Source organism: Pseudomonas sp. RIT-PI-q, from assembly GCF_001297125.1.
In the GTDB taxonomy this organism is placed as follows: Bacteria; Pseudomonadota; Gammaproteobacteria; order Pseudomonadales; family Pseudomonadaceae; genus Aquipseudomonas.
In genome coordinates this window covers 1-57,075 of the sequence record NZ_LHPC01000056.1, presented here as the reverse complement: position 1 = coordinate 57,075, position 57,075 = coordinate 1, and the positions used below count along the sequence as shown (strand labels likewise).

Below are 57,075 nucleotides of genomic sequence, written 5' to 3'. Positions count from 1 at the left end.
GGCCTGAGATGGTTGTCCTTGAGCAGTTGTTCGATCCGGCCCAGCAGGTTCGGTTGACGCAGTTGCGCGCCCGCCAGGTTGACCGACAACGGGCCGAGGCATTCGTAGTCCTGATTCCATTCGTGCATCTGCCGGCAGGCGGTTTCGAGGACCCAATCACCGATCTGCAGGATCATGCCGTTTTCTTCGGCCAGGGAAATGAAGTGTTCCGGCGGCACGTCGCCAAAGGTCGGATGGCGCCAACGAATGAGCGCTTCGGCGCCAACCAGGCGATGGTCGTCGAGGCTGATCTTCGGTTGGTAATGCAGGTGCAGTTCGTTGCGCTCGATAGCGCGTCGCAGTTCATGCTCCAGCGCCACCCGTTCACTGGCCTGGGCGGTGAGGTCGCGGGTGTAGCTTTCGACCCGGTTGCGGCCCTTGGCCTTGGAGCGGTACATCGCGGCGTCGGCGTTCTTGACCAGTGTGGCGACGTCGCAGCCATCCTTGGGATACAGGCTGGTGCCGATGCTGGCGCTGATGAAAAATTCATGCTCGCCGGCCTGGAACGGTGCGCCGAAGCAATTGAGGATTTTGATCGCGATGTTGTCGGCGTCGCTGGCTTGCTGCAGGCCGGGTAGCAGGATGATGAACTCGTCGCCACCCAGGCGCGCCACGGTATCGATGTCGCGTAATTGCTCCTTGAGACGCACGGCAATGCCCTTGAGCAGCAGGTCGCCGACCGGGTGGCCCAGGCTGTCGTTGATGTGTTTGAAACGGTCCAGGTCGAGGAACAGCACGGCGCCCTGGCCACCGTTTTCCTGCTGGTTGTTCAGCGCGGTGAGCAGTCGGCTCTCGAACAGCGTGCGGTTCGGCAGGCCGGTCAGCGGGTCGTGGTGCGCCTGGTAATCGAGTTTGGCCTGGGCATGTTTGAGGCTGGAAATATCCGCAAACACGGCGACAAAGGGGGTGATGAACCGGTCGCGGTTGCGCACCGCACTGATGGTCAGCCAGCTCGGGTAGAGCTCGCCGTTCTTGCGTCGGTTGGAAATCTCGCCTTGCCAATGACCTTCGGCGGTCAGTTGGTGCCACATCGCCGCATAGAACGCGCTGTCATGCAGGCCAGAGGCGAGCAGGCGAGGGGTGTGGCCGAGCGCTTCGCTCTCGCTGTACCCGGTAATTTCGGTAAACGCGCGGTTGACCGCGCTGATGTGCTGTTGAGTGTCAGTGATCAACACGCCCTCGGCGGTGCTCTCGAACACCGTGGCGGCCTGCTGCAGTTTTTCCTGCATCAGGTGTCGCTCGGTAATGTCCCGGGCGATGGTCAACATGCAGTCTTCATCGCCGATCGGCAGTGGACGGCTGGACACTTCGCAGAGGCGGATCTGTCCGTCGCTGCGGCGGATATGGCAGCTGAAGTCGCGGACAAATCCATCCCGATGCAGCAGGTCGAGCATTTGTTTGCGTTCATTGAGATTGACCCAGATCCCCAGATCCAGGGCCGAGCGGTCCACGGACATTGCGCTGTTGAAACCGGTAATACGACTGAACCCCTCGTTGACCTCCAGCAGCAAACCGTCGCTCTGCCGGGACAGCAGCAAGCCGTCGGGCGAGGCATGGAAGGCCTTGGCGAATTTCTCTTCGGAGGTTTGCAGTTGCTGCTGGGTTTCCTTGAGTTGGCTGATATCGCGCACGACCACCACCAGCGCTGGCGTGGTATCAAGGTCGAACGGCTCAGCGGAGATCAGGCCGGTGAACACCTGGCCATTGTTGCGGCGAAAGGGCATCTCCAGGTTACGGATGCTGCCGGCCTGTAGCCGTTGCAATAAGCCCGGGCCAACACCGGGGATGCCCCAGATGTTCAGGTCGGTGGCGGTCTGGCCAATGACGTCTTCAGCCTTGAGGCCAATCTGTTCTTCGAACGCTTCGTTGACCTCCAGCAGGCAGCCATCGGAGAGTCGCGCGATGACCAGAATGTCCGGGCATTGCTGGAACACCGAGGCGAACTTCTGTTCTGACAGGCGCAATGCCTCTTCGGTGCGCTTGGCTTCGCTGATGTCGATCATCAGCCCGCGCATCACCGGTTCATGGCCGTGTTCGATCAGGCTGACGATGTCGCGCACCCAAATGCAGCGGCCATCGGCGGTGATCACCCGGTAATCGAGGCTGTGATCGCGCCCGGCCATGACTTCGTGATCGCAGAAGGTCTGGGCGCGGGTCAGGTCGGCGGGGTGAATGATGTTGCGCCAGAAGCCTGGAATCAGCCAATGAGACAGCGGATAGCCGAGCAAATCCTCGGCATGCGGCGACACATAGCTGTAGGTGAAATCGGTGATCCGCGCTTCCCAGGCGATGGCCGACAGGCTCTCCACCAACCCGCGGTAGTGATATTCGCTGCTGCGCAGTTCCTGTTCCAGATTCACCCGGCGGGCGATTTCCGAACTCAGTCGACGGTTGATCCGGATTACCGTTGCCAACACGCCGAACAACAGCAGCAATCCTGGTAGCCCATACACCAACAAATCGGACCAGAATGTTCGATGATCGAGGACGTTGCCGACCCAATGCTCCTGGATGGCGCTGACTTCGCTTGGGCTCATGTCGGCCAGGACTTTGTCGAGGATGCCGACCAGTATTTTGTTGCTCTGCGGTACGCCCATGGCCAGTTGATAGCGATACGGTGTTTCACCGCTAACATAGAGCCCGTCCAGCTTGAGCTGGCGCAGGCTCCAGACGCTGGAGGCGAGATCGCCCACCACCGCGTCCACTTCATCGGTCGCCAGCGCCTGCAGCGCAGAGCTGACATTGGGCATCGCCACCAGATTCAGGTCGGGATTGTGCGTGCGCAACAGTTCGTGGGGCGCGTAGTTTTCCACCACGGCGATTTTCAGTCCGTACAGATCTTCGAGCTTGCGTGGCTGGGGGCCGCCGACATGGGCAAGGATGACGATCGGAAAATCCAGGTAGGGGCGGGTGAATGACAAGTAAGACTGGCGCTCCGGGGTCGACATGATGCCCGGCAGCAAATCCAGCTTGGCTTTTTTGGCCTGCTCCAGGACCACCGTCCAGCTGACCGGCTCGATGGGGGTGAGCTTGATGGCCAGGCGTTGGCGGATCAGGTCGATATAGTCCGCTGCAAGGCCCTGATAGCGGCCCTGATCGTCACGAAACTCAAACGGTGGCCATGACGCATCAACACCCAGGCGCAAGTCTGGGTGGGCCGCCAGCCAGCTACGTTCATCGTCGGTCAGAGTCAGCGCGCCAGCCGTTGCGGTCCAGGTCATCAGCGACAGCAAAAAAAGCACGGTCGGCAGTCTGGGCATAACGGTCTCGTTATGGCTCGGGGAATGTTTCGAGTGTAGACGGGCAATTCGACGGGGGGGAGGTGCGGGGAATTTAATCTGCATAAAGCAAAACCCCCGGCCAGGGCCGGGGGTTTTGTGATCACTCGTCGAGGAAGGAGCGCAAATGCTCGCTTCTCGTCGGGTGGCGCAGCTTGCGCAGCGCCTTGGCTTCGATCTGACGAATCCGTTCACGGGTCACGTCGAACTGCTTACCAACCTCCTCGAGGGTGTGGTCGGTATTCATGTCGATACCGAAGCGCATGCGCAGAACCTTGGCTTCACGGGCAGTGAGGCCGGACAGAACTTCGCGAGTCGCTTCTTTAAGGCTCTCAACGGTAGCAACATCGATTGGCGACTGCATGGTCGAGTCTTCGATGAAGTCACCCAAATGGGAGTCTTCGTCATCACCGATCGGGGTTTCCATGGAGATCGGCTCTTTAGCGATCTTCAATACCTTGCGGATCTTGTCCTCAGGCATTTCCATGCGTTCGCCCAGCTCTTCCGGGGTCGGTTCGCGACCCATTTCCTGCAACATCTGCCGGGAAATACGGTTGAGCTTGTTGATCGTCTCGATCATGTGCACCGGAATACGGATGGTGCGGGCCTGGTCGGCGATCGAGCGAGTGATCGCCTGACGGATCCACCAGGTGGCATAAGTCGAGAATTTGTAGCCGCGGCGGTATTCGAACTTGTCTACCGCTTTCATCAAACCGATGTTGCCTTCCTGGATCAGGTCGAGGAATTGCAAGCCACGGTTAGTGTACTTCTTGGCGATGGAGATCACCAGACGCAAGTTCGCTTCGACCATCTCTTTCTTCGCGCGGCGGGCCTTGGCCTCACCGATCGACATGCGACGGTTGATGTCCTTGATCTCGGCGATCGTCAAACCGGTTTCGGTTTGCAGCGCGGTCAGCTTTTGCTGGCAACGAATGATGTCCGGCTGCAGGCGACCAATGGCTTCAGCGTATTTGCTTTTGCCTTTGGCCAGTGCGTCGGTCCAGCTTTCGTCGACTTCGTTGCCCGGGAACTGGCGCAGGAAGTCGGCACGCGGCATACGAGCATCACGAACACAAAGTTGCATGATCGCGCGCTCTTGCTGACGCAGACGATCCAGGGCACTGCGAACACGCTCGACCAGGCCTTCGAATTGCTTCGGAACCAGTTTGATCGGCATGAACAGCTCAGCCAGGGCGATCAGCTCGGCAATTGCCAGCTTGTTGCCACGACCGTGCTTTTTCAGCGCCTTGCGGGTGATTTCCATCTGATCGGAGACAGCGCCAAAACGCTGTGCAGCGATAATCGGATCAGGACCGCTTTCGGCTTCTTCTTCGTCATCAGTCGTTGCTTCGGCGTCATCGTCGTCGGTGTCGTCGTCCGCTTTCACGGCTTTCGGATCGACAGGCGGTGGCACTTCGGCTGCAGGCGGCGCAATGCCGTCGTCCGGGTCGATATAACCGCTCAGGACGTCGGACAGGCGGCCACCTTCGGTGGTGACGCGAGTGTATTCGGAGAGAATATGGTCAACCGTGCCAGGGAAGTGCGCGATTGCGCCCATCACTTCACGGATGCCCTCTTCAATACGTTTGGCGATTTCAATTTCGCCTTCACGTGTGAGGAGCTCTACCGTACCCATTTCACGCATGTACATGCGCACTGGGTCGGTGGTGCGACCAATGTCGGTCTCGACCGCTGCCAACGCTGCTGCTGCCTCTTCGGCCGCGGCTTCGTCGGTATCGGCGTCGGCCAGCATAAGGGAATCCTTATCTGGCGCAACCTCGAATACGTTGATCCCCATGTCATTGATCATGCGGATGATGTCTTCCACCTGTTCCGGATCTGAAATATCCTCCGGCAGGTGGTCGTTGACCTCCGCGTAAGTCAGGTAACCCTGCTCACGACCAAGTGTGATCAACTCTTTGATACGAGACTGCTGTTGCGCTTTTCCGGACATAACACCCTATCCACTGAAGGTCTTGGCGGGCAAAAAACAAGCCGAGGATTATACCTGAGCTATGACCTCACGCGCCAGTTGAGGTCGGGGTTGATACAGCCATATTGCGTTTTAATAGGTCGCGCATCTGATTTGCGATCTGAATTGCTTCCTCCGCAGTCAATCCTGGCTGCCTAGCTTTTCTGATAAGTGCTTCCAGGCTATCCGTGTGTTGACTTGCCGATAGCCTAGTAATGGTGTCTAAAAACTGTTGTTCAAGGTTGTCGCCTGCAATCAGCCATTCCTTTTCTGCCAATGCCTTGAGCAATCGTCCCTGTTCGGTCCCATGCCAGCGAGCCATTAACTGAATTGAGTTTAGCTTAGGATTTTTTTGTACGGCCTCGACAAGGGCTACCAGCAATTGCGCGTAGGTGTTGCTCTCATTAGCGAAGTGGTCGGCGGTTTCTACCTTGCCAGCCAGCTCCGGATGATGAATGAGCGTGCGCAGCGCGATTAGCGTTGGGGCTTCCACCGCAATCGGTGTGCGCGGGGCGCTCTGTTGATCGCGATCACCGCCACGCTTGCCGTTCTTGTCCCACGGCTTCTTGTCCCACTTCTTGCCGCCGGCGCCGGGTTTCTTCGGCGTCCATTCCTGCGGCGCGTACATCTCTTGGGCCTGCGGCTGATGGTAGTCGCTGTAATCCGGCATGGCGTCGTAATCCATGCCTGGATCGTAGGCCGGTGGTGCGTCTTGAGGTGCGCTGTGCACTAACTGACTGACGGCTTCACCGGTAAGGCCGGTGATTTCTGTCAGTCGTTGACGCATCAGAATACGCAGGTTGGCGCCTGGCACTTTGTCGATCAGCGGCGCAGCGAGGGTGGCCATGTGGGCCTTGCCTTCGAGTGAGCGCGGGTCCGATTCCTCGGTCAGTTGCTGAAAGAAATAATCAGCCAGCGGCTGAGCGTGCTGATTGATTCGTGCGCGGAAGGCATCAGTGCCTTCGGAGCGGACCAATGTATCCGGGTCCTCACCCTCCGGCAGGAACAGAAAGCGTGCGCGCCGCCCATCCTGCAGGCACGGCAGGGCGGCTTCCAGCGCCCGCCAGGCGGCATTACGGCCAGCTTGGTCGCCGTCGAAGCAGAACAGCACGTTCGGCACGACGCGAAACAGCCGCTTCAAGTGTTCTTCGCTGGTCGCGGTGCCTAGCGTCGCGACGGCATTGCGCAGGCCTTGCTGGGCGAGGGCGATGACGTCCATGTAACCTTCAACGACGATGATTTCGTCGAGGTTGCGGTTGTTCTTGCGCGCTTCATAAAGGCCGTAGAGTTCCTGGCCCTTATGGAAAACCGGAGTTTCCGGTGAGTTCAGGTACTTCGGCTTGTCGTCGCCCAGTACCCGGCCGCCGAAAGCGATGATCCGTCCGCGACTGTCGCGGATCGGAAACATCACGCGATCGCGAAAGCGGTCATAGCGTTTGCCGGTTTCGGCGTTTTCGATCAGCAAGCCGGCATCGACCATGGCTTTTTGCTGCAGGGTGTCGCTGCTCAAGTGCTTGAACAGGTTGTCCCAGCCGGGCGGAGCAAAGCCGAGACCGAAGTCCCGGGCGATTTCACCCGTCAGTCCGCGACCCTTCAAATAATCCACAGCGGCTTTGCGCGATGGATGGCTTTTCAGGGCCTGCCGGTAAAAGTCGGCGGCGGCGGTGAGCAGCGGGTACAGCGGCGAATCGGTCGGCTGCCGCGGTTTGTGCGGTCGGCCGCTTTCTTCGCGGGGGATTTCCATGCCGGCGGCTTTGGCCAGTTCTTCGACAGCCTGGACGAAGTCCAGGTTGTCGTGGTCCATCATGAAGCCGAGGGCGTTACCGCCAGCGCCGCAGCCGAAGCAATAGTAGAACTGCTTGTCGGGGCTGACGCTGAAGGAGGGGGTTTTCTCTTTGTGAAACGGGCAGCAGGCGGTGTAGTTCTTGCCGGACTTTTTCATTTGCAGGCGCGAGCTGACCACATCGACGATGTCGGTGCGGTTCAGAAGGTCGTCAATGAAGCTCTGGGGAATTAGCCCGGCCATGGCGTTCTCGTCATCTGCGCTGAAATAGACCCGAAACGAAGGGCGGCTGGGCTTGAGGCGCGCAAAGTGTGCGGCTCGACCAGTGTCGTCTGCGTAATCGCTGTCGGGAAGTGTATCTGCCGAAAATCCACTGACGTTAGTACCAATCAGTATTCGACTATTTGAAAGTATTGCGCTGAAATCCGCTGCGGCCAGTCGATGGCCTCGGATAGCTCATAAGCGGGCACGCAAGAAGGTGCCTTGGGCTGATCGTCGTGAGAGGAATCAGTGGGTGTGCTCGTCAGTAGCCTTGGAAGGCTCGTCAGAAAAGACGTGCACCGCTGGCAAAAGAGCCAGGTCTGACGCTGTGAAGCAGATTTGTCTCGGTCGCGTCTGCGGCTTTGACGGTGAAGCATCAAGCGTTTTCCGCAAATGCCATTAGCCCGGCTGAGGGCCGGGCTTGGCAGAAGCTTGCTACGAACGTCTGTGTATTAGTACAGACGAACGGCGCGGCGCTGTTCGCGCTGAACTTTCTTCGCGTGACGCTTAACAGCGGCTGCTGCTTTACGCTTACGCTCAGAAGTAGGCTTCTCGTAGAATTCGCGGCTACGAACTTCAGCCAGTACACCGGCTTTTTCGCAGGAGCGCTTGAAACGACGCAGAGCTACGTCGAAGGGTTCGTTCTCTTTTACTTTGACGGCTGGCATCCAGAGCTACCTTCATTCATTACCGGGGTCAACATCCTCGTGGCAAAAGAGCACTTGAAGACGTCGGTTTTTAAGGGTTGCGGATGTTAACCCCTCATCGCTCGGAATGCAAAGCCTCTGATCGAAAACCGCTAGTCGGGGCATCCCATGGCGACTATTATGCGCGCCTTCGAATTCAGCCTAAACAAGGCGCAAACCCATGCTAGTACTGGGATTAGAAACCTCCTGCGACGAAACCGGTGTCGCACTTTACGACAGTGAACGCGGCCTGCTGGCCGACGCGCTGTTCAGCCAGATCGACCTGCACCGCGCCTATGGCGGTGTGGTGCCGGAGCTGGCCTCGCGCGACCACGTCAAACGCATGCTGCCCTTGATTCGTCAGGTGTTGGCCGAGGCAGACTGCGTGCCGACAGAGATCGACGCCATCGCCTACACCGCCGGTCCTGGCCTGGTCGGTGCCTTGCTGGTGGGCGCTTCTTGCGCTCAGGCACTGGCCTTTGCCTGGGGCATTCCGGCACTGGGTGTGCACCACATGGAAGGCCACTTGCTGGCGCCGATGCTGGAGTCGCAACCACCGGAATTCCCGTTCGTCGCTTTGTTGGTGTCGGGCGGTCATACGCAGCTGGTTCAGGTCGATGGAATCGGCCAATACACCCTCTTGGGTGAGACCCTCGATGATGCTGCCGGTGAAGCGTTCGACAAGACAGCAAAAATGATGGGCCTGAATTATCCGGGTGGCCCGGAAATCGCTCGTCTGGCCGAGCAGGGCGTTGCAGGACGTTTTACCTTTCCGCGTCCGATGTGCGACCGGCCTGGCCTGGCTTTTAGCTTCAGTGGCCTTAAAACGTTTGCCCTGAACACCTGGCAGCAGAGCGTCAGCGCCGGGGACGACAGCGAGCAAGCCCGTTGCGACATCTCGCTGGCGTTCCAGCAGGCCGTGGTGGAGACTTTGACCATCAAGTGCAAGCGTGCCCTGAAACAGGCGGGCATGAAGCGTCTGGTGATTGCCGGGGGCGTTAGCGCCAACAAGGCATTACGCACCTCGCTTGAGAAGATGCTCGGCGACATGCAGGGCGATGTGTTTTATGCCCGTCCGGAGTTTTGTACCGACAATGGCGCGATGATTGCGTTTGCCGGTTGTCAGCGTTTGCAGGCCGGTCAGCACGAAAGCCTGGCGATCAGCGTGCAGGCACGTTGGCCGATGGAGCAATTGTCAGGGTTGTAATGAGCAGCGCTCATGCGCGAAATTTAAAAATGCCGTTCGCGCCCGGCAAACAGGTCGCGTAGATTGCCGCGATGGCGCCAGACGATCAGGCCCGTGAGTGCGCTCATGGGTAGCAGTGCCGCTGGTTCTTGCCAGGCCAGTAGCGGCAGGGTCAGGGGTGTGGCGATCAGCGCGGCGAGTGAGCTGGTGCGGGTCAGGTAGAACGTCAGCAGCCAGGCGCAGACCGCCAGCAGTGCAGCTGGCGGGTACAGGCCCAGCAGCATGCCGGCAGCGGTGGCAACACCCTTGCCGCCGCGAAAGCGAAAGTACAGCGGGAACAGGTGGCCGATAACGGCGCTGACGCCGATCCAGGCCTGTTCTTGCAGCGAAAGGCCCACAAGGCCTGCAATCAGCACGGGCAACAGCCCTTTGCAGAGGTCGCCGAGCAAGGTCAGGACGGCAAGTTTTTTGCCGGCCAGGCGCAACATATTGGTGGCACCGGCATTACCCGAGCCACTCATTCGCGGATCGGGGTTACCGGTCAGGCGGCTGAGCAAAATGGCAAAGGACAGAGAGCCGAGCAGGTAGGCGAGGGTCGCCAATAACCAAAACATGCTAACTATTCCGGGCGAGGACGCCCTGATTCTAACGGCGCATTGCGCCCTTGTCGTGCAGCGGAGAAAAGTGCTTGGACAGAGTGTTTATCGAGGGCCTGGAAGTCGACACCGTGATCGGTGCCTACGACTGGGAGCGAGGCATCCGACAGTGCTTGCGTCTTGATCTGAGCTTCGCCTGGGATAATCGCCCAGCCGCTGCCGGCGATGACCTGACGCTGGCACTCGATTACGCGAGCGTATCGTCACGTATCCAGGCCTTTGCCGAGCAGGCTCAGTACCAGTTGGTCGAGACCTTTGCCGAGCGTTTGGTTGAGGTGCTGATGAGCGAATTCAAGATCACCTGGATGCGCCTCAAGTTGACCAAGCCAGGCGCCGTCCCGGCAGCCACCGGTGGTGTGGGCGTGGAGATCGAGCGCGGATGTCGCTGACTCAGGTGTACCTCGGGCTCGGTAGTAATATCGAGCGCGAAACCCATTTGCAGGCGGGTCTCGAAGCCCTGGCGGGTTTCCTGGTGGACATACGCTGCTCGGCGGTGTTCGAAAGCCAGCCGGTGGGGATCAAGAGCGGGCCGTTCTTCAATTTCGTGGTCTCGGCTTACACCGATCTGCCGCTGATGGAGTTGGACCGTCGGTTAAAATTCATCGAAGCGGACAACGGTCGTTACGCACCAGACCGCAAGGGTTTGCCGCTGGATATCGACGTGCTGCTGTTCGGCGATCTGGTGGGCAATTTCGATGGTTTGATCCTGCCGCGCGCCGAGATTCTGAAAAATGCCTTTGTGCTGTGGCCGTTGTCGCTGATTGCGCCGGATCGGGTGCATCCGGGTGTCGGCAAAAGCTTTGCGGCGTTGTGGAGCGAGGCGCAGATTAATCAGGTGTTGGCGCCGGTGGCGTTTGAATGGCGCGGTGAACAGCTGACCCCTTCAGCATTGTTGTGAGGCGGATGACGCCTTCGCGGGCGAGCCTCGCTCCTACAGGGTTTACGCTGATCTCTGTAGGAGCGAGGCTTGCCCGCGAAGCTTTTCAGGCCGACGCATTCTCCTTGTAAACCTTCAGCGCCTTTAGCCGCTCACGCTTGATCGCCTCACCCAGCTCCGGCCCGTTGAATCCCTTCTCCAGCAACGGCTGAACCGCCACGCTGCGAGCCGCAGTCGCTGCTCCGCGCAAATAATCCGCCTGTGGATAACTTCGTTGTTCCAGACCTTTGCGTCCGCGCGCGTCCATCTCGCACGCCGCAATAAATTCTTCGAACCGCTGAGGTCGACGGTAAACGTCGAAACTCTGCAGCAACTCCAGCAAAGTCGACGCTTTCAGCTCCAGGGCGCGATGGCCATGGGTGTGATACTTGCCCACCAACAGCGCCAGTTCCTGGCAATCCTTCGGCGCCTTGAAGCGTTCGTTGACCGCCTTGATCAGTTTCAAGCCTGTGTGTTCGTGAGCAATGTGCCGCGGCCATTCCTCCTCGGGCGTCAGTCCTTTGCCCAGGTCATGCAGCAAGCAAGCCCAGCGTACGGTCAGCGGTTGTTTGTGCTGTGCCGCTTGTTCCAGCACACTCAGGGTATGCACGCCAGTGTCAATTTCCGGGTGATGGGCTTCGGGTTGCGGTACACCGAACAACGCATCGACTTCCGGCATCAACACCTTGAGTGCACCGCACTCGCGTAGCACCTCAATGAACACCTGCGGCTGATCTTCCATCAAGGCCCGGGAGATTTCTTTCCAGCTGCGTTCAGCCGTCAACGCCTCCAGTTCGCCTGACTCACTGAGTTGGCGCATCAACTCCAGGGTTTCGGGCGCTACGGTAAAACCCAATTCGGCATAGCGCGCTGCGAAACGCGCAACGCGCAGAACCCTGAGCGGATCTTCGGCGAACGCGGGGGAGACGTGGCGAAGCAGGCGTGCTTCGAGATCGCGCTGGCCATGGTAGGGGTCGGTCAGGTTTTGCTGATCGTCCTCGGCCATTGCGTTGATCGTCAGGTCGCGGCGAATCAGGTCTTCTTCGAGGGTGACTTCGGGGCTGGCGTGAAAGGTGAAACCGCCGTATCCGCGCCCACTTTTGCGCTCGGTGCGGGCGAGGGCGTATTCCTCGCCGCTTTTTGGGTGAAGAAATACCGGGAAGTCTGCGCCGACCGGCCGAAAGCCTTTGGCGAGCATTTCTTCGGTGGTAGCGCCGACCACGACCCAATCGATATCGGTGACAGGTTTGCCCAGCAGGCGATCACGAATCGCACCGCCGACTTTATAAATCTGCATAAAAAACCTCCGTTAGCTCGACAGAATAACCTTTGCGTCGAACTTCCGGAGGCAGAAAGGGGATCAAAGATGGATGACGGCCAGGTCCAGTCGGCCGTAATCGCCCTCAGCGTGCTCGCCTCTTGGCGGAACGTGGTGGGTTTTCATAACCTGGTCGCCTTGCAGGGTTTCCAGGTGAATATCGAAGCCCCAGAGCCGGTGCAGGTGTTTGAGCACTTCCTCGGTGGACTCACCCAATGGTTTGCGATCGTGTTGCTGGTGACGCAAGGTCAGGGAGCGGTCGCCACGCCGGTCGATGCTGTAGATCTGCACGTTGGGTTCACGATTGCCGAGGTTGTACTGCGCGGCCAGGGTTTCACGAATGATGCGGTAGCCACCTTCGTCATGAATGGCCGGGACCAGCAGATCGTCCTTCTGGTCGTCATCGAGAATGCTGAACAGCTTCAGGTCACGGATCACCTGGGGTGACAGGTACTGCAGGATGAAGCTTTCATCCTTGAAGCTGCTCATGGCGAACTTGATGCTCGACAGCCAGTCGGTGCCGGCAATCTCAGGGAACCAGCGGTAGTCCTCTTCGGTTGGATGTTCACACATGCGCCGGATGTCCCGGTACATGGCAAAACCCAGGGTGTAGGGGTTGATACCGTTGTAATAGGGGCTGTCAAAGCCGGGTTGATAGACCACGCTGGTGTGGGACGTCAGGAACTCCATCATGAAGCCGTCGGTAACCAGGCCTTCGTCATACAGGTCGTTCATCAGGGTGTAATGCCAGAACGTGGCCCAGCCCTCGTTCATCACCTGAGTCTGGCGTTGCGGGTAGAAATACTGCGCGATCTTGCGCACGATCCGCACGATTTCGCGCTGCCACGGTTCCAGCAGCGGGGCGTGTTTTTCGATGAAGTACAGGATGTTTTCCTGAGGTTCGGCGGGGAAGCGCGCGTTGTCCTTGTCGCTGTACTTGTCCGCGCCTTTGGGAATGGTCCGCCACAGATCGTTGATCTGCTTCTGCAAATGTTCTTCCCGATCCTTCTGCCGACGGCGTTCTTCTTCCGCGGAAATCGGATACGGGCGTTTGTAACGGTCGACTCCGTAGTTCATCAGGGCGTGGCAGGAATCGAGCAGATCCTCTACCGCGTCGATGCCGTGACGCTCTTCGCACTGCATGATGTACTGCTTGGCGAACACCAGGTAATCGATGATCGAACTGGCGTCGGTCCAGGTGCGGAACAGGTAGTTGCCTTTGAAAAAGCTGTTGTGCCCATAGCAGGCATGAGCCACGACCAGCGCTTGCATGCAGATGGTGTTTTCTTCCATCAGATAGGCAATGCACGGGTCCGAGTTGATTACGATCTCGTAGGCCAGCCCCATCTGGCCGCGCGAGTAGGATTTCTCGGTGCTGAGGAAGTGTTTGCCATAGGACCAATGGTGATAACCCAGCGGCATGCCGACGGAGGCATACGCGTCCATCATCTGTTCGGCGGTGATCACTTCGATCTGGTTGGGATAGGTATCCAGGGCATAACGAGCCGCCAGGCGACTGATTTCTTTGTCGTAGGCCTGGATCAGCTCGAACGTCCATTCTGAGCCGGTGGAAATGGGTTGGCGCTTCTGCTCTTTGGCGGTCATGTCACTAACCTGCGCTGGAAGAGTTCACGGAAGACCGGATAGATATCCCCGGCCGAGACCAGTTGTTGCTGGGCAAAAGTGTCAGAGAAAGCTTCGGCGATGCGTTCGTACTCGAACCACAAGGCCTGGTGTTCGCGCGGGGTGATCTCAACGTAAGTGTAGTACTGCACGAACGGCATGATCTGGTTGATCAGGATGTCGCGGCAAATCGGCGAGTCGTCGTTCCAGTTGTCGCCGTCGGAGGCCTGGGCGGCATAGATGTTCCACTCGTTGCTCGGATAGCGCTCGGCCATGATCTCCTGCATCAGTTTCAAGGCGCTGGAAACGATGGTGCCACCGGTTTCCCGGGAGTAGAAAAACTCTTCCTCATCCACTTCGCGGGCGCTGGTGTGGTGACGGATGAACACGACGTCGATCTTGTCGTAGTTACGCTTGAGGAACAGGTACAGCAGGATAAAGAACCGTTTGGCGATGTCCTTGGTCGCCTGGGTCATTGAGCCGGACACGTCCATCAAGCAGAACATGACCGCCTTGGAGCTGGGGTTGGGTTGCTTGATCAGCAGGTTGTATTTGAGGTCGAAGGTGTCGAGAAAAGGTACGCGATGGATGCGCGCACTGAGTTTTTCGATTTCAGCCTCGATTTCCTGAATATCGCCGAAGTTATCAGGTTCTTCCTGCTTCAGTCGCAGAAGTTCTTCCTTGGCATCGCGCAATTTTGCCCGGCTGCTGCCGGACAGGGCAATTCGCCGTGCATGGGCCGAGCGCAAGGTGCGGATAATGTTGATCCGCGACGGGTTGCCCTCGTTGCTGATGCCTGCGCGAACGGTCTTGAAGGTGTCGGTGCCGGTCAGGTTGCGCTTGACCAGGTTGGGCAGTTCGAGGTCCTCGAACATGAATTCGAGAAATTCCTCCTGGGTAATCTGGAAGACGAATTCGTCCATCCCTTCGCCCGAATTACCGGCCTTGCCCGGGCCTCGGCCGCCGCCACCTCCGGGCGGACGGGCAATGTGCTCGCCGCTGGTGAATTCCTTGTTGCCCGGATGCACGACGGTCTGCTTGCCACCGCGACCGTGGTGAAGCACCGGCTCGTCGATGTCGCGACCGGGAATGCTGATCTGTTCGCCGTGTTCCATATCGGTAATGGAGCGCCGGCTGACCGCCTCTTCGACGGCCTTCTTGATGTGATCACGGTAACGCCGCAGAAACCGCTGACGGTTCACCGTGCTCTTGTTCTTGCCATTGAGACGTCGGTCGATCACATAGCTCATGACTGCTCCTTAGAAGCTGTCCTGAAAGGGGCGAGCGGTTATGCAGCATCGACCGTGCCAAGGGATGTACACGCTCCCCCAAGCGCTTTTGAATACTGCCTGAACCTTGCTACCGACTTTCGAACACCTTCCAGAGGTCTGTGTAACAGAAAACGCGTACACAGGCCTCTGGCTGACGACAACCGGTCTGACCGGCAGCGGGTTATTGTGATTTTCTGACCCGCAGATACCACTCGGACAGCAGTCGTACCTGTTTGTCGGTGTAGCCCCGCTCGACCATCCGTGTGACGAAGTCGTTGTGCTTCTGCTGGTCCTCTTTGCTGGCCTTGGCGTTGAAGCTGATGACCGGCAGCAGGTCCTCGGTGTTCGAGAACATTTTCTTCTCGATGACCACCCGCAGTTTTTCGTAGCTGAGCCAGGTTGGATTCTTGCCGTTGTTGTTGGCCCGGGCGCGCAGTACGAAGTTGACGATTTCGTTGCGGAAATCCTTCGGATTGCTGATGCCGGCTGGTTTTTCGATTTTCTCCAGTTCTTCGTTCAGCGCTACGCGGTTGAGGATTTCGCCGGTTTCCGGGTCGCGGTATTCCTGGTCCTGGATCCAGAAGTCTGCGTACAGCACGTAGCGATCGAAGATGTTCTGGCCGTACTCGCTGTAAGACTCGAGATAGGCGGTCTGGATCTCCTTGCCGATGAATTCGATATAACGCGGTGCCAGGTACTCCTTGAGGAAACGCAGATAGCGTTCACGGGTCTCGGCCTGGAATTGCTCCTGTTCGATCTGTTGTTCCAGCACGTACAGCAGGTGCACCGGGTTGGCGGCGATTTCATGCGGATCGAAGTTGAAGACCTTCGACAGAATCTTGAACGCGAAGCGGGTTGAAAGACCGTTCATGCCTTCGTCGACACCGGCGTTGTCGCGATATTCCTGGATCGACTTGGCCTTCGGATCGGTGTCCTTGAGGTTTTCGCCGTCATACACGCGCATCTTGGAGTAGATGTTGGAGTTTTCCGGCTCCTTGAGGCGCGAGAGCACGGTGAACTGGGCGAGCATCTTCAAGGTGTCAGGCGCGCAGTGAGCCTTGGCCAGGGAGCTGTTGAACAGGAGCTTGTCGTAGATTTTCACTTCGTCGCTGACCCGTAGGCAGTACGGTACTTTGACGATGTAGATCCGGTCGATGAAGGCTTCGTTGTTCTTGTTGTTGCGGAAGGTGTGCCATTCCGATTCGTTGGAGTGGGCCAGCAGGATCCCGGTGAACGGAATCGCACCGAGACCTTCGGTACTGTTGTAGTTGCCTTCCTGGGTGGCGGTCAGCAATGGGTGCAGCACCTTGATCGGTGCCTTGAACATTTCGACGAATTCCATCAGGCCCTGGTTGGCCCGGCACAGTGCGCCCGAGTAGCTGTAGGCGTCGGCGTCGTTTTGTGGGAATTCTTCGAGTTTGCGGATATCGACCTTACCCACCAGTGCCGAGATGTCCTGGTTGTTTTCGTCACCCGGCTCGGTTTTGGCGACGGCGATCTGGTTGAGGATCGACGGATAGAGTTTCACTACACGGAACTGGCTGATGTCGCCGCCGAACTCGGCCAGGCGTTTGGTGGCCCATGGCGACATGATAGTGTTGAGGTAGCGCCGTGGGATGCCGAAGTCTTCCTCGAGGATCGCGCCATCTTCGGTGGCGTTGAACAGACCCAGAGGTGATTCGAATACCGGCGAGCCCTTGATTGCGTAGAACGGCACTTTTTCGATCAGCTGTTTCAGCTTCTCGGCCAGGGACGATTTACCGCCACCGACGGGGCCGAGCAGATAAAGGATTTGTTTCTTCTCTTCCAGGCCTTGAGCGGCGTGGCGGAAATACGACACGATCTGGTCGATGCATTCTTCCATCCCGTGGAAGTCTTCAAAGGCCGGATAGCGGCGGATCACCTTGTTGGAGAAGATTCGCGACAGCCTCGAGTTGGTCGAGGTGTCGAGCAGCTCCGGTTCTCCGATGGCCAGCAGCAAACGCTCGGCGGCGGAGGCGTAGGCGCTGCGGTCCTGTTTACACAGCTCAAGATACTCTTGCAGCGAGAGTTCTTCCTGGCGTGTGGACTCGAAGCGTTGTTGGAAGTGGCTAAAGATACTCATGACGTCACCTCGCTCGATACGTGGAGCCGACGCCGGATCAGTCAGTCGATGCTGGCAGCAACCGGATATGCAGTTGCTGTTTACCCCCCAGAACCCTTTCAAAGCGTACCGCCCCGAAAGCTACTCCCGATGACCCGCGCGCCGGTGTACCGGCTCTCCCCTGTTTTGGATGGCCTGCGCTTAAGGATAGTTGCTTATTCGGGAGGTAAAGGCGAGATACGTAATTAGTTGTGGCAGACCGTTCGTCTGCCACCGCGCTAGCCCGCGGCGGCTGGGGCCTCGCGTGTTACAAAAAAATTATTCGGAGGTGCCTTGCGCCGTTTCCGAAGGATAAGTCGTACGCCACAGTTCGAAACCGCCATCCATGCTGTAGACGTCGGAGAAGCCCTGGCTGATCAGGTACGCCGCCGCGCTCTGGCTGGAATTGCCGTGATAGCAGACCACTACCGTCGGGGCATCCAGGTCGGCGGCACGGATGAAATCCGAGATAGAAACGTTGTCCAGATGCTTCGAGCCAGCGATGTGCAGCGCGGCATAAGTTGCAGGGTCGCGGACGTCGACCACCACCGCGCCTTGTTCGCGCAGGGCCTGGGCCTGTTCCGGGGGGATACGTTTGAATTCGCTCATGGCGGGCTCCTGTGGCTCGGCTGAAAGCGCAGTCTAGCGCGGGGCGCTGGCTGACGATGGTTCGGAAATTTGTGAGGCGACTGGCGGCACGGCAGCATGGCCGTGCTCGTCGCATTTGCAGGACAGGCGCTCAAAGCTGTCGACGTTCATCAGGGTCAAGGCACCGCCCCAGACGCAGCCGGTGTCGAGGGCCGAGATGCCCGGCTCCTGGACTTTGCCTTCCAGCGCGGCCCAATGACCGAAGATGATCTTCAAGCCTTTGGTCTTGCGCTCCTTGTGCTGGAACCAGGGTTTGTAACCCGGCGGTGCAGAGTCGAGGCCTTCCTTGCTCTTGAGGTCAAGCTTGCCTTCGGCAGTGCAGAAGCGCATGCGGGTGAAATAGTTGGTGATCAACCGCAGGCGTGGCACGCCTGTGAGGTCGCTGTCCCATTTCGCCGGGTCGTTGCCGTACATGCCGTCGAGGTAGGGCGGGAGCAGGTTGTCGTCGCGCAGGGCCGTCTCGACCTCGGCGGCGCACTTCAGGGCTTTGCGCAGCGACCATTGCGGCGGAATGCCCGCATGCACCAGCGCAACGTTACGTTGCTCGTCGTAGTGCATGAGTTTTTGCTGGCGCAGCCATTCCAGCAGCTCGGCGCAATCGGGCGCGTCGATAATCTCGCGCAGGGTGTCGGCTTTCTTCAGGCGTTCGATGTTCTTCCCGGCAGCCAGCAAGTGCAGGTCGTGGTTGCCGAGTACGCACACCAGCGATTCGCGGATGCTATAGAGGAAGCGCAAGGTTTCCAGAGACTGCGGGCCGCGGTTGACCAGAGCGCCGACCAGCCACAGACGATCCTTCATCGGATCGAAGGCGACTTTTTTGAGCAGACATTGCAGCGCTTCAAGGCAGCCTTGCAGATCGCCGACGGCATACGTCGCCATTAGTGCAAGGCGCCGGGCACCGCCAGCCGGAAGGGCGCGATGACAGCGTCGAAGTGCTTACCGTCGTCGGCAATCATCTGGTAAGTGCCCTGCATCGTTCCGACCTTGGAGGTCATGACCGTCCCGCTGCTGTAGGTATGGCTCTTGCCCGGCTCGATCAGCGGTTGCTGACCCACAACGCCGGCGCCGCGTACTTCCTCGACATGCCCGTCACCGTCGGTGATGACCCAATGTCGTGACAGTAGCTTGGCTGGTAACTCGCCGTTGTTTTGCACGGTAATGGTGTAAGCGAAGGCAAAGCGCTCGTGCTCGGGTTGCGATTGTTCTGCCAGATAGCGAGTGACGACGCTGACGTCGACCTGATAACGAGGATCGGACATGCAAGAGGCCTTAAAAACGAAGCGGGACGCGGGGCGTAGCTGATGGAACTCAGTCTAGGCCAAGTATCGGGTAGTAAACCAGACATGACGGCTGGTGTCCTACCCGATAACGCCTCAAGCCTGTCAGATGTCCGCAGGCGCCTGTAGGACTTGTTCGCTGAGCTTGTCGGCTAGACGTACGAAAGCGGCCAGATCGAGCTGCTCGGGACGCAGGCTGCCGTCGACGCCGGCGGCTTCGATTTCAGCGTTGCTCAACAGCAGCTTGAGGGTGTTGCGCAGGGTTTTGCGGCGCTGGTTGAAGGCTTCGCGCACGACGCGTTCCAACAGCTTGTGATCCTTGGCCGGGTGCGGCAGCACGGCGTGCGGCACCAGGCGGACGATGGCCGAATCGACTTTTGGCGGCGGATTGAACGCGCCCGGACCTACGTTGAACAGATGCTCAACCCTGCAGTGATACTGAACCATGATCGACAGGCGGCCCCAATCACCCCCCCCAGGACCGGCTGCCAGACGCTCGACCACTTCCTTTTGCAGCATGAAGTGCATGTCGCGAATCAGGCTGGCGTTGTGCAGCAGGTGGAAAATCAGCGGCGTAGAGATGTTGTACGGCAGGTTGCCGACCACTCGCAGGCTGTTCGGTGCGGCGTTCAGGCTGTTGAAGTCGAACTTCAGCGCATCACCCTGATGCAGGTTGAAGTTGCTCTTGTGGGCGAACTGCTGATTGAGGATCGGGACCAGATCCTTGTCCAGCTCGACCACGTCCAGCTGAGCGCCACTGTTGAGCAGACCTTGGGTCAAAGCGCCCTGGCCCGGACCGATTTCCAGCAGGTGGTCTTCAGGCTTGGCGCGGATGGCACGCAGGATGCGGTCGATAACGCCGGCATCGTGCAGGAAGTTTTGGCCAAAGCGTTTGCGCGCCTTGTGTTGGTAATGCTCGGTCATAAACGGGTCTCGGCCATCTGGTAGGCGGTTTCCAGGGCGACTTGCAGGCTGCCGGTATCGATTTTGCCGCTGCCGGCCAAATCCAGGGCGGTGCCGTGGTCGACCGATGTGCGGATGATCGGCAAGCCGAGAGTCACGTTGACTGCCGCGCCGAAGCCTTTGTATTTCAGCACAGGCAGGCCCTGGTCGTGGTACATCGCCAGCACCGCGTCGCAGTGCTCCAGATATTTGGGGGTAAACAGAGTGTCGGCGGGCAGGGGGCCGCGAAGGTCCATGCCCTCGCCGCGCAGGCGCTCTAATGTAGGTTCGATGATGTCGATTTCTTCATGGCCCAGGTGTCCGCCTTCGCCGGCGTGCGGGTTGAGCCCGCAGACGAGGATGCGTGGCTGGGCGATGCCGAATTTTTCTTGCAGATCGGCGTGCAGAATCCGCGTGACCCGCTCCAGACGCTCCGGTGTGATTGCATCGGCAATCTCACGAAGGGGCAGGTGAGTGGTGACCAGCGCCACGCGCAATCCGCGGGTGGCGAGCATCATCACCACTTGTGCGGTGTGGGTCAGGTCAGCGAGAAATTCCGTGTGCCCGGAAAAGGCGATCCCGGATTCATTGATCACGCCCTTGTGCACAGGGGCAGTGATCATGCCGGCGAAATGCCCGTCCAGGCAGCCTTGCCCCGCTCGGGTCAGGGTTTGCAGAACGAAAGCGGCATTGGCCTTGTCCAGTTGCCCTGCGGTCACTTTCGCGTTGAGCGGCGTATCCCACACATACAGGCTGTTGGCTGGCGCGGGTATATCCGGCCAGTGGTCCGGTGTTACCGGCAGCAAATCGACAACCACACCCAGCTGCGCAGCCCGCTCAAGGAGCAGGTCGCGGCTGGTAATGGCAATCAGGGGATGTGGCTGGGCTTGCGAGGCGAGCAGCAGGCACAGGTCAGGACCTATGCCGGCCGGCTCGCCGGGTGTCAGCGCGAAACGTTTGGGTTTCACTGTGGTGCCTGGTCTGCACCAGGGAGTTTGATCTCTACGTACGCTTCGTCACGGATCTGACGCAGCCAGGTTTGCAGCTCTTCGTCGTATTTGCGGTTACGCAGTACGGTCATTGCTTGCTGCTCACGCGCTTGAGTCGTGTTGTCGGTGGCGCGGCGTCCAAGGACTTCCAGGACGTGCCAGCCATATTGAGTCTGGAACGGCTTGGACAGCTTGCCTTGAGGGGTCTTGGCCATCACTTCGCGGAACTCGGGTACGAGTGCATTCGGGTCGATCCAGTTCAGGTCGCCGCCGTTGAGAGCGGAGCCCGGGTCTTCCGAATAGCTTTTCGCCAGCTCGCCGAAGTCTTCGCCCGCTTCGATACGGGTGTAGAGGGACTCGGCCAGTGCTTTGGTTTTTGCTTCGTCGCGGATCGGGCTCGGCTTGACCAGGATATGACGCACATGCACTTCGTCGCGCACCTGGGTCTCACCGCCACGCTTGTCGAGGATCTTCAGGATGATGAAGCCACCCGGCGTGCGCATGGGTTGAGTAATGTCGCCGACAGCCATGGTGCCCAGCATGCGATCGAACGGAGGTGGCAATTGAGCGGCTTTACGCCAACCCATGTCGCCGCCTTCCAGAGCGGTTTCGCTGGCGGACTTGGCGATTGCCAACTGACCGAAGTCAGCGCCTTGCTTGAGCTGCTGGTACACCGCGTCGGCCTGTTTGGCGGCATTCTGAATCGCGTCGGAGTTGGCGCTTTCCGGCGTAGGAATCAGGATGTTGGCCAGACGAAACTCTTCGGACAACTGCATTTTGCCGAGGTCGGAAGCGAGGAAGTTCTTCACTTCCTGTTCGGAAACCTGGATGCGCTCGGCCACACGGCGCTGACGCACACGGCTGATGACCATTTCGCGGCGAATCTGGTCACGGGCGTCGTCGTAAGACAGACCGTCGCGAGTCAGGGCGGCGCGGAATTGATCCACGGTCATGTTGTTGCGCTGGGCAATGGTGCCGACAGCCTGGTTCAGTTCTTCATCGGTAATACGGATGCCGGAGCGTTCGCCGATCTGCAGTTGCAGGTTTTCGACGATCAGACGCTCAAGCACCTGCTGATCCAGCACGCCGGCCGGCGGTACGGCAGCGCCGCGTTTGGCGATGGTTTGCTGAACTTCATGAACACGTTGGTCCAGTTGGCTCTGCATGACCACATCGTTGTCGACAATGGCCACCACTTTATCGATGGACTGTACCGCGGCGTTGGCCGCAGTACCCAGGAACAGCGCGCCCAGCATCAGCGGGCGCAGACAATCAGAAAGCTTGGTCTTCACGTTCACGATAACCTTGAATGCCTTTGTCGAGGAAGCTCTCTACTTTGGCGCCGGTGAGGCCGCCGAGTCCCTTCAGAACAATTTGGAGGAAGACGCCATGGTCGCCTTTTTCGTTTTGCGGGGCATCCTGACTGAATTCGTCGTAGGAAACCCAGTAACGGTTGATCAGGCGCAGTTTCCAGCAGCAGTTGTCGTACTCGAAACCACCGAAGGCTTCCAGGGTACGGTTGCGGTTGTAGTCATACTGCCAGCGGCTGATGGCGTTCCATTGCGGCACGATCGGCCAGATCACCGAGAAGTCGTGCTGTTCGATTTTGTAGTAGTCCTTCACGAAGCCAGGAGTACCCGGGGTGCCATAGTCGCCACCGAATTGCCATTGGCCAGTGTTCTGGTTGTAGATCACCTGGTCATTACGATAGCGATAGCCGGCGTTGATAACCTTGTTCGGATTGTCTTCGGGCTGGTAGTGGAACATCGCGCTGCCCGAGCGCGGGCTGTGGCTGTCCGGGTCCCAGTTGTAATCGGCGGTGGTGCGCCAGTCACGATTCCAGCGATATTCGTACTCCAGCGCATAAGGAGAAACGTTGGCGTGCGCATCTGCGCGGGTTTTTGCATCGACACCGGGCAGTTGGACTTCGCGATCCTTGAAGTACAGGGCTTGGCCGACGCTGATGCGTTGGCGCTCGAAGCCGTCGTCTTCGATCCAGCGGTTGGTTACGCCCAGCGACAGCTTGTTTTCATCACCGACACGGTCGGAGCCGGAGAAGCGGTTGTCGCGGAACAACGACGCATAGTTGAAGGTGTATTCAGCGGTGTCGAAGACTGGAATGTCTTCCTGATCTTTCTCTGGGACATAGAGGTAGAAAAGACGCGGCTCAAGGGTCTGGCGATAGTTTTTGCCGAACCATTGAGTGTTGCGGTCGAAGTACAGGCCGCTGTCGATGCTGGCGATCGGCACGCCACGGTTCTGGTTACTGCTGAAGGTGCCGTTGACATTGTCAGTCCCGGCCGCAGCTGCTGCTTGTTCTTGACTGACGATCTGGCTTTTACCGGTGCCGTCCAGGTCCAGCTGGTATTGCGTGTACTGGTACTTGAGCGTTGGCTTCAAGAAACCATAGGTCCAGTTCAGCGGCAGGCTGACAGCTGGCGCAAGGTTGAGGCGGTCGCCAGTGGCGCGAGCCAGACCTTGAACGTTGGTGTCGAGACGAGGGGACACACTGCCGTCTTCGTTGGTGAAATTGCCGGTTTTCAGGTCACGATCAAACCGCACGATTTCAGTGTTGTAGTTGAAATCCAGTCCGCCCGGATGATACGGCAGTGCACCATCAAAGGTGATCTGCGGCAGACGATCATACGGCGTGATGTTTGAAACGGTCGCCAGCTGATAAGCCTGGGCGTTGACGCGGGCGGTGTAGCTGTCGCCGCGATAGCTGACAGAACCCTGCTGGTTCACGTAGTCAGTGCTTTTCACACCAATCTGATCAGTCTGCAGATCCTGGAAGTAATACGGATCGCTGATCTTGGTGTAGTCGACCTGCGTGAAGACGCGCGAATCCAGACCACCCTTGTGTTGCCAGTTATACAAGTAGCGGTTTTTCTGGTAGTCGGTCTGCCCGCTGCGATCGGTGTCCTCGTCATTGAGGTACGCCGCGCCGAACTGACCTTCGCTGGACTTGGTCAGGTAGCGGAATTCGCCTTCCATCAACAGACCGTGCTTGCTCATGTAGCGTGGGTACAACGTGGCATCGTAGTTCGGTGCCAGGTTGAAGTAATACGGTGTAACCAGCATGAAGCCGGTATCGCTGCCGGTGCCGATGGTCGGCGGCAGGAAGCCCGACTGGCGACGGTCGTCGATCGGGAAGTAGATGTACGGGGTGTACAGGACAGGAATGTCCTTGACCCGCAGTGTCACGTTGGTCGCGGTGCCGAAACCGGTGGCCGGGTTCAAGGTGATGTTGTTGCCCTTGAGTTGCCAGGCGTTGCTGTTCGGTTCGCACGTGGTGTACGTACCATCCTTGAGGCGGATGATCGCGTTCTCGGCACGTTTGGCGTACAGCGCGTTACCGCGAATGCGTGATTTGTGCATCACGTATTCGGCGTTGTCGACCTTGGCTTCACCGGTGTCGAGTTGCACGTCGGCGTGGTCGCCGACGATCAGCGCGCCGTTGTCGCGAACACGCACGTTGCCGTTCAGTTCGCCACGGCTCTCGGCCTGGTAGAGATTCGCTTCGTCGGCTTCGACCTGCATGCTGCCCTGACGCATGACCACGTCACCGGCCAGGGTAGCGATCTGCTCATCCTGCTTGTAGCGGGAGGCCTTGGCGCCGATAAAGGTCGGAGCGTCACTTTTATTCGTCTTGTCATTCATGCCAGGACGAATCGGTTCGATATAGGAACCAGAGCAGTAAGGACCGGTTTCGGCCAATTGTGCTGCAGTGAGGTTCTCGCGCGGAACCCAGTCGAGGTGGCTGTAGTCTGCACTACGCGACTTCAGGCCGCGGCCCTTGGACTCGGTAACGAGTACAGGCTTGGCACCGGTGTCTTCGCTGGTGCCGCTCTCGGTCGCAGGTTCGCCGCCCGCGCTGACCGCGCTGCCGTCATGAACCGGGCGAGGTGGCAGCGCAGCTGCTGGAGATTTTGGCGCACAGTTCCAGGCACCCGAAGCAGAGACTGAGCAGTCATACTGTTCCGCGGCGACCACGAACGAAGTGGCAAGAGGTTGCAGGGCCAGCAGACTGCCGGTCACCAACAACGGAAATTTTTTACGAAACGCGGGGGATTTCAATGCCATCTTATTAGTCCGGGCTTCCTGCGTGCCATCTGCCCGCGGTGTGGGCCGCACGCCTCTCGATGGTCTGAAAAAGATGCTGGATAATAAAGCATGACCCGCTTGACGGCTAGCGCCGTCGGAGACCCTTGCAATGCCTGACCAAGATGTACGTTTGCAACACCTGAAAGTTTGGCTCGATGAGCAGTTGGCGATCCTCTTTGCAGAACAAGGCTGGGGTGCCGTACCCCCGGCCACGTTGACTGCGGCCAGTAGCGATGCGAGTTTTCGGCGCTATTTCCGCTGGGAAGGCGAGGGCAAAAGCTTCGTCGTGATGGACGCGCCGCCGCCCCAGGAAAACTGCAAACCCTTCGTGGATATCGCTTTTTTGCTGGCGAAATCCGGAATAAATGTGCCGATAATTTATGCCGAGGACCTCGAACGTGGTTTTCTTTTGCTCAATGACCTGGGCAACAAGACTTACCTGGACGTAATCGACAGCGAAAATGCCGACGATTTGTTCAAGGATGCCCTGCAAGCGCTGTTGGCTTTTCAGCAGTTGCCGATGGTTGCGCCGCTGCCGAGTTACGACGTGGCGTTGCTGCGGCGCGAGCTCGAACTGTTCCCCGAGTGGTACGTGAAACGCGAGCTGGGCATCGAGTTCGACTCGGCGCAGCAAATGCTCTGGCAGAACGTCACTGAGCTGTTGATCGACAGTGCTCTGGCGCAGCCAAAAGTGCTGGTGCATCGCGACTACATGCCGCGCAACCTGATGCTCAGCGAGCCAAACCCTGGCGTGCTGGATTTCCAGGATGCGGTCTATGGTCCCGTGACTTACGACGTCACCTGCCTGTTCAAGGATGCGTTCCTCAGCTGGCCTGAAGAGCGTGTCTACGGTTGGCTGGAAAATTACTGGCAGCAAGCCGGCGCCCTGGGCATTCCGGTTCAGCCAGACTTCGATGACTTCCTGCGCGCCAGCGACCTGATGGGTGTGCAGCGTCACCTGAAAGTCATCGGCATTTTCGCCCGCATCTGCCATCGCGACGGCAAGCCGCGCTACTTGGCCGATGTGCCGCGCTTCTTTGCTTATATAGAAGCAGTGATCGCCCGCCGTCCTGAACTGGCCGAGCTGGATGTGTTGCTGCTGAGTCTGCGTGCTGGAGCGAATGCATGAAGGCAATGATTCTGGCGGCGGGCAAAGGCGAGCGCATGCGCCCGCTGACCCTCACCACGCCAAAACCGCTGGTTCGCGCAGGCGGGGGGCCGCTGATCGAGTATCACCTGCGCGCGCTGGCCGCTGCCGGGGTTACCGAGATTGTGATCAACCATGCCTGGCTCGGCCAACAGATCGAAGACTATCTGGGCGATGGCGCGCGTTATGGCGTGAGCATTCGGTACTCGCCGGAAGGTGAGCCGCTGGAGACCGGCGGCGGGATTTTCCGCGCGTTGCCATTGCTGGGCGATGAGGCCTTTGTGGTGGTCAACGGTGACATCTGGACCGACTACGACTTCAGCGTGTTGCATCAGCCTATTGTCGGTCTGGCCCATCTGGTGCTGGCGGACAATCCGGCGCATCACCCGACGGGGGATTTCGGCCTGGTCGACGGCCAGGTGCGCGACGGTCAGCCGGGCACAGCAAGCCTGACCTACAGCGGCATCGCGGTGCTGCACCCGCAACTGTTTGAAGGCTGCTCCGACGGGGCGTTCAAGCTCGCGCCGTTGTTGCGCGCAGCGATGGCGCAAGGGCAGGTGACGGGCGAACATTTGAACGGGCATTGGGTGGATGTCGGCACTCATGAACGCCTCGCTGAAGTTGAAACCCTGATAGAAGCGAGACGCTGACATGCTGTGGCCAGGGACTCTGATTGGAGCCGGAGCAGGCTTTGCCATAGCCAGCATTCCGGGGGCCATGCTTGGCGCCTTGTTGGGACAAGCGCTGGATCGGCGTTTGAATCTGCAGAGTTGGGCGCACTTGCGAGAAAAACTCGGCGGTCGTCCGGTGTTGCGCAACGACGAATTATTGTTCGTGTTGTTGGGCCGGTTGGCCAAGTGCGATGGACGGGTGGTGGATGGCCACATTCAGCAGGCCCGCCAGGAAATGCGTTCGCTGGAAATGACCGAGTCGGCACAGCGCCGGGCGATTGCCGCGTTCAATCGCGGCAAGTCGGGTCATGACCGGTTGCGCGGTTACCTGCGGCGTTTGAGTGCTCAACCTCATGCGGCCGAAGGTGTCTTGCGCGCCTGTTGGCGGATGGTCTGGGCCGATGGTCGTGCCGGTGGCAGTGAGCGCGAGTTGATTACGCAGTGGGGTAAATGGCTGGGCTGGACACCGCATCAAGTGCAAGCGCTGGCGACCGACTACGAACCGCAAAAACGATCGCTGGGCACCAGTGTTACAACCTATCAGGACGCCTTGCGGCTATTGGGCGTGTCCGCCACCAGTGAGCCGGCGCAGATCAAGCGTGCTTACCGACGCCTGCTCAGCCGTCATCACCCGGACAAGATTGCCGGCAGCGGTGCGACGGCGTTGCAGGTTCGAGAGGCGACTGACAAGACTCGCGAACTGCACAATGCCTATACGTTGATTCGTCAGCGTCGGGATTTTCGCTAGCAGGGTCGATAAGTGTTGTTGGTGAGGTCGCCTTCGCGGGCAAGCCTCGCTCCCACAGGATTTAAGTCGGTCGCAAAAGACGTGTACGACACAAATCCTGTGGGAGCGGGCTTGCCCGCGATGGCGGCGACGCGGTCTATCAGTCCGCCGCCGGCTGAGGATTCAACCACCCGCGCACCCGACGAAACAGCTGTTCTTGCTCCGCTTTGGTATCAGGCAACGCCTTGAGCGACACCTGGCTAAATGCCGAAACCTTCAAGCGCTTGCTGGCCTGCAGGCGCTCCAGTGCTGCGTTGCGATCCAGCGGTTTGTCCATGTAGAAGATGTCTGCAGTGGGCAACTTCAAGGTCGGCGTCAATTCAGCCAGCTCGGGTTTCGCTGTGACAGGCGTCTGCGCCGCAACCATCACGAACTTCTCGACCTGCGATGGCTGCTTTTCGCTCAAATACCGCGCAGCCCAATAAGCGCCGGTGCCATGCCCCAGCACGACGATGCGGCGAGCGCTTTGTTGTTCGGCATACGCAATGGCCGCATCAATGCGAGAAAAGATGCGTTCGGCGTCGGCCTTTGATTGCTCCTCGGTGGTTTCAGCGATGGCCTTGTCGGCCACTTCCGCTTCACCGCCGGCCGCTTGTTCAATGGGGGCGGCCGTGGTCGAGTCCTTGCTGCCGGTTTCCGGCGCTTTGAGCGTTGGCGGCATTTCCACGACCCGTGGCGCAATGGCATCGCTTTGCAGGTCCGGCAAGGTGATACTCAGGCTGCTCCATTTGGCGTCCGGCAATTTACGACGCAATGGACCGATTGCTTGCGGCCAGTCAACGGTTTCGCCGGCGCCAGGGATGATAATCACCGCGCCTTTGGGTTCGGCGGTATTGGCCGGTTTCCACAAGGCCAGGAACGTGTCGGCACCGGCCTGAAGCTGTTGCTGTTCTTGAGCAGGGATTTTTCGCTCAAGTGCTGTCGCTTCTTCCTGACTACGCTCAGGCAGCGGCTGACGTTCGGCTGGTTTTTCTTCTGTAGCAGGAGCCGGGTTGGCCGCCTCGACGGCTGCTTTTACGGAAAACGCGCAAGGCAGGATCAGCGACAGGCACAATGCTGGCAGTGCCAGGCGGTAGACAGGGGGCATCGGATATTCCAGGCCAGAAGTAATTCCGGCAGCCTAATGGGTTGGTCAGTATTTGTCAGTGTGTGGGACTTCGATGATGCGTTTTTGCTGTCTGTGGGTTATCGGCTGTTTGTGGTTTCCCTTGATGAGTTGGGCCGCGCCCGCGCCACCGGCGCACGTCGTGCAATTGTCCGCCGGCCAGCAACAATGGCTGGCGCAGCATGACGAGTTGCGGGTCGGGCTGGTGTTGCAAGCACCCTACGCGCAATACGACCGCCGATTGCAGCGCCTGTCCGGGGTTAACGTCGAACTCATGAAATGGCTGGCCAAGGCGCTCAAGGTCGAGCTGAGCTGGCGTAATTTTCCCGACCTTGCGCAACTGGAAGCCGCTGCGCGCGACGGTGAAATAGATATCGCTCCGGGGCTGACCCAAACCCCCGGCGGCCTGCGTCTCTGGCAATTTTCCGATCCGTACATGCGGGTGCCGCAACTGGTGGTCAGCGACCAGAAAAGCACTGGCGTGGTGGAGCTGGAAAAACTCGACAGCCAGACTCGCGTCGCCGTGCGCATGCCCAGTGCCACCGCCGATTACCTGCGCAGCAATTATCCGCACCTGAACCTGCAAGGCGTACCGATCGAACGCCAGGCATTGCAGTTGCTGCTCAGTCAGCAGGCGAGTTACGCCGTGGGGGATGAGGCGCAATGGGGGCGCCTGTTCACCGGGCCGGAGTTCTCCGGGCTTTTGGTGGTCGGCGACATCGGCCTGCCGCAACTGCTGCGCGTCGCCACGCGGCGGGACTGGCCAGAGCTTGCCGGCATTGTCGAAAACGCGCTGCGCGCAATCCCCGCCAAGGACCTGGAACAACTGCACAACCAATGGTTGCAACCCAAGTACCCGCGCCTGACCGAGTCCCCGGGTTTCTGGCAAAACCTTTGCCTGCTGTTGCTGGTGCTGACCCTGAGCAGCATGGCCATCGTGTTCTGGCAGCGTCGGCAACAGCACAGCCTGGAGCAACGCTTGCTGGAGGCCCGGCAAGACATTGCCCTGCGTGCCGCCAGCGAAGAAGCCTTGCGCCTGACGCAGTTTTCCATCGACCAGAGCACCGTCGGCATCCTCTGGGTCAACTGGGACAGTCATGTGCGCTACGCCAACCGCGCGGCCGAAACCATGCTCGGTTATCCGGCGGGCGGAATCATTGATCGACCGCTGATCGACTTCGAACCCGGCTTGCACATGGACCGCTGGCTGAACCTGTGGAAACGCGCGCGGGCCAGCGAAGAGGGCCCGCAAAGTTTCGAAACCAATTGTGTGCGGGCCGATGGCAGCATCCTGCCGGCGGATGTGTCGCTGAGCTTCCTGCGGTTTCGCGATGGCGAATACCTGGTGGTCTACCTCAACGATGTCACCGAGCGCCGTCGTGCCCTGGCGGCGTTGCAGGAAAGTGAAGCGCGGCTGCAAGGGATTGCCGCCAACGTTCCCGGATTGGTCTTTCGCCTGGAACGGGCGCCGGTGACGGGGCAGATCGACTTTGCCTACATCAGCGAAGGCAGTGAAAGCCTGTCGGGTTATTCGCCCGCAACCCTGGCTCATCGCGACAAAGGCCTGCGCAGCCTGGTGCACCCGGATGACAAGGCCAGCTATCACCACACTCAGGACCATGCGCTGGATACCGACAGCGACTGGTCGTGGCAAGGACGGATTCTCACCCGTTCAGGCGAGCAGCGCTGGGCCGAGATCAAGGCGATTACCCGGCGACTCGAAGACGGCGCCTACGTCTGGGACGGAATCGTCTGGGACATCAGCGAGAGCAAGCGCATCGAACTGGAACTGGCCAGTTCCAGGGAGCAACTGCGTGAATTGTCGGCGCACCTGGAAAGCGTGCGGGAAGAGGAAAAAGCGCGGATCGCCCGGGAAGTTCACGACGAACTGGGTCAGATGTTGACCGTGCTCAAACTGGAAACGTCCATGTGCGAACTGGCCTACGCGCAACTCGATCCCGGTCTGAATGAGCGTTTGAACAGCATGAAGCGCTTGATCGCCCAGTTGTTCCAGCTGGTGCGTGATGTGGCCACGGCGCTGCGGCCACCGATTCTCGATGCCGGCATCGCCTCAGCGATCGAATGGCAGGCCCGTCGATTCGAGGCGCGCACGCAGATTCCGTGCCTGGTGCAGGTGCCGGATAACTTGCCGGTGCTCAGTGATGCCAAGGCTATTGGCCTGTTCCGGATCCTTCAGGAGGCGCTGACCAATGTCATGCGCCATGCCCAGGCGCATACTGTTGAGCTGACGCTGGCGCTGGAAGGCGACGAGTTGTGCCTGACCGTCAGCGATGATGGCGTAGGATTCGTCGCTTCCACGGGTAGGCCGACATCCTTTGGCGTCGTCGGCATGCGCGAACGGGTGTTGATCATGGGCGGGCAGTTGTCGCTTGAGAGTGAACCGGGGGAGGGCACGACCCTGAGCGTGCGAGTGCCGTTGGATGGGGCCTGAGTTTCTTGGTGTCTGTACTGACGCTATCGCGGGCAAGCCCGCTCCCACAGGGGTTGTGTAAGTGCACAGATCTTTGACACCCCCAATCACTGTGGGAGCGGGCCTGCCCGCGATAGATCTTGAATCTGGAGAAGAACGTGATCCGTGTACTGGTAGCCGAAGACCACACCATCGTCCGCGAAGGTATCAAGCAACTGATCGGCCTGGCCAAGGACCTGCTGGTGGTGGGGGAGGCGAGCAATGGCGAGCAGTTGCTCGAGACCTTGCGTCATGTGCCCTGCGAAGTGGTGTTGCTGGATATCTCCATGCCGGGCGTCAATGGTTTGGAGGCGATTCCACGGATACGCGCGCTGAACAATCCGCCGGCGATCCTGGTGCTGTCGATGCACGACGAAGCGCAAATGGCCGCCCGGGCGTTGAAGATTGGCGCGGCGGGTTATGCGACCAAGGACAGCGATCCGGCACTGTTGCTGACAGCGATCCGCAAAGTCGCGGCGGGTGGGCGTTACATCGACCCGGACCTGGCCGACCGCATGGTCTTCGAAGTCGGCCTGACCGATTCGCGGCCGTTGCATTCATTGCTCTCTGAGCGTGAATTTTCGGTGTTCGAGCGCCTGGCCCAGGGCGCCAACGTCAACGACATTGCCCAGCAACTGGCCTTGAGCAGCAAAACCATCAGCACCCACAAGGCGCGGCTGATGCAGAAACTCAACATCACCTCCCTGGCGGAACTGGTGAAGTACGCGATGGAACACAAACTCCTCTAAAACCGTATGCAGTCCCTGTAGGAGCGAGGCTTGCCCGCGAAGCTTTTGGCGCCAGTGAGGACGCCTTCGCGGGCAAGCTTCGCTCCTACAGGGATCTCGTCGACATATCCATTTGCGACGTGCCGGATAAGCCGTGTTTGCCCATTTCTGCGGCTTGTAGCTACAAACCGTCGCTACGCCTATTCATCCCCGCCATCCTTGTAGGGCAATCCCTACCCCCAACCTTCCATCCGGCTGAGGCCATTCTCTCCTGCGCCCCGATTTGCGTGGTCGGCAGCGTCCACTAGGCTTAGTCCACAGCAGTCATCAACAACAAAGGTGTGGGTATGAGCCAGGTCGATTCAAACGCAGGGGCCAGTGACATTCTGGTCAGCTTTCGTGGAGTGCAAAAAAGCTACGACGGCGAGAACCTGATCGTCAAAGACCTCAACCTGGAAATTCGCAAAGGCGAATTCCTCACCCTGCTCGGGCCGTCCGGCTCCGGCAAGACCACCAGCCTGATGATGCTCGCCGGTTTCGAAACACCGACCGCAGGCGAAATCCAGCTGGCCGGGCGTTCCATCAATAACGTGCCGCCGCACAAGCGTGACATCGGCATGGTGTTCCAGAACTACGCGTTGTTCCCGCACATGACGGTCGCCGAGAACCTCGCGTTCCCGCTGACCGTGCGCGGCTTGAACAAGAGCGACGTCAGTGACCGGGTCAAACGTGTCCTGAGCATGGTTCAGCTCGACACCTTCGCCCAGCGCTATCCGGCGCAACTGTCCGGCGGTCAGCAACAGCGTGTGGCTCTGGCCCGGGCGCTGGTGTTCGAACCGCAACTGGTGCTGATGGACGAACCGCTCGGCGCACTCGACAAGCAACTGCGCGAACACATGCAGATGGAAATCAAGCACCTGCACCAGCGTCTCGGCGTGACCGTGGTCTACGTGACCCACGACCAGGGCGAAGCCCTGACCATGTCCGACCGTGTGGCGGTGTTCCACCAGGGCGAGATCCAGCAGATCGCCGCGCCGCGCACCCTCTACGAAGAGCCGAAAAATACCTTCGTTGCCAACTTCATCGGCGAGAACAACCGCCTCAATGGCCGCTTGCACAGCCAGACTGGCGACCGTTGCATCGTGGAACTCGGTCGCGGGGAAAAGGTTGAAGCACTGGCCGTCAACGTCGGCAAGACCGGCGAACCCGTCACGCTGTCGATTCGTCCGGAACGCGTGAGCCTCAATGGTTCCAGCGAGTCCTGCGTCAACCGCTTCTCAGGGAGGGTGGCGGAATTCATCTATCTGGGCGACCACGTCCGGGTTCGCCTGGAAGTTTGCGGCAAGACCGACTTCTTCGTGAAACAACCGATTGCCGAGCTCGATCCCGCGCTGGCTGTCGGTGACGTGGTACCGCTTGGCTGGCAGGTCGAACACGTTCGCGCGCTCGACCCACTTCTAGAGGCGCATTGATCGCCCCCTGCTTCAACAACACCCAACCCTGCACGTGGAGAGAACAATAAATGTTGAGATCCCTGAAATTCACCGCTTTGGTCATGGGCATGATCGGCGCGACGCACGCGATGGCGGCGGGTCCGGACCTGACCGTGGTGTCCTTTGGCGGGGCGAACAAGGCCGCGCAGGTCAAAGCCTTCTACGCACCGTGGGAAGCGGCAGGCAATGGCAAGATCGTGGCGGGCGAGTACAACGGCGAGATGGCCAAGGTCAAAGCCATGGTCGACACCAAGAGCGTGTCCTGGGACCTGGTAGAAGTTGAATCGCCAGAGCTGTCCCGTGGTTGCGACGAAGACATGTTCGAACAGCTTGATCCGAAGCTGTTCGGCAAGTCCGAAGACTACGTCAAAGGCGCTATCCAGCCTTGCGGCGTGGGTTTCTTTGTGTGGTCGACCGTGTTGGCCTACAACGCCGACAAGCTGGCCTCCGCGCCAACCAGTTGGGTGGATTTCTGGGACACCAAGAAATTCCCGGGCAAACGCGGCCTGCGTAAAGGCGCCAAGTACACCCTGGAGTTCGCTCTGATGGCTGACGGCGTTGCGCCAAAAGACGTCTACAAAGTGCTGGCTGGCAAGGATGGTCAGGACCGCGCGTTCAAGAAACTCGATGAACTCAAACCAAGCATTCAGTGGTGGGAAGCCGGCGCACAACCGCCGCAATACCTCGCTTCCGGTGACGTGGTCATGAGCTCGGCCTACAACGGCCGGATCGCTGCCGTGCAGAAAGAAAGCAACCTGAAAGTGGTGTGGAACGGCGGCATCTACGACTTCGACGCATGGGCCATTCCAAAAGGTCTGGACAAGGCACGGGCTGAAGCGGCGAAGAAATTCATCGCCTACTCGGTGATGCCACAACAGCAGAAGACCTACTCGGAAAACATCGCCTACGGCCCGGCCAACATCCAGGCCGTACCGTTGCTGGCCAAGGATGTCTTGAAAGACATGCCGACCACCCCGGAAAACATCGCCAACCAGGTGCAGATCGACGTCAGCTTCTGGGCTGACAACGGCGAGCAACTGGAACAGCGCTTCAATTCCTGGGCTGCGAAGTAACCACAACCCTTGTGGGAGCGGGCTTGCCCGCGATGACGGTATGTCAGTCGATAGAGATGTCGAAACGGATGACGCCATCGCAGGCAAGCCAGCTCCCACAGGTTGTTCGTATTAGAAAGATAGATTTCCGGAGTACGCCATGGCCACCGCCATTCCCCTGAACGCGGGCACTGACCCCACCTTGAAGCAGCGGCTCAAGCACGCCGAGCGGATCAACCGCTGGAAAGCACAAGCCTTGATCGCGCCCTTGGTGCTGTTTCTGTTGCTGGTGTTCCTGGTGCCGATCGTGGCGCTGCTCTACAAAAGCGTGGGTAACCCGGAAGTGGTCGGCGGCATGCCGCGCACCGTGGCGGCCATCGCCAGTTGGGATGGCCGAGGCCTGCCCGCTGAACCGGTTTACAAGGCGGCCAGCGAAGACCTCGCTGAAGCCCGCAAGAATCAAACCCTGGGCGACCTGTCCAAGCGCTTGAATATGGAATTGGCCGGCTACCGCAGCCTGCTGACCAAAACCGCCCGCGCCTTGCCGTTCGCCACCGAACCGGCCTCTTATAAAGAAGCGCTGGAAGGGCTCGACGAGCGTTGGGGCGACCCGGCCTACTGGCAAGCCGTGCGCCGTAACACCAGCAGCATCACGCCGTACTACCTGCTGGCAGCGGTCGATCACCGCATCGACGACCTCGGCGAAGTGGCCCCGGCCACCCCGGATCAGGCGATCTACCTCGACATCTTCGCCCGCACCTTCTGGATGGGCCTGATCATCACCGCCATTTGCCTGGTGCTGGCCTATCCATTGGCTTACCTGCTGGCGAACCTGCCGTCTCGGCAAAGTAACCTGCTGATGATTCTGGTGCTGCTGCCGTTCTGGACCTCGATCCTGGTGCGAGTCGCGGCGTGGATCGTGTTGCTGCAATCGGGCGGGCTGATCAACAGCGGCCTGATGGCCATGGGCATTATCGATAAGCCACTGGAGCTGGTGTTCAACCGCACCGGGGTCTACATCTCGATGGTGCACATCCTGCTGCCGTTCATGATCCTGCCGATCTACAGCGTGATGAAAGGCATCTCGCCGACCTACATGCGAGCCGCGATTTCCCTCGGCTGCCACCCGTTCGCCAGTTTCTGGCGGGTGTACTTCCCGCAGACCTATGCCGGTGTCGGCGCTGGGTGCCTGCTGGTGTTCATTCTCGCGATTGGCTACTACATCACTCCGGCGTTGCTGGGCAGCCCGAACGATCAGATGGTCAGTTACTTCGTCGCCTTCTACACCAACACCAGCATCAACTGGGGCATGGCGACCGCGCTCGGTGGATTGCTGCTGTTGGCGACCGTGGTGCTTTATCTGATTTACAGCTGGCTGGTGGGCGCCAGTCGCCTGCGCCTGAGCTAAGGGGAGAACGAAATGCTGAGTCCTTATATGTCGCCCATCGAACGGGTGTGGTTCTACAGCTTGCGCATTCTCTGCGGGCTGGTGCTGTTGTTCCTGATTCTGCCGGTGCTGGTGATCATTCCGCTGTCGTTCAACTCCGGGAGTTTCCTGGTGTACCCGCTGCAAGGTTTCTCGCTGCACTGGTATCAGGATTTCTTCGCCTCGGCGGAATGGATGCGCTCGTTGAAGAACAGCATCATCGTCGCCCCGGCGGCCACGGTGCTGGCGATGATCTTCGGCACGCTGGCGGCGATTGGCCTGACCCGTGGCGACTTCCCCGGCAAGCCGCTGGTGATGGCGCTGGTGATTTCGCCGATGGTGGTGCCGGTGGTGATTATCGGTGTCGCCAGTTATCTGTTCTTCGCACCGCTGGGGCTGGGCAACAGCTTCTTCTCGCTGATCGTGGTGCATGCGGTGTTGGGTGTGCCGTTTGTGATCATTACGGTGTCGGCGACGTTGCAAGGGTTTAACCACAACCTGGTGCGGGCGGCTGCAAGCCTCGGTGCTTCGCCGCTGACAGCGTTCCGCCGGGTGACCTTGCCGCTGATCGCGCCCGGGGTGATTTCCGGTGCGCTGTTCGCTTTTGCGACTTCGTTTGATGAAGTGGTGGTGACGCTGTTCCTCGCCGGCCCCGAACAAGCGACCTTGCCACGGCAGATGTTCAGCGGTATCCGCGAAAACCTCAGCCCGACCATTGCCGCCGCCGCGACGCTGCTGATCGCCTTCTCGGTGATCCTGCTGCTGACCCTGGAATGGCTGCGCGGACGCAGCGAAAAACTGCGCACCGCCCAAGTCTGACACCAGGTTGTTTTATCGACGCCATACCCTGTAGGAGCTGGCTTGCCAGCGAAGGCGGTGTATCAGGTGCACCGCGTTGCGCCGTTCGCCAGCAAGCCGGCTCCTACAGGGGCCATGGGGAAGTCGGGCTTTCGTCATTCATGGCCTGAATAGCAGACAAACCCCAATCCCCAGCTACTATTGTGTCCAGCTCCCCTATCTATAAGAGGCTGCGCACAATGAGTCTTTCCTCTTTCAAAATCGCTCACAAACTGATCACTGGCGCAGGTGCCATCGAGCAACTGGCCGCCGAGTTGACGCGGCTGGACATCGACAACCCGCTGATCGTCACCGACGCGGCACTGGTCAAGTCCGGCACGGTTGAGCTGGCGCTGGCGCAACTGGGGGATCGGACCTACGAGATTTTCGACCGGGTCCTGCCCGACCCGGAAATCGCCATCGTCGAAGACTGCATGCGGGTTTACCGTGAAGGCGGGCATGACGGGCTGATCGGCCTGGGCGGTGGCAGTGCGATCGACATCGCCAAGAGTGTCGCGGCCTATGCCGGTTATCACGGTGCGCTGGAGGATTTGTTCGGCGTCGATCAGGTGCCGCGCAAAGGCCCGCCGCTGATCGCCATCCCGACCACCGCAGGCACCGGCTCGGAAGTCACCAATGTGGCGATCCTCTCCGACAAGGTCGCGCAGCTGAAGAAAGGTATCGTCAGCGACTATCTATTACCGGACGTCGCACTGGTCAGCCCACAAATGACCCTGACCTGTCCGCGCAGCGTCACGGCCGCCAGTGGCGTCGATGCGCTGGTGCATGCCATCGAGTCCTACTTGTCGTTGAATGCCTCGCCGATTACCGATGCCCTGGCCATTGGCGCCATCAAGCTGATCGCCAAGGCGTTGCCCAAGGCCTATGCCAATCCGTCCAACCTGCAGGCCCGCGAGGACATGGCCACCGCCAGCCTGATGGCCGGTATGGCGTTCGGTAATGCCGGGGTCGGCGCGGTGCATGCGCTGGCCTATCCGCTGGGCGGGCGCTTCAACATCGCCCACGGCGTCAGTAACGCCTTGCTGCTGCCGTATGTGATGACCTGGAACAAATTGGCCTGCGTCGAACGCATGCACGATATTGCCGAGGCCATGGGAGTGAAGACCGCCCATCTGAGCGCCAATGAAGCGGCCGATAAAGCTGTGGAGGCAATGACCGAACTCTGTGCCGCAGTGGAAATCCCGCCGGGCCTGCGCAGTTTCGGTGTGCCCGAGGATGCCATTCCAGCCATGGCCGTGGAAGCCGCGGGGATCGAGCGCCTGATGCGTAACAATCCGCGCAAATTGAGTGCCGTCGATATCGAGAAGATCTACCGAGCGGCGTACTAGAGCCTGTCGGCAATTATTGATTGATGGCAGGCCCAATCATCGCGGCCACAGTGCGCGCGCCAAAGCATGCGGTATACAATGCGCGCCATCGTGATTCTGCTCAAAAAAGGTGCGTCATGCAGCCCTTCGTAATTGCTCCGTCGATTCTCTCCGCCGACTTCGCCCGCCTGGGTGAAGAAGTGGACAACGTCCTGGCCGCTGGCGCCGACTTCGTGCACTTCGATGTCATGGACAACCACTACGTGCCGAACCTGACCATCGGCCCGATGGTCTGTGCTGCACTGCGCAAGTACGGCGTGACCGCGCCAATCGACGCGCACCTGATGGTCAGCCCGGTGGACCGCATCGTCGGAGATTTCATCGAAGCCGGCGCGACCTACATCACCTTCCACCCGGAAGCCACGCAACACGTCGACCGTTCCCTGCAACTGATCCGCGAAGGCGGCTGCAAATCGGGCCTGGTGTTCAACCCGGCGACCCCGCTGGACGTGCTCAAGTACGTGATGGACAAGGTCGACATGATCCTGCTGATGAGCGTCAACCCGGGCTTCGGCGGGCAGAAGTTCATTCCAGGCACCCTCGACAAGCTGCGTGAAGCGCGGGCGTTGATCGATGCTTCCGGCCGTGACATTCGCCTGGAAATCGACGGCGGCGTCAACGTGAACAACATCCGCGAAATCGCCGCCGCTGGCGCCGACACCTTCGTTGCCGGCTCGGCGATCTTCAATGCACCGAACTACCAGGAAGTGATTGAAAAGATGCGTGCCGAACTGGCGCTGGCTCGTCCATGAGTGGCTTTGAGCAGCTGTTCCCGGGGCGTCTGCCGCGGCTGGTGATGTTCGATCTGGACGGCACGCTAGTCGATTCGGTCCCCGACCTTGCGGCGGCCGTGGATAACATGCTGCTCAAGCTTGGCCGCAAACCTGTCGGCATCGAGTCGGTACGCGATTGGGTTGGCAACGGCGTGCAAATGCTGGTGCGCCGGGCTCTGGCCAACCATATCGACGGCAAGAATGTCGATGAGGTCGAGGCCGAGCATGCCCTGGAGCTGTTCAACGGCTTTTACGAGGATGGGCACGAATTGACCGTGGTCTATCCCGGTGTGCGCGACACCCTCAAATGGCTGCAAAAGCAGGGTGTCGAAATGGCGCTGATCACCAACAAGCCGGAGCGCTTTGTCGCACCGCTGCTGGATCAGATGAAGATCGGCCGCTACTTCAAATGGATCATCGGTGGCGACACCCTGCCACAGAAGAAACCGGACCCGGCCGCACTGTTTTTCGTGATGAAAATGGCCAACATTCCGGCCTCCCAATCGTTGTTCGTCGGCGACTCGCGCAGCGATGTGCTGGCGGCGAAAGCGGCGGGGGGCAAATGCGTGGCGCTCAGTTACGGCTATAACCACGGCCGACCGATCGCCGAAGAGTCGCCAGCGCTGGTAATCGACGATCTGCGCAAGCTAATTCGCGGTTGCCTGGATCCGGCCGCTGAGATAACGTTGGCCGACGCTGTTCAACCCCCTTCTGGAAACGCCATCGTGGTGGTCACTCGCAAACTCTGGATGAAAGTCATCAAGGCCCTGGCCCGCTGGCGTTGGCGCGCCTGACTTGTTCCTGGCCGGCGTACCGGCGCGTTTGCATACCTGACTGATAGACCCTCAAGCCACGAGGCTACCCCATGATCCGCGAAGAATTCCTGCGTTTGGCCGCTGCCGGCTACAACCGCATCCCGCTTGCCTGCGAAACCCTGGCCGACTTCGACACGCCGCTGTCGATCTACCTGAAACTGGCTGACGAACCGAACTCCTACCTGTTGGAGTCGGTTCAGGGCGGCGAGAAATGGGGCCGTTACTCGATCATCGGCCTGCCGTGCCGTACCGTATTGCGAGTGCATGATCACCAGGTGAGCGTGACCCACGACGGCATCGAGATCGAAAGCCTTGACGCCGAAGACCCGCTGGCCTTCGTCGAAGAGTTCAAGGCGCGCTACAACGTACCGACTATCCCCGGCCTGCCGCGCTTCAATGGCGGTCTGGTGGGTTACTTCGGTTACGACTGCGTGCGTTATGTGGAAAAACGCCTGGGCAAATGCCCGAATCCGGATCCGCTGGGCGTGCCGGACATTCTGCTGATGGTTTCCGACGCGGTGGTGGTGTTCGACAACCTCGCCGGCAAGATGCACGCGATTGTTTTGGCCGATCCCTCGCAGGACGATGCTTTCGAGCAAGGTCAGGCGCGACTGGAAGAGCTGCTGGAGAAACTCCGTCAGCCGATCACCCCGCGCCGTGGCCTGGATTTCAGCAAGCAACAATCCGCTGATCCAGTGTTCCGCTCCAGTTTCACCCAGGACGATTACGAAAAAGCCGTCGACACCATCAAGGAATACATCCTGGCCGGTGATTGCATGCAGGTCGTGCCGTCCCAGCGCATGTCGATCGACTTCAAGGCTGCACCGATCGATCTGTACCGGGCGCTGCGTTGCTTCAACCCGACGCCTTATATGTACTTCTTCAACTTCGGCGACTTCCATGTCGTCGGCAGTTCGCCGGAAGTGCTGGTGCGGGTCGAAGACAATCTGATCACCGTGCGCCCGATTGCCGGCACTCGCCCACGCGGGGCCAACGAAGAGGCTGACCTGGCGCTGGAAAAAGACCTGCTGTCCGACGACAAGGAAATCGCCGAGCACTTGATGCTGATCGATCTGGGTCGTAACGACACCGGTCGCGTTTCGGAAATCGGTTCGGTGAAGCTGACCGAGAAGATGGTCATCGAGCGTTATTCCAACGTGATGCACATCGTCTCCAACGTTACCGGTCAATTGAAGGCCGGGCTGACGGCGATGGACGCACTGCGCGCGATCCTGCCGGCGGGCACCTTGTCTGGCGCACCGAAGATTCGCGCGATGGAAATCATCGACGAGCTGGAACCGGTCAAGCGTGGTGTCTACGGCGGCGCCGTCGGTTACTTCGCCTGGAACGGCAACATGGACACCGCGATCGCGATCCGCACCGCGGTGATCAAGAACGGCGAACTGCACGTGCAGGCCGGTGGCGGCATCGTCGCCGACTCGGTGCCGGCGCTGGAATGGGAAGAAACCCTGAACAAGCGCCGCGCCATGTTCCGCGCCGTGGCCCTGGCTGAACAAACTCCAGAAAGCTGACCCATGGACTGACCCGTATGCCGGCCGCCTTGACCGATCAAGCGCAGGCCGCAGCGGGCGATTCATCCGAAGGCTGTATTAGAAGTCAGTGAATTCAAGAGGTTCTTAACGCCATGTTGCTGATGATCGATAACTACGACTCTTTTACCTACAACGTTGTGCAGTACCTTGGTGAGCTCGGTTCCCAGGTCAAAGTCGTGCGCAACGACGAACTTACTATTGCCGAAATCGAAGCCCTGAACCCTGAGCGGATCGTCGTTTCCCCTGGCCCTTGCACCCCGAACGAAGCCGGCGTCTCGATTGACGTGATCAAACACTTTGGCGGGAAGCTGCCGATTCTGGGTGTCTGCCTCGGCCACCAGTCCATCGGCCAGGCTTTTGGTGGCGATGTGGTTCGCGCCCGTCAGGTCATGCACGGCAAGACCAGCCCGGTGTTCCACGAAGACAAGGGCGTTTTCGAAGGCCTGAATCATCCGCTCACGGTTACTCGCTATCACTCATTGATCGTCAAGCGCGAAACTCTGCCCGACTGTCTGGAACTGACTGCCTGGACCCAGCTCGAAGACGGCTCGGTTGATGAGATCATGGGCCTGCGCCACAAGACTCTGAACATCGAGGGCGTACAATTTCACCCTGAGTCGATCCTCACCGAACAGGGCCACGAACTGTTTGCCAACTTCCTCAAACAAACCGGCGGCACGCGCTAAGGACTTTTCATGAATATCAAGACAGCCCTGAGCCGTATCGTCGACCACCTCGACCTCAGCACCGAAGAAATGCGCGATGTGATGCGCGAAATCATGACCGGGCAATGCACGGACGCGCAGATCGGCGCGTTCATGATGGCCATGCGCATGAAGAGCGAAAGCATCGACGAGATCGTCGGCGCCGTGTCGGTCATGCGCGAGCTGGCGGACAAGGTCGAACTCAAGACCCTCGACGGCGTCGTCGACGTGGTCGGCACCGGTGGTGACGGTGCCAATATTTTCAACGTATCGACCGCTTCCTCGTTCGTGGTTGCAGCGGCCGGCTGCACCGTCGCCAAGCACGGTAACCGTGCGGTCTCGGGCAAAAGCGGCAGCGCCGACTTGCTGGAGGCGGCGGGTATCTACCTGAACCTGACACCGGTTCAAGTGGCTCGCTGCATCGATAACGTCGGCATTGGTTTCATGTTTGCCCAGACCCACCACAGTGCGATGAAGCACGCTGCCGGCCCGCGCAAGGAGCTTGGCCTGCGTACCTTGTTCAACATGCTCGGCCCGCTTACGAATCCGGCCGGTGTGAAGCATCAGGTGGTGGGCGTGTTCAGCCAGGCGTTGTGCCGGCCATTGGCCGAAGTCTTGCAACGCCTGGGCAGCAAACACGTGCTGGTGGTGCATTCGAAGGATGGCCTGGACGAGTTCAGCCTGGCGGCGCCGACCTTTGTCGCGGAACTGAAAAACGACCAGGTCACCGAGTATTGGGTCGAGCCGGAAGACCTGGGCATGAAGAGCCAGAGCCTGCACGGTCTGGCAGTGGACAGCCCGGCGGCTTCCCTTGAGTTGATTCGCGATGCCCTGGGCAAGCGCAAGACCGAGAACGGTCAGAAAGCCGCTGAAATGATCATGCTCAATGCCGGTGCAGCACTGTATGCCGCTGACCATGCAACAAGTTTGAAAGAGGGCGTTGCCCTGGCGCACGACGCGCTGCACACCGGCCTCGCTCGGGAGAAACTCGAGGAGCTGGGTGCGTTTACCGCGGTATTTCGAGTGGAGAATGAGGGATGAGTGTACCGACGGTTCTGGAAAACATTCTGGCCCGCAAAGTCCAGGAAGTTGCCGAGCGTAGCGCCCGTGTCAGTCTCGCCGAGCTGGAAAGTCTGGCCAAGGCGGCCGATGCACCCCGTGGATTTGCCCAGGCACTGATCGCACAGGCCAAGCTGAAGCAGCCGGCGGTCATTGCTGAGATCAAGAAAGCGTCACCGAGCAAAGGCGTGATCCGCGAGAACTTCGCGCCTGCGGACATTGCCAGGAGTTACGAGAAGGGCGGTGCGACCTGCCTCTCGGTGCTCACCGATATCGACTACTTCCAGGGCGCCGATGCGTATCTGCAACAGGCTCGAGCGGCGTGCAAACTGCCGGTGATCCGCAAGGATTTCATGATCGATCCGTACCAGATCGTCGAAGCCCGCGCGTTGGGCGCCGACTGCGTGCTGTTGATCGTCTCCGCACTGGACGACGTGAAAATGGCCGAGCTGGCGGCCGTGGCGAAAAGTGTCGGCCTCGATGTACTGGTGGAAGTTCACGACGGCGACGAATTGGAGCGGGCCTTGAAAACCCTCGACACACCGTTGGTGGGCGTCAACAACCGCAACCTGCACACCTTCGACGTCAGCCTGGAAACCACGCTTGACCTGTTGCCGCGCATTCCGCGTGATCGCTTGGTGATCACCGAAAGCGGCATCCTCAATCGTGCCGATGTCGAGCTGATGGAAATCAGCGACGTGTATGCGTTTCTGGTCGGCGAAGCGTTCATGCGCGCCGAAAGCCCGGGCACTGAGTTGCAGCGCCTGTTCTTTCCAGAGCGTGGCACTGCGGTGAGCGGTTCTACACTCGACTGAACACATCTTTGCAGGCAACCCGATCCCCTGTGGGAGCGGGCTTGCCCGCGAAGAGGCCATCAAGTACCCCAAAGACTTCATGTCTTACGGAGTCATCCATGACCCAGCCCCTTTCTCTGACCGTCGAAGCCGGCCTCCTCGCCGAACAGGATCTGCTAGCCCATGTCTGCACCGGCGATTCCGAGTTCGGTCTGCTGTTCTGGCAGCCCAGCGATCGGGCCCTGGTCATGCCGCGACGGTTGAATCGTCTGCCCGGATTCGAACACGCCTGTGAAGTCTCCGCCGCTGCCGGTTGGCCGGTGCTGTTGCGTGAAACCGGCGGTGAGCCGGTGCCGCAATCGGCAGCCACGATCAACATCGCGCTGGTCTACGCACCACCCCGTAGCGAAGGTGATCAGAACCGGATCGAAACCGGCTACCGCCGACTCTGCGACCCGATTTGTCAGTTGCTTGATGAATTGGGTGGCGCTTCATCGTTGGGCGAAATTGACGGTGCGTTCTGCGATGGTCGTTTCAACGTCAACCTCGACGGCCGCAAGATGGTCGGCACCGCTCAGCGCTGGCGCCAGAGCAAGGGTGGCTCGCGTCCGGTGGGCTTGGTGCACGGGGCGTTGTTGCTGGATAACGAACGCGAGTCGATGGTGGCGGCGGTCAATCGCTTTAATGAGGCCTGCGGTCTGGAACAGCGAGTGCGCGCCGAAAGCCACATCGCCCTGCATGAGAAATTCACTGCGCCTGATGCGCTGGCTCGTCTCGATGCACTCTACCGACTGAAGCTGGCGCAGATGTTCAACGGCTAAGTTTACGAGCTTAGCGCGTACCGAAGACCACCATGGTCTTGCCTTTGACATTCACCAGGTTGCGTTCTTCCAGATCCTTGAGCACGCGACCGACCATCTCCCGGGAACAGCCGACAATCCGCCCGATTTCCTGACGGGTCACCTTGATCTGCATGCCGTCGGGGTGGGTCATGGCGTCTGGCTGCTTGCACAGTTCCAGCAGGCAGCGGGCAACGCGGCCGGTCACATCGAAGAATGCCAGGTCGCCAACCTTGCGGGTGGTGTTACGCAGGCGTTGTGCGATTTGTCCGCTAAGCACGTAAAGAATGTCTGGATCCTGCTGGGACAGTTCGCGGAATTTCGCGTAGCTGATTTCCGCGACTTCGCATTCGATCTTCGCGCGCACCCAGGCGCTGCGTTCCTGTTCCAGGCCGGCTTGTTCAAACAGACCCAACTCGCCGAAAAAGTCTCCGGTGTTCAGGTAGGCGATGATCATCTCGCGACCATCGTCATCCTCGATCAGGATGGTGACCGAGCCTTTGATAATGAAGAACAACGTTTCCGAGCGGTCGCCGGCACAAATGATGTTGCTCTTGGCCGCGTAGCGACGGCGCTGGCAATGCATCAACAGCTTGTCGAGGTTCTTGATTTTGGGTGTGGGGGCAATAGCAACCATGGTTGTATCCCGAAAAGACTGCACGGTGTGTTTGGTTTTTTGTAGGAGCTGGCGAAGCCTGCGATCTTTTTATTGGCTAAAGCTGGCTATGCGCCAGCGAATTGGCGCCAGCTTAACAGACACTTCCTGCAATATTCGAGAATTTACCTACAACGCGGATGGTTATGTCCTAGGAAGGTGAGCGCTGTCAATCAAGGGGCCTGTGCTAAGCTGGCGACCCTTTTTTATACAGTGGAGTCTGGCGATGAAGGCACGCATCCAATGGGCTGGCGAAGCCATGTTCCTCGGCGAATCCGGCAGCGGTCATGTCGTGGTCATGGACGGTCCGCCCGAGTCTGGCGGTCGCAACCTGGGTGTCCGGCCGATGGAAATGCTCCTGCTGGGGGTCGGTGGTTGCAGCAATTTCGACGTGGTCAGCATCCTCAAGAAATCCCGTCAGGCCGTCGAGAGCTGCGAAGCCTTCCTCGAAGCCGAGCGCGCGACTGAAGACCCGAAAGTCTTCACCAAGATCCACATGCACTTCGTGGTCAAGGGCCGAGGCTTGAAAGAAGCCCAGGTCAAACGCGCCATCGAGCTGTCCGCCGAAAAGTATTGCTCGGCGTCGATCATGCTCGGCGCGGCAGGTGTCGAGATCACCCACGACTACGAGATCATCGAGCTGGGTTGAATCGACCACGAGCACAAAAAAAGGCGACTACCTCACGGCAGTCGCCTTTTTATTGGCCTTGTTGTAGGAGCAAGCTTGCTCGCGATGGACGTTAACGATAACGCGTGTTTGCTGGATAAACGCGTCGCCCTCAGGTCCATCGCGAGCAAGCTCGCTCCTACAGATCAGATCAGATCAGATCCGATAAGTACTCTTGGTCATCACCTTGGCCATCAGACTCATGCCGAACTTCACCGGTGCCGGAAAGCGGAAGCCGCCAGCCTCCAGCGCGCTTTCTGCGTGATGTTCTTCATCGATGCGCATCTGCTCAAGGATCGCCCGGGATTTTTCGTCCGCGGCTGGCAGTTGTTCAAGGTGTTCGTTCAAGTGTTTGCACACCTGATGCTCAGTGGCGGCAACGAAGCCCAGGCTGACTTTGTCGCTGATCAGCCCGGCGACTGCGCCAATCCCGAACGACATGCCATAGAACAACGGATTGAGAATACTGGTGTGGCTGCCCAACTGATGGATGCGTTGTTCGCACCAGACCAGATGGTCGATTTCTTCTTCGGCGGCATGTTCCATGGCGGCGCGCACTTGCGGCAACTTCGCAGTCAGGGCTTGACCCTGATACAGCGCCTGGGCGCAGACTTCACCGGTGTGGTTGATGCGCATCAGACCGGCAACGTGCCGGGTGTCTTCGTCGCTCATTTGTGCTTCCGGCTGCACGATAGCAGGGGACGGACGGTACGGCTGGCCACTGGAGGGCAGCAAAGTACGCATCGCGGCATCGGCTTGCAGCAGAAGTCGGTCAATCGGCGAGTAGTGACGTTGGGTAGTCATGCTGACCTCCGGGAAAAATCTCGGCGGCCAGTTTAACCCAATCGGCCGGGGAAGGTTTGCGTTGGGTCATTGGATAGCACCGTGATCTGTAGGAGCGAGCTTGCTCGCGAAGGACGCAAGAGCGCCGCGTTTAACCAGTAAACACGCGTTATCGTTATCGATCATCGCGAGCAAGCTCGCTCCTACAGGGGATCGTGTTGAATCAGCCCGGCGGCCAATTCATCTGGCGCTGACCCAACACATGCATATGAATGTGATAAACGGTCTGCCCGCCCAGTTCATTGCAGTTCATGACCACGCGGAAACCTTCTTCGCAGCCCAATTCCAGAGCCAGGCGCTGGGCAGTGAACAGAATATGCCCGGCCAATGCCTTGTCGTCCTCGGTGAGGTCATTAAGGGTACGCACCGCTTTTTTCGGGATGACCAGAAAATGCACCGGTGCCTGTGGGTTGATGTCGTGGAAGGCCAGTACCTGGTCGTCCTCGTAAATGATCTTCGCCGGGATTTCCCGGTTGATAATCTTGGTGAACAGAGTATCCACAGCTGTTTTCTCCGTTGTTTGAGCTGGCCTGAGTGTAACCATGGGTTATGCCCGAGCCCAGCCTTTTACCTTGAGGTTCGATCAGCGCGGGCAGTAAGCCTTATTGACCATGCCGGCGATTGTCCGGGTCAGCCACCGCGAGCCCAGCCGAGGCAGAAAGGCGCGCCAGCGGTTGCGTCGGCCCGGAATAATAATGGCGCGATTTTTCTCCAGGGCCCGCACGGTGTAGAGCGCGACTTCTTCAGGGCTCATCAGCATTTTGCTGTCGATCAGTTTGCCCGTGTCCAGTTGAGCAGTGCGGAAAAACCCCGTGCGGGTCGGGCCGGGGCAGAGCACCGACACCTTGACCGCGCACTTCTTCAGCTCGACTCGCAGCCCTTCGGAAAAGTGCAGCACATAAGCCTTGCTGGCGTAGTACGTGCTCATCCAGGGGCCGGGATGGAACGCCGCAACCGAGGCGACGTTCAGAATCTGCCCGCCACCCTGCAACGCCATGCTGTTACCGATGGCGTGACACAGGCGGGTGAGCGCCAGAATGTTCACTTCGATCAGGTCCTGCTCGGTCATCCAGTCCAGAGCCAGGAAGGGACCGCAGGTGCCGATGCCGGCGCAGTTGACCAGCAAATCGATCTGTCGGTCACCTTCTTCCAGTTCCAGCAGGAATCCGGACAGCCGCAACGGCTCGCTGAGGTCGCAGGCACGGAACAACACTTCCACGCCAAAACGTTGAGTCAGTTCAATCGCAATACTTTCCAGCTGATCACGCTGTCGGGCCACCAGGATCAGGCTGCGGCCGCGCCGGGCCAGCGCTTCGGCCATTGCCAGGCCGATGCCGCTGGAAGCACCAGTGATCAGAGCGTAACGGGTCATGCAGTTCTCCATCGCAACAGCTCCGCGCCGGCGACGCAGGTGTCACGGGCGGGGAGCGCTGTTCATTCTTTCGCAGAGTCTACAGGGGGCTGGGCTTCTTCGGCTGCATCGTCAGCTGAATTCGGCGCCTCCTCAGCCTCGGCGGCTGGCTCTACTTCGACTTCATCGGTGATCACCGAGCCACTTTCATAGCTGGTTTCGGCAGCGCTTTCGTACTCTTCCTGGATTGCAGTGATGCCTCCGGCCAGTGCTCCAATCACGACGATGGCGATAAACACTATCCACAGCGAAGACAACACCTTGACCGCCGCGCTGTTGGGCGGAGGTGGCGCGCCGTACCGATTGGCTGTGGCGTTGCCCGGCACAACCATGATGACAAACGGGAAGAAGCTGCCCACGAATGGCACAAGGTTCAACAACCAAAGCCAGCCGGACCAGCCGATATCGTGCAGGCGCTGGACGCTGAACTGGATACTCACGAACGCGAGCGCTACAACAAGGATGAACGCCAGCAGGCCGCCGAGGATCAGGCCTGCGGTCGAGTCCGTGCTGATGAGCGCCAAGCCGAAAATGGCAAACACTGAGCCAATGGCAAGCGTCACCAGCGTCAGGGCCATCGTCCAGGCCAGAAAACGCAAGCGGCCGATGCGGCCCTCGAAGCTGAATGGCTTGAGCGGAGCAAACGTTGGCAGCGCTTCGCCGACGGCAGCGCGCGGTGGCGCGTACGGTGATTCCGGATCTGTCGTCAGTGGTGCGCGGGGAGGAATGTGTTCGTGAGCATCGGCCAGATTCAGTTCGATCGAAGGTTCGGTTTCGATTCGCGCATCGATGCCGGTTTTCGTCAGCGCTTGAAGGTAAGTCTGTGCGTCTGTCTGTGACAGGTCGCGCTTTAGGGTAATCGCCTGACCGCTGAACAAGCGTTCGACGGCAGCCACCTCGCTTTTGTACAACGCGGCGAGATTGAGCTTGGCGGTGGTGATGTCAACACCAGGCAACAGAGCGCCGTCGAATACGATCTTGAAACGGTTTTCGCTCATTGCGAGGCATCCTTGTCGCGAGTGCTGAATAGAGAGTGTGGCGCGCTCGCAGTGTAAGGCCAGCCAAGTGTGACTGGCCAAACTTTATCGTCAGCGCGGCCAGCGTTTCGGCAGCTGTGCCGCCAATTCCAGAGCCTTGCGGTATTCGGCGTCCAGGCGTGCGACTAGCTGATCGACACTCGGTAAATCATCGATTTCGCCGACACCTTGGCCCGCGGACCACACGGTTTTCCAGGCTTTGGCTTCATCGCTGATAGGTTTGAGCTTGGAGCCGAAGTCGACCTCACCCTTGCCCTGCAACGCGGCCATGTCGAAACCCGCCGCCTCCAGGCTCTGGCGCATGAAGCTCGCCGGCACGCCCGATACCGCAGGAGTATGGACGATGTCCGCCGCTCTGGCGGTCAGCAGCATCTCCTTGTAAGCGTCAGGCGCATGACTTTCAGTGGTGCCGATAAATCGCGTACCGAAGTAGGCCAGATCCGCACCGAGCAGTTGCGCGGCGAGAATCTCGTGGCCGTGGTTCAGGCAACCGGCCAGCAACAGCGTTTTGTCGAAGAACTGGCGAATCTCGGCAATCAGCGAGAACGGGCTCCAGGTCCCAGCGTGTCCACCCGCGCCTGCGGCAACAGCGATCAAGCCATCCACGCCGGCCTCGGCAGCTTTCTCGGCATGACGACGGGTCGTCACGTCATGAAACACCAGGCCGCCATAGCTGTGGACTGCATCGACCAGTTCTTTCACGGCGCCGAGGCTGGTGATCACGATCGGCACTTTGTGTTCGACGCAGATCGCAAGGTCCGCTTGCAGTCGTGGGTTGCTGTTGTGGACGATCAGGTTTACCGCGTAAGGCGCGGGGTTCTCCAGTGTCGCCAACCCTGCTTCGATTTCTTCCAGCCAGGCCTTGAAGCCGCTGCTCTCGCGCTGGTTCAGTGCGGGGAAGCTGCCCACCACGCCATTGCGGCAGCAGGCGAGCACCAATTGCGGGTTGGAAATCAGGAACATCGGCGCTGCCACCACGGGCAGGCGTAAACGTTGTTCGAGCAGAGCGGGCAGCGACATTGGAAGTACCCCGGTAAGTTGTGCTGATTGAAATTAGAACGGCCGAACCACGACCAGAATTACGATAGCCAGCAATATCAGAACCGGCACTTCATTGAACCAGCGATAAAAGACATGGCTGCGGGTGTTTTCGCCACGGGCAAAACGTTTTACCTGGGCGCCGCACATGTGGTGGTAGCCGATCAGGATCACGACGAGGGTCAACTTGGCGTGAATCCACGCACCTTGGCTGAAGATGCCGGGGTTGAGGTAGATCAGTGCAATACCGAAAATCAGGGTGGCGATCATCGCCGGCCCCATGATGCCCCGATACAGCTTGCGCTCCATGAGGCTGAAGCGCTCCTTGCTGACGGTGTCCTCGCTTTGCGCGTGATAAACGAACAGGCGCGGTAGATAAAACAGGCCGGCAAACCAGCAGACCATGCTGACGATGTGAAGCGCTTTGAGCCACAGATAAAGCATTTTTTAGTTATTCCCAGGTTCACGGTAGGCTGGATAGTAGAGGCTTGAGGCTCCGCACGTCACCTTGCCGGTTGTCGCAGAACGATACGGGCCCTATTATCGACGGCTTTCCAGTGGGTTCGTTGAGGGCAGGTTTATGGTCAAGGTCGGTATCGTCGGCGGCACGGGTTACACCGGTGTCGAACTGCTGCGTCTGTTGGCACAGCATCCGCAAGCTGAAGTGGTAGTGATCACTTCCCGATCCGAGGCCGGTCTGGCCGTGGCTGATATGTACCCGAACCTGCGCGGTCATTACGACGGCCTGGCGTTCAGCGTTCCGGACATCAAGACCTTGGGTGCCTGCGACGTGGTGTTCTTCGCCACGCCGCACGGTGTTGCCCATGCATTGGCAGGTGAACTGCTGGCGGCTGGAACCAAAGTCATCGACCTGTCGGCAGACTTCCGTCTGCAAGACGCCGATGAGTGGGCCAAGTGGTACGGTCAGCCGCACGGCGCACCGGAACTGCTGGAGGAGGCGGTCTACGGCTTGCCGGAAGTCAATCGCGAGCAAATCAAGCAGGCGCGCCTGATCGCTGTACCGGGCTGCTACCCGACGGCGACGCAATTGGGTTTCCTGCCATTGCTCGAAGCTGGTATTGCCGACACCACTCGCCTGATCGCTGACTGCAAGTCCGGTGTCAGCGGTGCCGGTCGTGGTGCTTCTGTAGGTTCGCTGTACTCCGAGACGTCGGAAAGCATGAAGGCTTACGCGGTCAAAGGTCACCGTCACCTGCCGGAAATTCGCCAGGGTCTGCGTCGCGCAGCGGGCAAGGACGTCGGTCTGACCTTCGTTCCGCACCTGACGCCGATGATTCGCGGCATTCACTCGACGCTCTACGCGACCGTCGTGGATCGCTCGGTGGATCTGCAAGCGCTGTTTGAAAAGCGCTATGCCAATGAACCGTTCGTCGATGTCATGCCGGCTGGCAGCCATCCGGAAACCCGCAGCGTGCGCGGTGCCAACGTTTGCCGTATCGCCGTGCATCGTCCGCAGGATGGTGACCTGGTTGTGGTGTTGTCGGTGATCGACAACCTGGTCAAAGGTGCGTCGGGGCAGGCGGTGCAGAACCTGAACATCCTATTTGGTCTGGATGAGCGTCTGGGCCTGTCCCACGCGGGCATGCTGCCGTAAGGCTTTATCCCGCTCAGCAAAAAGGCCCTCTTGAAGGGCCTTTTTGCATTCCGCGCCGGCAATCGGGTTTATTGATATACCGTAACAATAGTTGACCAATTTTCTAGGAGAAGCGGATAATGCGCGTCATCACGCATTATGGCGGCGTAACGCCGGGAGATAGTCAGCATGAGCGTCGAATCCTTCACCCCCACGGCTTTGCAATTCACTCACGGTGCCGCGCACAAGGTGAAGAGTCTGGTCGATGAAGAGGGGAATGATCGCTTGAAGCTGCGCGTATTCGTTACGGGCGGCGGTTGTTCAGGTTTTCAGTACGGCTTTACCTTCGATGAAGAAGTGGCCGATGACGACACCATCGTCGAGCGCGAAGGCGTGAGCCTGGTCGTGGACCCGATGAGCTTCCAGTACCTGGCAGGTGCCGAGGTGGATTATCAGGAAGGTCTGGAAGGTTCGCGTTTTGTGATCAAGAACCCGAACGCCAGCACCACCTGTGGCTGCGGCTCTTCGTTCTCGATCTGATCGCAAATCACTGCATCACCAAGCGCCGCATGGCTTCAGGGCTCTGCGGCGTTTTGCTGTCCGGGGTTCTGCTTCAGGCCGGATAGATGGCGCCGAGTACGCGCAGGCCTCGGGCGCCGGTGACGCTCGGGCGGTTGGCCGCGATGCCTTCCAGGCAGCAATGGGCCAGCCAGGCGAAGGCCATGGCTTCGACCCAGTCCGGGTCAACACCGTAGGCCGCGGTGCTGCTGACCTTGGCGTTCGGTAGTAAACCAGCCAGGCGGTTCATCAGTGTCGCGTTATGCGCGCCGCCGCCACAGACCAGCAACTCTTGGGTATCTGATTGAGCGCTTTGCAGTGACTCGATAATGGTCAGTGCGGTCAGTTCAAGCAGCGTTGCCTGGACATCTTCGGCAGCGAAGGGCGGCAAGTGTGATAGGTGTTGTGTCAGCCATGGCAGGTTGAACACTTCGCGTCCGGTGCTTTTCGGGCCTTTGGTCACAAAGAACGGATCGCTGAGCAGCGCTTTCAACAGAACAGGTTCGACTTTGCCGCTGGCAGCCCATTGGCCGTCACGGTCAAAGTTATCGCCGCGTTGCTGGTGAATCCAGGCATCCAGCAAAACATTTCCTGGCCCACAGTCGAAACCGGCGACAGGTTTGCCGGGCTCTATCAGGCTGAGATTACTGAAGCCGCCGACGTTCAACACCGCACGGTTGCCTTTGCGCTCTTCAAACAGGGCTTCGTGAAAGGCTGGAACCAGTGGCGCGCCTTGCCCGCCAGCAGCAACGTCGCGGCTGCGGAAGTCGCTGACCACGGTGATGCCGGTCAACTCGGTCAATAAGGCAGGGTTGCCGATCTGCACCGTGAACCCGCGTGCCGGTTCGTGGCGAATGGTCTGGCCGTGGCTGCCTATCGCACGAATGTCTTCGGGCTTGAGGTTTTGTTGGTCGAGAAGGGTGTGAACGCCCTGAGCCGCCAGTTTTACCCAGTTCTGCTGGGCAATGGCGGAGCGGGCAATCTCGTCCGGGCCGCTGGCGCACAAGCCAAGCAGCTCGGCGCGCAGGGATTCAGGCATGGGAATGTAGTGCGTGGCGATCAGCCGGATCGCCGAGGCTTGCTCGATCAGCGCAATGTCCAGGCCATCGAGGCTGGTCCCGGACATCACACCTATATAGAGCGCCATGGCTTAGCGTTTGCTCGAGGCCAGCATGGTGGCCTTTTCTTGATCCATACGCGCCATCAGTGGCTGACTCTGCGCCAGGAAACGTGCGCGTTCGGCTTTGGCAATCGGATCGGCCATCGGCAGCTTCTGGCCCAGTGGATCGACGTGCACGCCGTTGACCTGGAACTCGTAATGCAAGTGCGGCCCCGTGGAGAGCCCGGTGGTGCCGATGTAGCCAATAACCTGGCCTTGCTTGACGGTGCCGCCAGTCTGCACGCCCTTGGCGAAGCCCTGCATGTGCCCGTACAGCGTACGGTAAGTGTTGCCGTGCTGGATGATCACGGTGTTGCCGTAGCCACCGCGGCGACCGGCCAACAATACTTTGCCGTCACCGGCAGCCTTGATCGGCGTACCGCGCGGTGCTGCATAGTCGACACCTTTATGGGCGCGGATCTTGTTCAGGATTGGGTGCTTGCGGCCCATGGAGAATTTCGAGCTGATGCGGGCAAAGTCTACCGGGGTACGGATAAACGCCTTGCGCATGCTGTTGCCGTCGGCGGTGTAGTAGCTGCTGTTGCCTTGTTTATTGGTGTAACGCACGGCGGTGTAGGTCTTGCCGCGGTTAGTGAAGCGCGCGGACAGGATCGGGCCGTTGCCGACAGCTTTGCCGTTGACCACTTTCTGCTCGTAGATCACGTCGAATTCGTCACCCTGGCGAATATCCTGGGCGAAGTCGACGTCATAGCCAAATACGCTGGCCATGTCCATGGTCAGGCTGTGAGACAGGCCGGCACGTGCGGCCGACTGCGACAGCGAGCTGTTGATCACGCCGTGAACATAGGCGGAGCGGACGGTAGGTTTGGCAGTAATGCGGTTGAACGCGTAACCCTTGTCGCTCTTGGTCAGGCTAATGCTTTCGACGTCGCTGACTTTGCTGTGCAAGTTGGTCAGTTGGCCGTCGGGGCTGAGTTCGAATTCGAGTTTCTGGCCATGTTTGAGTTGGCTGAACTGCTTGGCTTGCTTGTCGCTGGACAGCACTTCATGCACTGAAGCGGCCGGAAGACCGACTTTCGCGAACAGTGTGGAGAGCGTGTCGCCTTTGGTGACGATCACTTCCCTGTGATTGGGCGCCTTCTTTTCTTCGACGATGGGCGCAGGAGCGGGTTCCGGTGCGGCCTGGGCGGTTTCCTGAGTGTCTTCGGCGCTGTTTTCGATCTGCGCGAAAGGGGAAGCTACTGGCTCATTTGTGGCTTGGACGGCGTCAGCAGCGTCTTGATCTTGTGTCAGTTGTTCAGCAGGGCTTTCCAGTTCAAGACTCAGAGTTGTCTTTTTGGCTTCAACATCACTGGAAGGGAATACCAGAAGCGCCAGGCTCAGTAGAGCGGCTATGCCACTTGCTGCGAGCAGGTGAGTCTTCGGGTAAAGCGGTGGCGCTTTAGACGATTCTTTGGTCATAGGTAATTTTGACTTTGAAAAAAGATGAATTGGAAAAGATGAATGACATGATGAAGATGAAATAACTGTATAAAATATAACCAAATCATCTCTGAAGCAAGTCCGCGACGCTCTGTCCGTGGATTGGCGTCCGTGCGCCGGGCAGAACTTGTATTTGACGCGCGATCTTGTATGGTTGGTTCCCTTTGAATTCGAGCCTTGCGGGTCTGTTATGAAGTCGGTTGAAGAGCAGCTAGCGCTGATCAAACGTGGTGCGGAAGAACTGTTGGTCGAGTCCGAGCTGATCGAAAAGCTCAAGCGTGGCCAGCCGCTACGTATTAAGGCAGGCTTCGATCCGACTGCGCCGGATTTGCACCTGGGTCACACCGTGCTTATTAATAAGCTGCGCCAGTTCCAGGAGCTGGGGCATCAGGTGATCTTCCTTATAGGTGACTTCACCGGGATGATCGGTGATCCGAGCGGCAAGAGTGCAACACGCCCGCCGCTTACCCGCGAGCAGGTCCTCGAGAATGCCGAGACCTATAAGACTCAGGTCTTCAAGATCCTCGATCCGGCTAAAACCGAAGTTGCGTTCAACTCCACCTGGATGGATCAGATGGGGCCGGCCGATTTCATTCGCCTGACGTCGCAGTACACCGTAGCTCGCATGCTCGAGCGTGACGACTTCGACAAGCGCTACACGTCCAATCAGCCAATCGCCATTCACGAGTTCCTTTATCCGCTGGTTCAGGGTTATGACTCGGTTGCCTTGCGCGCGGATGTCGAGCTGGGTGGCACCGATCAGAAGTTCAACCTATTGATGGGGCGTGAATTGCAGCGCGGTTACGGTCAGGAGCCTCAGTGCATTCTGACGATGCCGCTGCTCGAAGGTCTGGATGGTGTGAAGAAGATGTCCAAGTCCTTGGGCAACTACGTCGGTATCCAGGAAGCGCCAGGCGTCATGTACAGCAAGCTGGTCTCCATTCCTGATGTGTTGATGTGGCGCTACTTCGAATTGCTCAGCTTTCGCTCCATGGATGAGATCGATGCGTTCCGTGCAGATGTCGAGGCGGGCGCAAACCCTCGCGACATCAAGATCAAATTGGCCGAAGAGATCGTTGCGCGCTTCCATGGTGAAGAGGCTGCGGCCAATGCTCACCGTGCGGCGGGTAACCGTATGAAAGAAGGCGAGTTGCCGGACGATCTTCCAGAGATCGAATTGACTGCTGCCGAGGATATGCCGATCGCTGCCGTCCTTAATAAAGCAGGGCTGGTGAAGAACTCGGCTGTTGCGCGTGATCTGCTGGGTTCGGGTGGTGTGCGTATAGATGGTGAGGTCGTCGATCGCACCTTTATATATGCACTGGGCGCGACCCATGTTTGCCAGGCCGGCAAGAAGGCATTTGCACGTATTACGCTCAAATCCGAATAAAGCTGGAATTAGGGGTTGACGGTAGATTCTGGAGGTCTATAATTCGCCCCACTTCCGGCGCAGTCGAAACGGAAAACTCCTTGGCAAACAAAGAGTTACGCAGTTTTCGGCAGCAAGTTGCTTCAGTTCATCGAAGCCTGGAAGGAGTTGTTAAGGCAGTGTGTTTTCGCCTTATCAACGATTCGATCTTCTCGGTCGAAAGCAGCGGAAAAGAGGTGTTGACAGCAGCGAGTAACGCTGTAGAATTCGCCTCCCGCTAACGAGAGATCGGAAGCGCAAGTGGTTGAAGTTGCAAAGGAAACTTTGAGGACTTCGAAAAATAACCGCTTGACAGATACAGAGGACGCTGTAGAATGCGCGCCTCGGTTGAGACGAAAGTCTTGATCAACCGCTCTTTAACAACTGAATCAAGCAATTCGTGTGGGTGCTTGTGGAGTCAGACTGATAGTCAACAAGATTATCAGCATCACAAGTTACTCCGCGAGAAATCAAAGATGTAACCAACGATTGCTGAGCCAAGTTTAGGGTTTCTTAAAAACCCAAAGATGTTTGAACTGAAGAGTTTGAT

Annotated in this window: 50 protein-coding genes (1 of these 50 only partly in view); 24 read left to right on the top strand and 26 right to left on the bottom strand. The window is 59.1% G+C overall.

Translation table 11 applies throughout. The features are described 5' to 3' along the window. The 4 genes from AEQ67_RS30115 to rpsU form a co-directional block, all read right to left on the bottom strand. Positions 1-3,299: the 5' portion of a bifunctional diguanylate cyclase/phosphodiesterase gene (locus AEQ67_RS30115; protein WP_059407397.1), read on the bottom strand. Its footprint begins 448 nt before the window's first position; 3,299 of the gene's 3,747 nt are visible here — the first part of the coding sequence; its start codon is at positions 3,297-3,299; its stop codon lies off the left edge, out of view. Positions 3,300-3,420: 121 nt separating this feature from the next. Further along, positions 3,421-5,271, bottom strand: a complete 1,851-nt coding sequence (gene rpoD, locus AEQ67_RS30110) for an RNA polymerase sigma factor RpoD (protein WP_059407396.1) — start codon at positions 5,269-5,271, stop codon at positions 3,421-3,423. A 67-nt stretch (positions 5,272-5,338) separates the two neighbouring features. After that, entirely contained in the window at positions 5,339-7,315 is a 1,977-nt protein-coding gene (dnaG, locus tag AEQ67_RS30105) for a DNA primase (RefSeq protein WP_059407395.1), read from the bottom strand. Between the two features lie 470 nt (positions 7,316-7,785). Continuing rightward, positions 7,786-8,001 carry a 30S ribosomal protein S21 gene (gene rpsU, locus AEQ67_RS34435; RefSeq protein ID WP_002551877.1) on the bottom strand — a complete coding sequence of 72 codons (216 nt, stop codon included), beginning with the start codon at positions 7,999-8,001 and terminating at the stop codon, positions 7,786-7,788. A gap of 199 nt (positions 8,002-8,200) precedes the next feature. On the opposite strand from rpsU, the gene tsaD reads away from it, so the two are divergent. After that, entirely contained in the window at positions 8,201-9,226 is a 1,026-nt protein-coding gene (tsaD, locus tag AEQ67_RS30095) for a tRNA (adenosine(37)-N6)-threonylcarbamoyltransferase complex transferase subunit TsaD (protein WP_059407393.1), read from the top strand. Positions 9,227-9,249: 23 nt separating this feature from the next. On the opposite strand, the gene plsY is transcribed toward tsaD, so the two are convergent. Next, entirely contained in the window at positions 9,250-9,819 is a 570-nt protein-coding gene (gene plsY / locus AEQ67_RS30090) for a glycerol-3-phosphate 1-O-acyltransferase PlsY (RefSeq protein ID WP_059407392.1), read from the bottom strand. Between the two features lie 74 nt (positions 9,820-9,893). Between plsY and folB the strand changes: the two genes are divergently transcribed. Then, complete coding sequence (gene folB, locus AEQ67_RS30085) at positions 9,894-10,250, top strand: dihydroneopterin aldolase (RefSeq protein WP_015097071.1); 357 nt, start codon at positions 9,894-9,896, stop codon at positions 10,248-10,250. Continuing rightward, complete coding sequence (gene folK / locus AEQ67_RS30080; protein WP_059407391.1) at positions 10,241-10,759, top strand: 2-amino-4-hydroxy-6-hydroxymethyldihydropteridine diphosphokinase; 519 nt, start codon at positions 10,241-10,243, stop codon at positions 10,757-10,759. The genes folB and folK overlap by 10 nt, the downstream gene beginning before the upstream one ends. Positions 10,760-10,844: 85 nt before the next feature. On the opposite strand, the gene AEQ67_RS30075 is transcribed toward folK, so the two are convergent. The 11 genes from AEQ67_RS30075 to AEQ67_RS30025 all read right to left on the bottom strand — a co-directional run bounded on the left by AEQ67_RS30075 (position 10,845) and on the right by AEQ67_RS30025 (position 25,050). After that, positions 10,845-12,074 (bottom strand): multifunctional CCA addition/repair protein, encoded by a 1,230-nt coding sequence (locus AEQ67_RS30075; RefSeq protein WP_059407390.1) that lies wholly within the window; start codon positions 12,072-12,074, stop codon positions 10,845-10,847. Between the two features lie 63 nt (positions 12,075-12,137). Then, entirely contained in the window at positions 12,138-13,700 is a 1,563-nt protein-coding gene (locus tag AEQ67_RS30070; protein WP_059407389.1) for a SpoVR family protein, read from the bottom strand. Beyond that, positions 13,697-14,968, bottom strand: a complete 1,272-nt coding sequence (locus tag AEQ67_RS30065) for a YeaH/YhbH family protein (protein ID WP_059407388.1) — start codon at positions 14,966-14,968, stop codon at positions 13,697-13,699. Before AEQ67_RS30065 ends, AEQ67_RS30070 begins: the two co-directional genes overlap by 4 nt. Before the next feature lie 202 nt (positions 14,969-15,170). Then, on the bottom strand, positions 15,171-17,093 hold the full coding sequence (locus tag AEQ67_RS30060) for a PrkA family serine protein kinase (RefSeq protein WP_059407387.1): 1,923 nt from the start codon (positions 17,091-17,093) through the stop codon (positions 15,171-15,173). A gap of 297 nt (positions 17,094-17,390) precedes the next feature. Next, a complete protein-coding gene (glpE, locus tag AEQ67_RS30055) occupies positions 17,391-17,720 on the bottom strand; it encodes a thiosulfate sulfurtransferase GlpE (RefSeq protein WP_059407386.1) in 330 nt (109 codons plus the stop codon). A 33-nt stretch (positions 17,721-17,753) separates the two neighbouring features. Further along, positions 17,754-18,638 carry a symmetrical bis(5'-nucleosyl)-tetraphosphatase gene (locus AEQ67_RS30050; protein WP_059407385.1) on the bottom strand — a complete coding sequence of 295 codons (885 nt, stop codon included), beginning with the start codon at positions 18,636-18,638 and terminating at the stop codon, positions 17,754-17,756. Beyond that, entirely contained in the window at positions 18,638-19,018 is a 381-nt protein-coding gene (apaG, locus tag AEQ67_RS30045; protein WP_059407384.1) for a Co2+/Mg2+ efflux protein ApaG, read from the bottom strand. The genes AEQ67_RS30050 and apaG overlap by 1 nt, the downstream gene beginning before the upstream one ends. Positions 19,019-19,141: 123 nt before the next feature. Continuing rightward, positions 19,142-19,960 carry a 16S rRNA (adenine(1518)-N(6)/adenine(1519)-N(6))-dimethyltransferase RsmA gene (gene rsmA / locus AEQ67_RS30040; RefSeq protein ID WP_059407383.1) on the bottom strand — a complete coding sequence of 273 codons (819 nt, stop codon included), beginning with the start codon at positions 19,958-19,960 and terminating at the stop codon, positions 19,142-19,144. Further along, complete coding sequence (gene pdxA, locus AEQ67_RS30035) at positions 19,957-20,946, bottom strand: 4-hydroxythreonine-4-phosphate dehydrogenase PdxA (RefSeq protein WP_059407382.1); 990 nt, start codon at positions 20,944-20,946, stop codon at positions 19,957-19,959. The genes rsmA and pdxA overlap by 4 nt, the downstream gene beginning before the upstream one ends. Further along, a complete protein-coding gene (gene surA, locus AEQ67_RS30030; protein ID WP_152974932.1) occupies positions 20,943-22,259 on the bottom strand; it encodes a peptidylprolyl isomerase SurA in 1,317 nt (438 codons plus the stop codon). The genes pdxA and surA overlap by 4 nt, the downstream gene beginning before the upstream one ends. Beyond that, entirely contained in the window at positions 22,240-25,050 is a 2,811-nt protein-coding gene (locus AEQ67_RS30025) for an LPS-assembly protein LptD (RefSeq protein WP_059407381.1), read from the bottom strand. Before AEQ67_RS30025 ends, surA begins: the two co-directional genes overlap by 20 nt. 130 nt (positions 25,051-25,180) lie before the next feature. Here AEQ67_RS30025 and AEQ67_RS30020 point away from each other — a divergent pair, with 130 nt between their 5' ends. The 3 genes from AEQ67_RS30020 to AEQ67_RS30010 are packed head-to-tail and all read left to right on the top strand — an operon-like array spanning position 25,181 to position 27,637. Next, positions 25,181-26,200 (top strand): aminoglycoside phosphotransferase family protein, encoded by a 1,020-nt coding sequence (locus AEQ67_RS30020; RefSeq protein ID WP_059407380.1) that lies wholly within the window; start codon positions 25,181-25,183, stop codon positions 26,198-26,200. Further along, entirely contained in the window at positions 26,197-26,868 is a 672-nt protein-coding gene (gene murU, locus AEQ67_RS30015) for an N-acetylmuramate alpha-1-phosphate uridylyltransferase MurU (protein ID WP_059407379.1), read from the top strand. The genes AEQ67_RS30020 and murU overlap by 4 nt, the downstream gene beginning before the upstream one ends. A gap of 1 nt (position 26,869) precedes the next feature. Beyond that, the gene (locus AEQ67_RS30010) at positions 26,870-27,637 is read left to right on the top strand and encodes a TerB family tellurite resistance protein (protein WP_059407378.1); all 768 of its coding nucleotides are present in this window, start codon (positions 26,870-26,872) and stop codon (positions 27,635-27,637) included. Between the two features lie 139 nt (positions 27,638-27,776). Here AEQ67_RS30010 and AEQ67_RS30005 read toward each other — a convergent pair whose 3' ends face one another. Then, positions 27,777-28,763 carry an alpha/beta hydrolase family protein gene (locus AEQ67_RS30005; protein WP_059407377.1) on the bottom strand — a complete coding sequence of 329 codons (987 nt, stop codon included), beginning with the start codon at positions 28,761-28,763 and terminating at the stop codon, positions 27,777-27,779. 73 nt (positions 28,764-28,836) lie between these two features. Here AEQ67_RS30005 and AEQ67_RS30000 point away from each other — a divergent pair, with 73 nt between their 5' ends. From AEQ67_RS30000 to AEQ67_RS29935, 14 genes are all read left to right on the top strand, one after another. Beyond that, positions 28,837-31,233, top strand: coding sequence for a PAS domain-containing sensor histidine kinase (locus tag AEQ67_RS30000; RefSeq protein WP_059407376.1), 2,397 nt, complete (start codon positions 28,837-28,839; stop codon positions 31,231-31,233). 137 nt (positions 31,234-31,370) lie between these two features. Beyond that, positions 31,371-32,000: a response regulator gene (locus AEQ67_RS29995; RefSeq protein ID WP_008147212.1), complete on the top strand. Its 630-nt coding sequence runs from the start codon at positions 31,371-31,373 to the stop codon at positions 31,998-32,000. 326 nt (positions 32,001-32,326) lie between these two features. Further along, complete coding sequence (locus AEQ67_RS29990) at positions 32,327-33,451, top strand: ABC transporter ATP-binding protein (RefSeq protein WP_059407375.1); 1,125 nt, start codon at positions 32,327-32,329, stop codon at positions 33,449-33,451. Positions 33,452-33,501: 50 nt separating this feature from the next. After that, on the top strand, positions 33,502-34,545 hold the full coding sequence (locus AEQ67_RS29985) for an ABC transporter substrate-binding protein (protein WP_059407374.1): 1,044 nt from the start codon (positions 33,502-33,504) through the stop codon (positions 34,543-34,545). 139 nt (positions 34,546-34,684) lie between these two features. Beyond that, positions 34,685-35,932: an ABC transporter permease gene (locus AEQ67_RS29980; protein WP_059407373.1), complete on the top strand. Its 1,248-nt coding sequence runs from the start codon at positions 34,685-34,687 to the stop codon at positions 35,930-35,932. Between the two features lie 12 nt (positions 35,933-35,944). Then, the gene (locus AEQ67_RS29975; RefSeq protein WP_059407372.1) at positions 35,945-36,769 is read left to right on the top strand and encodes an ABC transporter permease; all 825 of its coding nucleotides are present in this window, start codon (positions 35,945-35,947) and stop codon (positions 36,767-36,769) included. A 218-nt stretch (positions 36,770-36,987) separates the two neighbouring features. Then, positions 36,988-38,136 (top strand): iron-containing alcohol dehydrogenase, encoded by a 1,149-nt coding sequence (locus tag AEQ67_RS29970; protein ID WP_059407371.1) that lies wholly within the window; start codon positions 36,988-36,990, stop codon positions 38,134-38,136. 116 nt (positions 38,137-38,252) lie between these two features. Next, complete coding sequence (rpe, locus tag AEQ67_RS29965) at positions 38,253-38,927, top strand: ribulose-phosphate 3-epimerase (protein WP_059407370.1); 675 nt, start codon at positions 38,253-38,255, stop codon at positions 38,925-38,927. Then, positions 38,924-39,742 (top strand): phosphoglycolate phosphatase, encoded by an 819-nt coding sequence (locus AEQ67_RS29960; RefSeq protein ID WP_059407369.1) that lies wholly within the window; start codon positions 38,924-38,926, stop codon positions 39,740-39,742. Before rpe ends, AEQ67_RS29960 begins: the two co-directional genes overlap by 4 nt. Before the next feature lie 71 nt (positions 39,743-39,813). Beyond that, the gene (gene trpE / locus AEQ67_RS29955) at positions 39,814-41,295 is read left to right on the top strand and encodes an anthranilate synthase component I (RefSeq protein ID WP_059407368.1); all 1,482 of its coding nucleotides are present in this window, start codon (positions 39,814-39,816) and stop codon (positions 41,293-41,295) included. 113 nt (positions 41,296-41,408) lie between these two features. Next, complete coding sequence (locus AEQ67_RS29950) at positions 41,409-42,002, top strand: aminodeoxychorismate/anthranilate synthase component II (protein WP_033056198.1); 594 nt, start codon at positions 41,409-41,411, stop codon at positions 42,000-42,002. A 9-nt stretch (positions 42,003-42,011) separates the two neighbouring features. Beyond that, entirely contained in the window at positions 42,012-43,061 is a 1,050-nt protein-coding gene (gene trpD, locus AEQ67_RS29945) for an anthranilate phosphoribosyltransferase (RefSeq protein WP_059407367.1), read from the top strand. Beyond that, a complete protein-coding gene (gene trpC / locus AEQ67_RS29940) occupies positions 43,058-43,894 on the top strand; it encodes an indole-3-glycerol phosphate synthase TrpC (RefSeq protein WP_059407366.1) in 837 nt (278 codons plus the stop codon). Before trpD ends, trpC begins: the two co-directional genes overlap by 4 nt. A 98-nt stretch (positions 43,895-43,992) precedes the next feature. After that, on the top strand, positions 43,993-44,694 hold the full coding sequence (locus AEQ67_RS29935; protein ID WP_059407365.1) for a lipoate--protein ligase family protein: 702 nt from the start codon (positions 43,993-43,995) through the stop codon (positions 44,692-44,694). A gap of 10 nt (positions 44,695-44,704) precedes the next feature. Here AEQ67_RS29935 and crp read toward each other — a convergent pair whose 3' ends face one another. Continuing rightward, entirely contained in the window at positions 44,705-45,349 is a 645-nt protein-coding gene (gene crp, locus AEQ67_RS29930; protein ID WP_059407364.1) for a cAMP-activated global transcriptional regulator CRP, read from the bottom strand. A 244-nt stretch (positions 45,350-45,593) separates the two neighbouring features. Between crp and AEQ67_RS29925 the strand changes: the two genes are divergently transcribed. Then, complete coding sequence (locus AEQ67_RS29925) at positions 45,594-46,016, top strand: OsmC family protein (RefSeq protein ID WP_059407363.1); 423 nt, start codon at positions 45,594-45,596, stop codon at positions 46,014-46,016. Between the two features lie 174 nt (positions 46,017-46,190). Here the strand turns inward: AEQ67_RS29925 and coq7 are convergent, their stop codons facing one another. From coq7 to hemJ, 6 genes are all read right to left on the bottom strand, one after another. Beyond that, entirely contained in the window at positions 46,191-46,838 is a 648-nt protein-coding gene (coq7, locus tag AEQ67_RS29920) for a 2-polyprenyl-3-methyl-6-methoxy-1,4-benzoquinone monooxygenase (protein ID WP_059407362.1), read from the bottom strand. Positions 46,839-47,040: 202 nt separating this feature from the next. Further along, positions 47,041-47,379: a histidine triad nucleotide-binding protein gene (locus AEQ67_RS29915; RefSeq protein ID WP_059407361.1), complete on the bottom strand. Its 339-nt coding sequence runs from the start codon at positions 47,377-47,379 to the stop codon at positions 47,041-47,043. Between the two features lie 81 nt (positions 47,380-47,460). Then, positions 47,461-48,249: an SDR family NAD(P)-dependent oxidoreductase gene (locus tag AEQ67_RS29910; RefSeq protein ID WP_059407360.1), complete on the bottom strand. Its 789-nt coding sequence runs from the start codon at positions 48,247-48,249 to the stop codon at positions 47,461-47,463. A 62-nt stretch (positions 48,250-48,311) separates the two neighbouring features. After that, on the bottom strand, positions 48,312-49,286 hold the full coding sequence (locus AEQ67_RS29905; protein ID WP_059407359.1) for a DUF805 domain-containing protein: 975 nt from the start codon (positions 49,284-49,286) through the stop codon (positions 48,312-48,314). Between the two features lie 90 nt (positions 49,287-49,376). Beyond that, positions 49,377-50,345: an NAD(P)H-dependent flavin oxidoreductase gene (locus AEQ67_RS29900; protein ID WP_059407358.1), complete on the bottom strand. Its 969-nt coding sequence runs from the start codon at positions 50,343-50,345 to the stop codon at positions 49,377-49,379. Positions 50,346-50,378: 33 nt separating this feature from the next. Further along, complete coding sequence (gene hemJ, locus AEQ67_RS29895; protein WP_059407357.1) at positions 50,379-50,807, bottom strand: protoporphyrinogen oxidase HemJ; 429 nt, start codon at positions 50,805-50,807, stop codon at positions 50,379-50,381. Between the two features lie 136 nt (positions 50,808-50,943). On the opposite strand from hemJ, the gene argC reads away from it, so the two are divergent. Together argC and erpA are read left to right on the top strand one after the other, a co-directional pair. Beyond that, a complete protein-coding gene (gene argC, locus AEQ67_RS29890; RefSeq protein ID WP_059407356.1) occupies positions 50,944-51,978 on the top strand; it encodes an N-acetyl-gamma-glutamyl-phosphate reductase in 1,035 nt (344 codons plus the stop codon). A gap of 168 nt (positions 51,979-52,146) precedes the next feature. Further along, positions 52,147-52,497, top strand: a complete 351-nt coding sequence (gene erpA / locus AEQ67_RS29885) for an iron-sulfur cluster insertion protein ErpA (protein ID WP_007947969.1) — start codon at positions 52,147-52,149, stop codon at positions 52,495-52,497. A gap of 73 nt (positions 52,498-52,570) precedes the next feature. Here erpA and AEQ67_RS29880 read toward each other — a convergent pair whose 3' ends face one another. Together AEQ67_RS29880 and AEQ67_RS29875 are read right to left on the bottom strand one after the other, a co-directional pair. Next, a complete protein-coding gene (locus AEQ67_RS29880; protein ID WP_059407355.1) occupies positions 52,571-53,662 on the bottom strand; it encodes an anhydro-N-acetylmuramic acid kinase in 1,092 nt (363 codons plus the stop codon). A 3-nt stretch (positions 53,663-53,665) separates the two neighbouring features. Then, positions 53,666-55,096 carry a peptidoglycan DD-metalloendopeptidase family protein gene (locus AEQ67_RS29875; RefSeq protein WP_059407354.1) on the bottom strand — a complete coding sequence of 477 codons (1,431 nt, stop codon included), beginning with the start codon at positions 55,094-55,096 and terminating at the stop codon, positions 53,666-53,668. Between the two features lie 211 nt (positions 55,097-55,307). Here AEQ67_RS29875 and tyrS point away from each other — a divergent pair, with 211 nt between their 5' ends. After that, positions 55,308-56,507 carry a tyrosine--tRNA ligase gene (gene tyrS / locus AEQ67_RS29870; protein ID WP_059407353.1) on the top strand — a complete coding sequence of 400 codons (1,200 nt, stop codon included), beginning with the start codon at positions 55,308-55,310 and terminating at the stop codon, positions 56,505-56,507. The last annotated feature ends 568 nt before the right edge of the window (positions 56,508-57,075 follow it).

Excerpts from the sequence above, each read along its gene's own strand:
- rpoD (WP_059407396.1), bottom strand. The coding sequence starts at position 5,271 with ATGTCCGGAAAAGCGCAACAGCAGTCTCGTATCAAAGAGTTGATCACA.
- dnaG (WP_059407395.1), bottom strand. The coding sequence starts at position 7,315 with ATGGCCGGGCTAATTCCCCAGAGCTTCATTGACGACCTTCTGAACCGC.
- rpsU (WP_002551877.1), bottom strand. The coding sequence starts at position 8,001 with ATGCCAGCCGTCAAAGTAAAAGAGAACGAACCCTTCGACGTAGCTCTG.
- tsaD (WP_059407393.1), top strand. The coding sequence starts at position 8,201 with ATGCTAGTACTGGGATTAGAAACCTCCTGCGACGAAACCGGTGTCGCA.
- plsY (WP_059407392.1), bottom strand. The coding sequence starts at position 9,819 with ATGTTTTGGTTATTGGCGACCCTCGCCTACCTGCTCGGCTCTCTGTCC.
- folK (WP_059407391.1), top strand. The coding sequence starts at position 10,241 with ATGTCGCTGACTCAGGTGTACCTCGGGCTCGGTAGTAATATCGAGCGC.
- AEQ67_RS30075 (WP_059407390.1), bottom strand. The coding sequence starts at position 12,074 with ATGCAGATTTATAAAGTCGGCGGTGCGATTCGTGATCGCCTGCTGGGC.
- AEQ67_RS30070 (WP_059407389.1), bottom strand. The coding sequence starts at position 13,700 with ATGACCGCCAAAGAGCAGAAGCGCCAACCCATTTCCACCGGCTCAGAA.
- AEQ67_RS30065 (WP_059407388.1), bottom strand. The coding sequence starts at position 14,968 with ATGAGCTATGTGATCGACCGACGTCTCAATGGCAAGAACAAGAGCACG.
- AEQ67_RS30060 (WP_059407387.1), bottom strand. The coding sequence starts at position 17,093 with ATGAGTATCTTTAGCCACTTCCAACAACGCTTCGAGTCCACACGCCAG.
- glpE (WP_059407386.1), bottom strand. The coding sequence starts at position 17,720 with ATGAGCGAATTCAAACGTATCCCCCCGGAACAGGCCCAGGCCCTGCGC.
- AEQ67_RS30050 (WP_059407385.1), bottom strand. The coding sequence starts at position 18,638 with ATGGCGACGTATGCCGTCGGCGATCTGCAAGGCTGCCTTGAAGCGCTG.
- apaG (WP_059407384.1), bottom strand. The coding sequence starts at position 19,018 with ATGTCCGATCCTCGTTATCAGGTCGACGTCAGCGTCGTCACTCGCTAT.
- rsmA (WP_059407383.1), bottom strand. The coding sequence starts at position 19,960 with ATGACCGAGCATTACCAACACAAGGCGCGCAAACGCTTTGGCCAAAAC.
- AEQ67_RS30025 (WP_059407381.1), bottom strand. The coding sequence starts at position 25,050 with ATGGCATTGAAATCCCCCGCGTTTCGTAAAAAATTTCCGTTGTTGGTG.
- AEQ67_RS30020 (WP_059407380.1), top strand. The coding sequence starts at position 25,181 with ATGCCTGACCAAGATGTACGTTTGCAACACCTGAAAGTTTGGCTCGAT.
- murU (WP_059407379.1), top strand. The coding sequence starts at position 26,197 with ATGAAGGCAATGATTCTGGCGGCGGGCAAAGGCGAGCGCATGCGCCCG.
- AEQ67_RS30010 (WP_059407378.1), top strand. The coding sequence starts at position 26,870 with ATGCTGTGGCCAGGGACTCTGATTGGAGCCGGAGCAGGCTTTGCCATA.
- AEQ67_RS30005 (WP_059407377.1), bottom strand. The coding sequence starts at position 28,763 with ATGCCCCCTGTCTACCGCCTGGCACTGCCAGCATTGTGCCTGTCGCTG.
- AEQ67_RS30000 (WP_059407376.1), top strand. The coding sequence starts at position 28,837 with ATGATGCGTTTTTGCTGTCTGTGGGTTATCGGCTGTTTGTGGTTTCCC.
- AEQ67_RS29990 (WP_059407375.1), top strand. The coding sequence starts at position 32,327 with ATGAGCCAGGTCGATTCAAACGCAGGGGCCAGTGACATTCTGGTCAGC.
- AEQ67_RS29985 (WP_059407374.1), top strand. The coding sequence starts at position 33,502 with ATGTTGAGATCCCTGAAATTCACCGCTTTGGTCATGGGCATGATCGGC.
- AEQ67_RS29980 (WP_059407373.1), top strand. The coding sequence starts at position 34,685 with ATGGCCACCGCCATTCCCCTGAACGCGGGCACTGACCCCACCTTGAAG.
- AEQ67_RS29975 (WP_059407372.1), top strand. The coding sequence starts at position 35,945 with ATGCTGAGTCCTTATATGTCGCCCATCGAACGGGTGTGGTTCTACAGC.
- AEQ67_RS29970 (WP_059407371.1), top strand. The coding sequence starts at position 36,988 with ATGAGTCTTTCCTCTTTCAAAATCGCTCACAAACTGATCACTGGCGCA.
- rpe (WP_059407370.1), top strand. The coding sequence starts at position 38,253 with ATGCAGCCCTTCGTAATTGCTCCGTCGATTCTCTCCGCCGACTTCGCC.
- AEQ67_RS29960 (WP_059407369.1), top strand. The coding sequence starts at position 38,924 with ATGAGTGGCTTTGAGCAGCTGTTCCCGGGGCGTCTGCCGCGGCTGGTG.
- trpE (WP_059407368.1), top strand. The coding sequence starts at position 39,814 with ATGATCCGCGAAGAATTCCTGCGTTTGGCCGCTGCCGGCTACAACCGC.
- AEQ67_RS29950 (WP_033056198.1), top strand. The coding sequence starts at position 41,409 with ATGTTGCTGATGATCGATAACTACGACTCTTTTACCTACAACGTTGTG.
- trpD (WP_059407367.1), top strand. The coding sequence starts at position 42,012 with ATGAATATCAAGACAGCCCTGAGCCGTATCGTCGACCACCTCGACCTC.
- trpC (WP_059407366.1), top strand. The coding sequence starts at position 43,058 with ATGAGTGTACCGACGGTTCTGGAAAACATTCTGGCCCGCAAAGTCCAG.
- AEQ67_RS29935 (WP_059407365.1), top strand. The coding sequence starts at position 43,993 with ATGACCCAGCCCCTTTCTCTGACCGTCGAAGCCGGCCTCCTCGCCGAA.
- crp (WP_059407364.1), bottom strand. The coding sequence starts at position 45,349 with ATGGTTGCTATTGCCCCCACACCCAAAATCAAGAACCTCGACAAGCTG.
- AEQ67_RS29925 (WP_059407363.1), top strand. The coding sequence starts at position 45,594 with ATGAAGGCACGCATCCAATGGGCTGGCGAAGCCATGTTCCTCGGCGAA.
- coq7 (WP_059407362.1), bottom strand. The coding sequence starts at position 46,838 with ATGACTACCCAACGTCACTACTCGCCGATTGACCGACTTCTGCTGCAA.
- AEQ67_RS29910 (WP_059407360.1), bottom strand. The coding sequence starts at position 48,249 with ATGACCCGTTACGCTCTGATCACTGGTGCTTCCAGCGGCATCGGCCTG.
- AEQ67_RS29905 (WP_059407359.1), bottom strand. The coding sequence starts at position 49,286 with ATGAGCGAAAACCGTTTCAAGATCGTATTCGACGGCGCTCTGTTGCCT.
- AEQ67_RS29900 (WP_059407358.1), bottom strand. The coding sequence starts at position 50,345 with ATGTCGCTGCCCGCTCTGCTCGAACAACGTTTACGCCTGCCCGTGGTG.
- hemJ (WP_059407357.1), bottom strand. The coding sequence starts at position 50,807 with ATGCTTTATCTGTGGCTCAAAGCGCTTCACATCGTCAGCATGGTCTGC.
- argC (WP_059407356.1), top strand. The coding sequence starts at position 50,944 with ATGGTCAAGGTCGGTATCGTCGGCGGCACGGGTTACACCGGTGTCGAA.
- erpA (WP_007947969.1), top strand. The coding sequence starts at position 52,147 with ATGAGCGTCGAATCCTTCACCCCCACGGCTTTGCAATTCACTCACGGT.
- AEQ67_RS29880 (WP_059407355.1), bottom strand. The coding sequence starts at position 53,662 with ATGGCGCTCTATATAGGTGTGATGTCCGGGACCAGCCTCGATGGCCTG.
- AEQ67_RS29875 (WP_059407354.1), bottom strand. The coding sequence starts at position 55,096 with ATGACCAAAGAATCGTCTAAAGCGCCACCGCTTTACCCGAAGACTCAC.
- tyrS (WP_059407353.1), top strand. The coding sequence starts at position 55,308 with ATGAAGTCGGTTGAAGAGCAGCTAGCGCTGATCAAACGTGGTGCGGAA.